This is a genomic window from Pseudomonas jessenii, assembly GCF_002236115.1.
GTDB lineage: Bacteria > Pseudomonadota > Gammaproteobacteria > Pseudomonadales > Pseudomonadaceae > Aquipseudomonas > Aquipseudomonas jessenii.
Window position 1 is genome coordinate 115,344 of record NZ_NIWT01000006.1, and the last position, 56,798, is coordinate 172,141.

Below are 56,798 nucleotides of genomic sequence, written 5' to 3' on the forward strand. Positions count from 1 at the left end.
CTGCAAAACCCGTTCTACGCGCAGTTGGTGATCGTCAGCAAAGGTCATACCCGTGAGGCCATGATGCAGAAGCTCCGCGAGCGCTTGCGCAACGACTTCGTTGGCATCGGCAGTTATGTCCAGGCACTGGAAATGGGCCCGCCGGTAGGGCGTCCGATCCAGTACCGGGTCAGCGGCAAGGACGTCGACCAGGTGCGCCGACATGCCATTGACCTGGCCACTGAGCTGGACAAGAACCCGCACATTGGCGAGATCATCTACGACTGGAACGAACCGGGCAAAGTGCTGCGGATCGACATCGCCCAGGACAAGGCGCGGCAGTTGGGGTTGTCTTCGGAGGATGTGGCCAACCTGATGAACGGCATCGTCAGCGGCCAGTCGGTGACCCAGGTCGATGACGACATTTACCTGATCAACGTGGTCGGCCGCGCGGTGGATTCCGAACGCGGTACGCCGGAAACCCTGCAGAACCTGCAAATCGTCACGCCGAGTGGCACGTCGATTCCGCTGCTGGCGTTCGCCACGGTGCGCTACGAACTGGAGCAGCCGCTGGTGTGGCGTCGCGATCGCCTGCCGACCATCACCATCAAGGCGGCGATACGCGACGAGATCCAGCCGACGGACCTGGTGAAAATCCTCAAGCCGTCCATCGACGATTTCGCTGCCAAATTGCCGGCGGGCTACAAGGTCGCCACCGGTGGTACGGTGGAGGAAAGCGGCAAGGCCCAGGGACCGATTGCCAAGGTTGTGCCGCTGATGCTGTTCTTGATGGCGACCTTCCTGATGATCCAGCTGCACAGCGTGCAGAAGCTGTTCCTGGTGGCCAGCGTCGCGCCGCTGGGGCTGATCGGCGTGGTGATCGCGCTGGTGCCGACAGGCACGCCGATGGGCTTCGTGGCGATCCTCGGGATTCTGGCGCTGATCGGTATCATCATTCGCAACTCGGTGATCCTGGTGACCCAGATCGAGGAATACGAGCTGAAGGGTTATGCACCGTGGGATGCAGTGGTGCAGGCCACCGAACATCGGCGCCGGCCGATCCTGCTGACCGCGGCGGCGGCGAGCATGGGGATGATCCCGATTGCCCGGGAAGTGTTCTGGGGGCCGATGGCCTACGCGATGATCGGCGGGATCGTCATCGCTACCTTGCTGACGCTGCTGTTTTTGCCGGCGCTGTATGTGGCCTGGTACAAGATTCGCGAGCCGAAGAAAGACGCTGTTTAAAAAGCGAGCGCTTCGCGCTCATCGCGAGCAAGCTCGCTCCCACAGGTTGACCGCAATCCACTGTGGGAGCGAGCTTGCTCGCGATGGCGTCCGAATGGGCTACACAGCTTTACGCCAGACACTCGCCAACCAAGGCTGTTGCTCCCGCGGCAGCCCTGTCGGCCGGTAGTAATGCTCCAGCTCCACAAACCCCGCCTCGATCAACAAATGCTGCCAGGCCGCCAGGTCGTGATACGACCCATAACGCGGCCCGTTCCAGCCTTCCTGATTCTCGCCACGGGGATTGGAACTGAACAACACCCCACCCGGTTTCAGCGCTCCCCACAACTGCTTCAACACCCGTGGTAATTCCTGACGCGGAACATGAAACAGCACCGCGTTGGCAAAAATCCCGTCGAAACGCTCGGCCGGCAGATCAAGCTTCAAAAAGTCCTGCTGCCAGACCTCGCAACCGCTGTCCTCACGGGCCATCTGCGCGAGTTTTTCCGAACCGTCGAGGCCGACAGCCCTGTGGCCCATGCGGGTGAAGGTTTGCAAATCCCGACCCGGCCCGCAGCCGAAATCGAGAATATCGAAAGGCGCCTCGCCCTGAATGTGCCGCAGCAGGGCATCGATGTTCTGGCTGACGTCGTGATCGCGGGTGCCTTCACGGAAGTCTTCGGCCACTGCGTTGTAATGGCCCAGGGTGGTGGCGGTGATCTGTTCGAGGTCGTCGGGTGTTTGCTTCATGGTCGGCTGCGCGGGCAAGTGGGATGGGTCGAATATACGCCATCATGCCGGGGGCTGCTTCGCAGCCCATCGCGAGCAAGCTCGCTCCCACAATGATTCGCGCCGTGCACAAATTTGGCCTGCACTGAGGATCAACTGTGGGAGCGAGCTTGCTCGCGATGGCGTTGGTACTGACAACAGATGGCTCAGCCCTTTTTCATCCCCAGACATTCAATGGAGTGATCCACCATCGCCTTGGCAATCTCCAGCAAATGCCAGATCGAGTACACCATCGCACGGTCGGCGCCCTTGAGTTGATCGCCACACTGATACGCCGTGACTGAAGCGCAACGCAGCAGATCGGCAACATAGAGCTGGGTGTCTTCGAAGCTCACGTCTTTGCTGACGTTGTAGAAGCGCAGTTCATCGGGGCGGGTGGGTTGATCGCCGGTCAGGTAAAAATCAATCGCACGGTAGAGCGCTGATCGATCCCTGGTTTCGTCGGTGGATGTTTCCGGAGGTGGATCGGGTACGGATTTTTCCATGAGTGTCACTCCTATTGCTGCATGGGAGCCATCACTTATCGCCTACTAAACGATTGGGTGGCGGCTGTACGCAGGTTAGTAGGCCGGTCAATAGGAAAACCGGTGCACCCGAGGATGCCCCACGCACAGCCACCATATTCTGCATGCGGCAAAGTCGCCGGACATGAGCATGGAATCGCTATGCGCCTATTGTTCCGGGCTACTAAACCCGATCACTGATGAGCAGTGACGGACCGAGACTAGCCACCGGATTTGGCAGGCGCAAGCGAGCGAAATGATCTAGGAAATGTCCTGCAAAGGAAAGGGAACGGGCCTTCGGAAACGCTGATTTCTTTGTACGAAATATCGCCAGGATCGCCACTCATGTAGGAGCGAGCTTGCTCGCGAAAAACCTGAGGGCGCCACGGGGAATCTGGCTTCCCGCGTTATCGTTGACCTCCATCGCGAGCAGGCTCGCTCCTACAGGGCTACCGCTTGTTGAGGCCCCGCGCCAACCGATCCCCACCGAGCTGAATCACCGCCACCAACGCCACCAGCAACACAATCACCGTCAACATGATCTGGCTATCAAACCGCTGATACCCATACCGATAGGCAATGTCCCCCAGTCCACCGGCGCCAATCGCCCCGGCCATGGCCGAGGAGTTGATCATCGTCACCAGGGTGATGGTGAACCCGCCAACAATCCCCGGCAGCGCTTCCGGCAACAACACATGCCAGACGATGTGCCAGCGCCGGCAGCCCATGGCTTGCGCCGCTTCGACCAAGCCGTGGTCGACCTCGCGCAAGCTGACTTCGGCAATGCGCGCAAAGAAAGGCGTAGCGGCGATGGTCAACGGCACCACCGCGGCCCACACGCCGTAAGTGGTGCCGACGATGAGCCGGGTGAACGGAATCAAAGCGACCATCAGGATCAGGAAAGGCACCGAGCGGAACAGGTTCACGAATGCGCCCAAAGCGCGGTTCAGCGCTGGCGCTTCGTAGATGCCGCCCTTGGAACTGGTGACCAGGATCACTGCCAGCGGAATGCCCGCCAACAGCGCGATCAACGACGACACGCCGACCATCAGGAAGGTGTCGATAAAGCCCTGCAGCAAGCGATCAAACCACATAACCCAGTACCTCCACCTGTTGCGCCCAATGAGAGGCGCGCTGACACAACTCCTCGGCATCGAGGGACGAGCCGGTCACCGCCAGCAGCAGTTGCCCAAGCGCATGGCCCTGAATCCGTTCCACACCGCCTTGCAACAATCGCACGCGGCCTCCGAGGGCGCTGAACAGTGCCGCCAGATCCGGTTCGTCGCGTTGGCTGCCGGTGAACTGCAAGCGCAGGACCACAGCGGCGTCGCAGGCATTCGATTGCGCCAACAGACGGCTTTGCAGTTCTTGCGGCAATGCGTGTTGCAACGGCGCCAGCAATGTCTTGCTGACCTCATGCTGTGGATTGCCGAACACTTCCCAGACCGGGCCTTGCTCGACGATTCTCCCGTGCTCCAGCACCACCACCCGATCACAGATTTCACGGATCACCGCCATCTCGTGGGTGATCAGTACAATGGTCAGGCCCAGGCGTTGATTGATCTCGCGCAGCAGGCCGAGAATCGACTGCGTAGTCTCCGGGTCCAGTGCCGAGGTGGCTTCGTCACACAGCAAAATTTCCGGGTCATGCACCAGTGCCCGGGCAATGCCCACGCGCTGTTTCTGCCCGCCGGACAACTGCGCCGGGTAAGCCTTGTGTTTGGCTTGCAAGCCGACCAGTTCCAGCAGTTCACGGACTTTGCGCTCGCGTTGTTCCTTGGGCACGCCAGCGACTTTCAACGGCAGTTCGACGTTCTGCCAAACGGTCTTGGCCGACATCAGGTTGAAGTGCTGGAAGATCATGCCGATGCGCCGACGCAGCGCCACCAGTCGGTCTTCGTCGAACTCGCCGATGTCCACTTGATCGATCAGTACCCGACCGCTGCTCGGCTGTTCCAGGCGATTGATGGTGCGGATCAGCGACGACTTGCCGGCGCCGCTGCGGCCGATGATGCCGAACACTTCGCCGCGCTGGATCGCCAGGTCGATGCCGTGCAACGCGGCCACCGGTCCTTGCTGGCCGTTGTAGGTTTTACCCAAGCCGATGAAGCGTACGTGGGCATGGTTGAGTTCGGGATGCAGCTCAGTGCGCTCTGCGCTTTGCGGCTCTGGAATCTCCAGTCGCCGTTGGATGGCGGCGGTCATGCTCAGCTTTCCCAGCCGGCTTGATAGAGCTTGCCGTGGGCTTTATCCAGTGCGGCGCGCACAGCCGGCGAGTGCTGGTAGATGTCGACGAACTTGATCAGGCGCGGGTCGGTTTTGCTCTTGGGCTGGATCACGAACTGAATCACGTATTCCTTGTGATCGAGGCCGTCGAACAGCAGCGCGGAGCCCGCGTCGAAGGTTTTCGACAAGCGAATGTAGGCCGGGTAGCCCTGCACCAGATCAGCATCGTCATAGGCGCGTACCAGTTGCACGGCTTCGACCTGGAGGATTTTGATGTGCTTCGGGTTGGCGATGATGTCTTCTTCGGTGGCCTTGTAGCCGACGCCGGGCTTGAGGGTGATCAGACCGGCCTTGGCCAGCAGCTGCAAGCCACGACCGCTGTTGATCGGATCGTTGGCGATGGCCACGCTGGCGCCTTGGGGCAACTCGTCGAAGCTTTTGTATTTCTTCGAGTAGAGACCGACGTTGTTGATGATCCCCGGCGCGAATGGCACCAAGTCGAAACCCGACGCAGCCTTGGCGTTTTCCAGGAACGGGATGTGTTGGAAGTAGTTCACGTCGATGTCGCCTGAAGCCAGGCTGACGTTCGGCGCGATCCAGTCGCTGAACTCCACCAGTTCGACCTTCAGGCCTTGTTTGCCGGCTTCTTCGACCGCTGCTTCCAGGGGGATGGCGAAAGCGGCGGTGGTGCCGATTTTCAGCGGGGCGTCGGCGGCGAAGGTCACCGAGCTGAACAGGCCGAGGGCCAGGGCCAGTGCTTTGACTGGGTGGGAGAGGTAGTTCTTTTTCATGATGAGTTATCCAGTCAGTGCATTAAATTTGTGGTGTCTGTTCGGGCCTCATCGCGAGCAAGCTCGCTCCCACAGTGGATCTCGGGTGTTCACACAATCCCTGTGGGAGCGAGCTTGCTCGCGATGCTTTTAGCGTCGGTAAGTCGAGCCGGTATGTTGCTCAGGCAGATGCGCCTCTCGCTGAAACAGCTTTTCGCGCAAGGTCCCGTCGTCGTACGCGGTCTTGTAAGAGCCCCGCCGTTGCAACTCGGGGATCACCAGCTCGATGAAGTCCTCATAGCTTTCCGGCGTGACGATGCGGGTCAGGTTGAAACCATCCAGCCCGGTCTCGGCGATCCACGATTCCAGTTCATCCGCCACTTGCTGCGGTGAACCGACCACGGTGATGTAGCGACCGCCGAGGGCGTGTTGTTCGAGTAATTTGCGTCGGGTCCAGTCGTTGTTTTGCAGGTGTTTGGTGGCGGACTGGATGGCGTTGCTCTTCACGTACTGGATCGGCTCGTCGATTTCGTACTGAGAAAAATCGATCCCGGTGGACGCCGAAAAGTGCGCCACGCCGGCCTCGGCACTGGCGTAGCTCAGGTACTCGGCGTGCTTGGCCCAGGCCAGCTCCTCGGTGGCGCCAACGATCACGTTCAGGCCCATGAACACCTTGATGTCCTCGGGATTGCGCCCGGCTTCGACGGCGCTGGCGCGCACCTTGTCCACCTGCGCCTTGGTCGATGCCTTGGTCTGGCCACTGATGAACACGCACTCGGCATGTCGCCCGGCAAACAATAAGCCGCGATCCGAGCTGCCGGCCTGGAACAGCACCGGCGTGCGCTGGGGCGAGGGTTCGCACAGGTGATAACCCTCGACCTGATAGAACTCGCCCTTGTGCTCGACCTTGTGCACTTTGTCCGGCTGCGCGTAGATCCGTTGCTGTGGATCGTTGAGCACCGCGCCGTTTTCCCAACTGCCTTCCAGGAGTTTGTAGAGCACCTCCAGGTACTCATCGGCCTGGTCATAACGACGGTCATGCTCGACCTGTTCGCTCAGGCCCATGGCCTTGGCGGCGCTGTCGAGATAGCCGGTGACGATGTTCCAGCCGACCCGCCCACGGCTCAGGTGATCCAGGGTCGACAGGCGGCGGGCGAACAGATACGGCGCTTCGTAGGTGAGGTTGGCGGTCAGGCCGAAACCGAGGTTTTTCGTCACCGCCGCCATGGCCGAGACCAGCAGCAGCGGATCGTTGACCGGCAACTGGATCGACTCTTTCAACGGCACGTCCACCGAGCTCTGGTAGACGTCGTAGACCCCGACGATGTCGGCGATGAACAGGCCGTCGAACAGCCCGCGCTCCAGCAACTGCGCCAGTTCGGTCCAGTACTCGAGGGTGTTGTAGCGGGTTGATGTGTCGCGCGGGTGCGTCCACAAACCGTGGTTGATGTGCCCGATGCAGTTCATGTTGAACGCGTTGAGCAGGATCTTCTTTTTCGCGGCGGTCATCAAATGGTCCCCCGCAGTGGCGGGTTTTCATCGTTGAGGTAGTAATTGCCGACAGCGTGGTACTTCCAGCGCACCGGGTCGTGCAGGGTGTGCACCCGGGCGTTGCGCCAGTGGCGATCCAGGCTGTGCTCAATCAGGGTCGCCTGGCTGCCGGCCAGTTCGAACAGTGTGCTGCCGGCGGCCAGGGAGATTTCGGTGCTGAGGGCGCGTGCTTCGGCGACGGCAATCGAGGCGGCCGCGACGGTCTCGGCCTGCGTGTCGGCCTGGGCCTTGTCGAGGAATTCACCGGCACGTTCCAGCAGCGCCTCGGCGGCATGCAGGCGAATGCTCAGGTGGCCGAAGCTCTTGAGGGTCAGCGGATCGTCCGTGGCTTTTTCGTGGGTGGCGTCGATCCAGGGCCGGGTTTTCGTGCGCACGAAATGCAGCGCATCTTCATACGCGGCGCGGGCGATGCCGGTGTCGATGGCGGCATGGAGAATCTGCGCCAGCGGGCCGACCGGGGTCGGGCGCTCGAAAGCGCTTTGAAAGGGGATCACATCTTCGGCAGCGACGTAGACATCTTCGAACACCACCGAACCGCTGCCGGTGGTGCGCTGGCCGAAGCCGCTCCAGTCGTCGATCACGCTCAGGCCCTTGCTGTTGCGCGGGACGAACGCCAGTTGCTGCACGCCGTTTTCATCCACCACCGAGGTAGGAATGCGCTGGGCGTAGATCGCGCCCGTGGCGTAGAACTTGCGACCGTTGATGCGATAGCCGCTGGCGTCGCGAGTCAGGCTCGTGACGCGATCGTGTGCGGTTTTAGTGCCGAGTTCGGCCAACGCATTGCCGAAACGTTGACCGGCCAAAACTTCGGCGTACAGGCGTTGCTTCTGCTCGTGGCTGCCGTTCACCCGCAGTACTTCGAGGGCATAGAAATGGTTTTGCGGAATTTGCCCCAGGGAGCCGTCGGCCCGGGCGATCAAGGCGATGACCTTGGCCAGGGTGACGTTGGAAACGCCGGCGCCGCCATACTCTTTTGGCACGCTGATGCCCCACAGGCCCGATCGGGAAAACACTTCCAGTTCCGGGTGTGGCAAGCGGCGTAAACGGTCGCGTGTGGCGCTGTCGCGTTTGAAGTCTTCGGCGAGGTCGCTGGCGACGATCAGAGCTTGTTCATCGCTGGCGATGACCGCGACGTGGTGAGAACTTGTCATATGTTTCTCCAGATGTCTGGTCGTCAGATCCAGGAATGGCGATTAGGCAGCGTGCCGTTGAGGCGATAGGCGCCGACCGCGTGATACTTCCAGCGCACCGGGTCGTGCAGGGTGTGCACCCGGGCGTTGCGCCAGTGGCGGTCGAGGTTGAATTCGGCGAGGGTCGCGCGGCTGCCGGCCAGTTCGAGCAGCTTTTCGCTGGCCAGCAACGAAATCTCGGTGGTCAGCACTTTGGCTTCGGCCACGGCAATCGAGGCGCGGGCGGCGGACTCGGCGGTGAGCGGTGCGGCGCTGACGTCATCGAGCACTTGCCCGGCCTTGCGCAGCAGTGCTTCGGCGGCGTGCAGTTCGATTTTCAACCTGCCGATATCGGCGATCACGTACAGGTCATCACTGGCCCGCTCGACCTTGGCGTCGATCCATGGCCGGGCGCGGGTTTTCACGAAGTCGATGGCGTCGTCGATGGCGCCTCGGGCGATACCGGCGTCGATGGCCGCTTGAATCAGCTGCGAGACGGCACCCTGGATGTTCGGCGATTCGTTGATCCGCCAGTTATCCACCACCAGTTCGGGGTCGGCCTGCACGTTGTTGAGCAAAATCGTGCCGCTGGCGGTGGTGCGCTGACCAAAACCGGACCAGTCATCGACAATGCGCAATCCCGGTGTGCCACGACGGATGAACGCCAGCACCTGCTTGCCATCGTCGTTCAACGCTTTGACCGCAACCCAATGAGCGAACAGTGCGCCGGTGGAATAGAACTTCTGGCCATTGAGGACGCCGTCAGCGGTGATGCGCGCCTTCAGTTCCAGGGTGTTTTTGGTGCCGCGTTCCGGCCCGGCATTGCCGATGCGCCAGCCTTCCAGGACGCTTTTGAACAGTTGTTGTTTCTGCGCTTCGGTGGCGCTGCCGAGCACCAGGTTAAGAATGCCGAACTGGTTTTGCGGGATCTGCCCAAGCGCCGGGTCGGCGGCGGAAATGATCGCGAAGACCTCGGCCAGGGTGACGAACGAAACCTGCGGGCCACCGTACTCGCGGGGGATGGAAATACTGCCCAGGCCGCTGCGGGTGAACTGCTCGATTTCCGACCATGGGAGCTTGCGCTGCTGGTCTCGTTTGGCTGCTTGCTGGCGGGCGACTTGCGCCAGTTCGTGGGCCGCCTTGATGGCTTGAGCGTCGTTGCGCAAGATTTGTGCGGGCAACAACAGCGGGGCGATGTCCAGGTCACTCTGGACGATTGCATCTGCCAGACTGGACATCAGTGCCGCTCCTTGGCTGCACGCAATGCCCTGGCGATCTGCACTGGGGTGATTGTGTTCCGGACCATACCTACCTCACATCTTATGGAAGCGCCGCTTGTGGCGGCGCATGAAAACAAGGATGTCCGGTGGTCCGGTGTATATACCCTAAACGTGTATAAATATTTTATGAACTAACTTTTAGGAATATGTATAGAAGGGTGTTCTCGAGGGATAGCGCAATCCCTGTGGCGAGGGGGCTTGCCCCCGTTCGACTGCGCAGCAGTCGCAAAACCTTTCTCCACGATTTATTTGAATGGACTCAATTGCAGGGTTTTGGGGGCGCTGCGCACCCCAACGGGGGCAAGCCCCCTCGCCACAGAAGCGGTATTCATTACTTGCGGGATTCGGCGGCCTTGAGCACTTTTTTTGGGGGGACTTTCAGATAAGGATTGGCGCAACCGATTTTCAGCGTACGGGCCGGCGCCCAGCGGGAGTTGTTTCCAACCCGGTCGAGAATGCAGTACGTCACTTCCAACCGCAGGTCTTCGCCGGCTTCGAGGATGATGGCCGGCGGTATCCAGACCTGAATCGGCTGACCCACATCGGCGGCCTTGAGCCGTGGCAGATCCATGCGCACATCGCCCCAGCGCAGGGTGATTTCGTCGTCGACGGCCATGTTCAGGTACGGCTCGATGGTCAAGGGAACACCGCGCTTGACCTGGCTTGGATTGACCCCCTGACGGCGAATCGCCTCGGGAATGCTCACCGGTGCCAGGCACTGGTTTTCATCGCCGCACAGCGCGGAGGGTTGGCCGCCTGGGCAGTCGAGTTTGATCTGCACGTTTCGGCTGGCCGAAATCACCGGGTCTCGACCCACCTGCATGACCCGGTAGTGAATGCGCGAGGTCCCGTTGGCGACAAAACTTTCAGGCACCCGCAGCTGCACCGGTTGGCCGACAGCGCTGGCCGTCAGCACGCGGGAGGCCACGTAGCAGTTGTCCCAGAACAGTTCGATCAGGTCACCTTCGTCCATGGCGGGGTAGGGCGCCACATCGATCAGCAGGTGCGCCGCGCAAGTGACGTTGATGCCGGTCTTGTTGGATTGCGCCAAGGTCGGGGCCACAAGCGCGGATTTGTTCGAGGTGCTTTTCATGAAGTCTCCTTGAAGTCTTGCAGCGAAGTCCGTTTCTGGGAATTCAAAAACTAAATATCGAACAGCAAAACCATTCATTATTTTTAATTGAAATAATGAGTTTGGCGTGAAGAGTGATGTTGGTCGGAGACTAGATAAGAGTCAGGGGGAGCAAGTGTCAATAAGATTTATTAGTTGTGGGTGATGCGTGATGTTATTCAGAAAGTTCCTACGGCGCAAAGTAAGTAAACCATGCCGCTGCGTCGAATTTGTCCGCTGAAAGTGGCTGAAGTCGGGCGGCTCGGCGGGCGTTGTTGGCCAGGTGCTGCGAAAGGAACATGGTGGAGATAGGAAGGGTTAATTGTTGCGGCGCATATATATGTACCGCGTGCGCGTACAAAATATGGATATAGAATAGATGGGTTTAGTTTGGTATTGATGAGGTGTTTTTTTTCGGGGGTGTCACTTCCGTCCATGGAAGATGACCATTGTTGAGCAGGGTTGTTAGTTGTGGGCGTTATTCAGAAACTTGCTGAGAAACTGTTTTGTCCGCTCCTCTTTCGGATTGGCAAACAATGCCTTCGCTTCGCCTTGCTCGACGATCACACCCTTGTCGAAAAACACCACCCGGTTGGCCACGTCCCGGGCAAAACCCATTTCGTGGGTGACGATCACCATGGTGCGTTTCTCTTCGGCCAGGCCGCGGATGGTCGCCAACACCTCGCCCACCAACTCCGGGTCGAGGGCCGAGGTCGGCTCATCGAACAGGATCACTTCCGGCTCCATCGCCAGCGCCCGGGCAATCGCCACGCGCTGTTGCTGGCCACCGGAGAGGCGACGCGGGTAAGCGTCCTCCTTGCCCGCCAGGCCGACCTTGGCCAAGAGCTTCTTACCCAGGGCAACGGCGTCGGCATGTGGGGTCTTCTTGACCACGATCGGGCCTTCGATGACGTTTTCCAGGGCGGTGCGATGGGGGAACAGGTTGAAGTTCTGGAACACGAAACCTACGTGCTGGCGCAAACGCCGCACCAGGCTCTGCTGCTGGTTCAGGGGACGGCTGGTATCGACCTCGATATCGCCGACCTTGATCCGGCCGCTGGTGGGTTCTTCCAGAAAATTCAGGCAGCGCAGGAAGGTGGTCTTGCCCGAACCGCTAGGGCCGATGATCGCGACCACCTCGCCTTCCTTGACCTCAAGATCGATGCCGTTGAGCACGATTTGACCCTTGAACTGCTTTGTCAGTTTTTCCACGACAATCATCGGGTCAGGACTCCTGGTCGTGCCGATTGACCCGCGCTTCCAACTGGTTCTGCAGGTGCGACAGCACCGTGGCCAGGACCCAGTAGATCAGTGCGGCGGCAAGATACATGGTGAAGATTTCGAAGGTGCGGGCGGTGATCAGCTGCGCCTGACGGAACAGTTCCGGCACCTGGATGGTAGCGGCCAGCGCAGTGTCCTTGACCAGCGAAATGAAGCTGTTGCCCAGCGGCGGCAATGCGGTGCGCATCGCCTGCGGCAAGATGGCCCGGCGCAAGGTCTGCGCGCGGGTCATGCCGATACTGGCAGCCGCTTCCCACTGGCCGCGCTCGATGGAGCTGATCGCGGCACGCAGGATTTCACAGGCGTAGGCGGCCATGTTCAGCGAGAAGCCGATCAGGGCCGCTGGCAGCGGATCCAGTTCCAGACCCAATTGCGGCAAGCCGTAATAGATCACGAACAGTTGCACCAGCAACGGCGTGCCGCGAAAGAACGACACGTAGATGCGGGCGATCCAGCTCACCAGTTTGAAGCGCGACAGGCGCATCAGCGCCAGACCGAACCCCATCACCAGGCCGAAGAACATCCCGCCCAGGCTGAGGATGACCGTGTAATACGCGCCCTTGAGCAGAAAGGGCGCGGAGTCCAGTGCGAGTTGAAAAGCTTCTTCCATTATTGAGTGACGTCAGCGCTGAAGTATTTTTCCGAAAGCTTTTTCAGCGTACCGTCGGCGCGCAGCTTGTCGATGGCTTTGTTCACAGCTGCCAGCAGCTCAGGCTCGCCTTTGCGCAGGGCAATACCGGCTTCCTGACGGGAGAACGCATCACCGGCGGCGGTGGTGTCCTTGGCTTTCTTGGCGTATTCCAGCGCGGCCAGGCGGTCGATCAGAATGGCGTCGATGCGGCCGACACGCAGGTCCTGGAACTTGGTCGGATCATCTTCGTAGGTGCGGACGTCAGCCTTAGGCACATTTTCTTTCACCCACTGCTCGTAGTTGGTGCCCAGGCCTACGCCGACTTTCTTGCCAGACAGGTCGGCGGCGGACTTGATGTTCAGCTCGGCGGCCTTCTTCGTCAGCACCAGCGCCTGAATACCGGAAACGGTGTACGGCTCGGAGAAGTCATACTTCTTCTTGCGCTCTTCGGAGATGGTCACCTGGTTGATCACTGCGTCCAGACGCTTGGATTCCAGGGCCGCGAGGATGCCGTCCCATTTGGTCGGTTGCAGCTTGACCTTCACGCCCAGCTCTTTGGCCAGGGCTTCGGAGAACTCGACTTCGAAGCCGGCCAGTTTGCCGTCGGCGTCGACGAAACTGAACGGTGGGTAGGTGCCTTCCAGGCCGACGTTGATCACGCCTTTGTCCTTGATTTGTTGCAGTTGCTCACCGGCAACCGCCTGGCCAATCAGGCCGGCGCTCAGTGCCAGGCCCAGCGAACCCACCAGCAGATTGCGACGTAGTGCGGAAAAATTCATGACAAGCCCCTGTGTTTTCTTATGGAAGACGCATTTGCGAAAATTTGGCGAAATCGGGAATTAAGCGACAGCGCTATCCTGCCTTAAAGCAGCGTATGCGTCTCTCGGGAAATTCGCCTGTAGCATGACTATATGATGGCGTTTTTAGATTGGAAAATAATAATTAATCTTCTGGTTATTCCATTTTGGAATAGCTTGTGTTTTTACTGTGGGAGCGAGCTTGCTCGCGATGGTCGTCAACGATAACGCTTGCAACCTGACACCCCGCGGTGCCCTGTCGTCCATCGCGAACAAGCTCGCTCCTACAGGAAATCCTTGTAGGCAAACAGCGCCGGTGCCCCGCCGGTGTGCAGGAAGATAATCGGCCCCTCGTTGAAACGCTGACGGCCGATACCGTCCAGCAAGCCCGCCATGGCCTTGCCAGTGTAGACCGGGTCCAGCAGCAAGCCTTCCTGACTCGCCAGCAGCTTCACCGCTGCCAGTGTGCCGGCATTCGGCTCGCCATAACGCGGAGCGAAATACTCATCCCACAACTCGACCTTGAAAGCCTCCGGCAGGCTGACGCCCAGCAACTCGGCGGTGCGTTCGGCCAGACCTTGAACCTTTGGTCGCTGATCTTCATCGCTGCGCGAAACCGTCACGCCAATCACTGGCAGATCCGGCAGCGCTTCACTCAAGGCCAGTGCCAGGCCGCTGTGGGTACCGGCGCTGCCCGAGGCCAGGACCACAGCGGCGAACTTCAGGCCGGTGTCCTTGATCTGCTCGGCCAGTTCCAGCCCGGCGCGCACGTAACCCAGGGCGCCCAAGGCATTGGAACCACCGATCGGCACCAGGTACGGCTTCTTGCCGTTGCTGCACAGTCGGTTGGCCAGGGCTTGCAGTTGCTCGTCGGCGTTGTCGAGGTTTTCCACCAATTCGATCTTGGCATCGAACAGGTCGAGCAGCAGGCGGTTGCCGTTGCCGGTGTAATTGCTGTCGTCAGTGCCCAGAGGATTTTCCAGAAGGGCTACGCAGCCCAGCCCCAACTTTGCGGCAATGGCGGCTGTCTGGCGCACGTGGTTCGATTGCAGCGCCCCCGCCGTGATCAAGGTGTCGGCACCCTGGGCCAAGGCATCGGCGGCCAGGTATTCGAGTTTGCGCAGCTTGTTGCCGCCCATCGCCAGCGGCGTCAGGTCATCGCGCTTGACGTACAGGTCGCGGCCCAGCCAGGTCGACAGGCGTTCGAGTTTTTCCAGGGCGGTGGGCTGACCGAGCAGGTCGAGGCGGTTAAAGCGGGCGAGCTGTTGTTTGATCATGAGTCCGTACTGGCGGTTGAAGATCTCAGGACTATAGGCACGCCCAAAAGCCGGGGCAACCGTCAATCGCTTATAGCCAATCGAACTGAGCACAGCACTATTGGTTCTTAATTTGCCTTGCGACCCTTGCCGTAAAGTAATCGCCGTCAGTGCGGCCAGACAGTCCGGCCGCCCGTGAGGAGTTTTTACCGTGAGTGAGCGTTCCAGCCATTGGCAATTGCAGACCATCGTCAGCCAGCTGCGCACGGCACGTGAACAGTGGCGTGCACAAAACGGCCGGGCCAGCGGCGAGCAGGGCGGTCGCGAATTGCCGTCCCGCGCAGCCATGGCGGAGATTCTCGAAGCGCTGTGCGGTGCGTTGTTCCCGATGCGCCTGGGGCCGGTTGACCTGCGCGAAGAGAGCGAAGATTTCTACGTCGGCCACACCCTCGATGTGGCGCTGAATGCGCTGTTGGCCCAAGCGCGGCTCGAATTGCGCTACGCCGCGCGCCACAGTGCCCAGGCCGAGACTGAAGTCGAAGCCAAAACCATCCAGATCATTCAGGACTTCGCCCTCGCGTTGCCAGGGTTGCGCAGCCTGTTGGACACTGACGTATTGGCTGCCTATCACGGTGACCCGGCGGCGCGCAGTGTCGATGAAGTGCTGTTGTGCTACCCGGGGATTCTGGCGGTGATTCACCATCGTCTGGCCCACCATTTGTATCGCGCCGGATTGCCGCTGCTGGCGCGGATCAGCGCGGAAATCGCTCACTCGGCCACCGGCATCGACATTCACCCTGGAGCGCAGATCGGCCGCAGTTTCTTCATCGACCACGGGACGGGTGTGGTGATTGGCGAAACCGCGATCATCGGCGAGCGCGTGCGGATCTATCAGGCGGTGACTTTGGGCGCCAAGCGCTTCCCGGCGGACGAAGACGGTCAGTTGCAGAAAGGCCAGCCACGACACCCGATAGTCGAGGATGACGTGGTGATTTATGCCGGGGCGACGATTCTCGGGCGGATCACCATCGGTCAGGGCTCGACCATCGGCGGCAATGTCTGGCTGACCCGCAGCGTGCCGGCGGGCAGCAACCTGACCCAGGCGAATCTGCAGCATGATGATGGGGCGCAGAAGTAGGCCTCTAAATCTCCACTGATTTTTCTGGCCTCATCGCGAGCAAGCTCCCACAGGGGGACGCGGTCAACTGTGGGAGCGAGCGTGCTCGCGATTGGATTTCAAGCCGAATCGAACCAGTGGCCCTGATCTGATCCTGCGCCGAACCCTCCCTTGAGCTAGCGTAATACCAGTACCGCCGAGCCCTGCGATTAGTCCTTAGCCCCCTATCCATGTTTAACTTGAACGTTCATTCAAGTTAAACCGGCGGTTCGCTGCCCGCTCACAACAGGAGGCTTGCCTTTGCTGAGTCCGATTTCTACAGCCACGTTTTACCCCTTCGAGGTGCACCGAACATGAGTGCATCGTCCATCCCTCCAAGCGGCCTGATCCGCATGAATCCGCCGGTGTTCTGGTTCTCGGCAAGCTTCATTCTGTTGTTTGGTGTCGTTGTCATCGCCATGCCCGAGCAGGCCGGTGCCTGGTTGCTGGCGGCGCAAAACTGGGCGGCCAATACGGTCGGCTGGTATTACCTGTTGGCGATGACCCTGTATCTGGTCTTCGTGGTGGTCACCGCCTTGTCCGGCTACGGCAAGATCAAGCTCGGTGCCGACCACGACGAACCCGAATTCAGTTATTTGTCCTGGGCCGGCATGCTGTTCGCCGCCGGGATCAGCATCACCCTGTTTTTCTTCTGTGTGTCCGAGCCGCTGACCCACATGCTGCAACCGCCCCAGGGTGAGGCCGGTACGGCAGATGCTGCGCGCCAGGCGATGCAGATTCTGTTTCTGCACTGGGGCCTGCATGGCTGGGGCGTGTTCGCCTTTGTCGGCATGGCGCTGGCCTACTTTGCCTACCGGCATAACCTGCCACTGGCCCTGCGCTCGGCGCTGTATCCGCTGATCGGCAAGCGCATCAATGGCCCCATCGGCTACGCGGTGGATGGCTTCGGCATCATCGCCACGGTGTTCGGCCTAGGTGCCGATATGGGCTTCGGTGTGTTGCACCTCAACTCGGGCCTGGACTACCTGTTCGGCATCGCCCACACCCAATGGGTTCAGGTCGGCCTGATCACCTTGATGATGGGCGCTGCGATCATCGTTGCCGTATCCGGCGTCGACAAGGGTGTGCGGGTCATGTCCGACATCAACATGCTGCTGGCCTGTGCGCTGCTGCTGTTCGTGTTGTTCGCCGGCCCCACGCAGCACCTGCTCAACACCCTGATCCAGAACCTTGGCGATTACCTCGGCGCCTTGCCGATGAAGAGTTTCGACCTCTACGCCTACGACAAACCCAGCGACTGGCTGGGCGGCTGGACAGTGTTCTACTGGGCCTGGTGGATAGCATGGTCACCGTTCGTGGGCCTGTTCATCGCTCGGATTTCCCGTGGTCGCACCATCCGCGAGTTCGTCTTCGGCGTGCTGTTGATTCCGCTCGGCTTCACCCTGGCGTGGATGTCGATCTTCGGCAACAGCGCCATCGATCAAGTGCTCAACCACGGCATGAGCGCGCTCGGCATGTCGGCCATCGACAATCCGTCGATGACGCTCTACCTGTTGCTGGAAACCTACCCGTGGAGCAAGACCGTCATTGCGGTCACGGTGTTCATCAGCTTCGTGTTCTTCGTCACCTCCGCCGACTCCGGCACCGTGGTGCTGTCGACGCTGTCCGCCAAGGGCGGCAATCCTGATGAAGACGGGCCGAAATGGCTGCGGGTTTTCTGGGGCGCGATGACCGCATTGGTGACCAGCGCGCTGCTGTTTTCCGGCAGTATCGATGCGTTGAAGTCGGCGGTGGTCCTGACCTCGTTGCCGTTCTCGCTGATCTTGCTGTTGATGATGTGGGGGCTGCACAAGGCGTTTTATCTGGAATCGCAGAAGCAGATTGCGCAGATGCATTCCTTGGCACCGGTGTCCGGTTCACGGCGGGGCGGTTGGCGCCAGCGTCTGAGTCAGGCGGTGCATTTCCCGTCGCGGGATGAGGTCTACCGTTTCCTCGATACGACGGTGCGTCCGGCGATTGAAGAAGTGTCTGCCGTGTTCACCGAAAAGGGTTTGCACGTAGCGACACACCCGGGCCCGGCCAATGACAGCGTCAGCCTGGAAATCGGCCATGGCGACCAGCATCCGTTCGTTTATCAGGTGCAGATGCGCGGCTATTTCACGCCATCGTTTGCCCGTGGCGGGATGGGTTCCAAGCAACTCAACAATCGTCGTTACTACCGGGCCGAAGTGCATTTGAGCGAGGGCAGTCAGGATTACGATCTGGTTGGCTACTCCAAGGAACAGATCATCAACGACATCCTCGACCAGTACGAACGGCACATGCAGTTCCTGCATCTGGTGCGTTGATCAAGGCCTTCACGTTTCGGAGGTCAACACCATGAACAACACCAGCGCCGCCACCGGGACCCCGAACACGGCGCTACCGACCACCAGTTCGCTGCTCAATGGCTGGCCGGCATGCACTATGCCGACTGCGCCATTGATTAGCGTTAGCGCCAGCCACAGCAGGATAAAACTGTAGGCCAGGGTCTGGCGGGTGAAGCCGACTTTCTCGCCGATGTAGAGCATCAGCGCCAGGAGAATCAGGCCGAAGGTGATGATGATGGTGGTGTGCATGAACTGTCCCGCCCTTCAGATGTGCATTGCTTTGGAGGCAGCCATCGCGAGCAAGCTCGCTCCCACATTGATCTTGGTTGCTCACAAAATTTGTGCTCAAAGGAGATCCCCTGTGGGAGCGAGCTTGCTCGCGATTGGGGGCGCTGCGGTCTCAGTGTGAACTCAGTTAAACCAACCCGCCATTCACCCGCAAAATCTGCCCATTGACCCAACCCGAATCCGGCCCCGCCAGAAACGACACGACACGGGAAATGTCCTCCGGCTGCCCCAGACGCTCCAGCGGCGCCATCTTCGCAAAACTCTGAATCTGCTCCTCACTCTTGCCGTGCAAAAACAGCTCAGTCGCCACCGGCCCGGGAGCCACCGCGTTGACGGTGATGTTGCGCCCGCGCATTTCCTTGGCGAATACCTGGGTCAGAGATTCCACTGCCGCTTTGCTGGCGATGTACACCGCGTAGCCCGGCAGGTTCATGCCGACGGTGCTGCTGGAGAAGTTGATGATCCGGCCACCGCTGTTCAGGCGGGTCGCCGCTTCACGCAGGGTATTGAAGGTACCGCGAGCGTGGATGTTGAAGTTCTGCTCGAACAGTTCGTCGCTGTGTTGCGCCAGCGGCAGCACTTTGAGGATGCCGGCGTTGTTCACCAACACATCGACCTTGCCGAACTGGGTTTCAACCTCGTCGAACATCCGGCGTACGTCGTCGGCGTTGGCTACATCGGCCTTGATCGCCAGGGCCTGGCAACCGGCCTGACGCAGCTCCACCACCAGTTTCGAGGCTTCGGTGGCGCTGCTGGCGTAGTTGATGGCAACGGCGAAACCTTCGCTGGCCAGTTGTTTGGCGATGACCGCGCCAATGCCGCGGGAGGCGCCGGTCACGATGGCAACTTTCGGAGTTTGATGAGCCATGTTGGTGTTCCTGTTGATGGGGTGTGAAGCCAATTTCACATGTTTACTCAGGACGATAAATGCACGAGAGTTGCCTTGACTGTTCAATAATCGCCAACAATCGAGTGCCTGGAGTGAGCTGTGGACCAAGTCAAAGCGATGAAGGTTTTTGTGCGGATCTACGAGCGCAGCAGCTTCACGCAGGCTGCCGATGACCTGAACCTGCCACGCGCGACGCTGACCCACACCTTGAATCAGTTCGAGGCCTGGCTGGGTACGCGTTTGTTGGAGCGCAGCACGCGTAAAGTTCGTCCGACGCTGGATGGCGAGGCGTACTACCTGCGTTGCGTGCAACTGCTGGCAGAGCTGGAAGAAGCGGAATTGGCGTTTCGCGGTGTGGCACCGAAGGGGCGGTTGCGGGTGGACTTGCACGGGACATTGGCCAAGCACTTCGTGATCCCTGCTTTGCCACAATTCATGGCGCGTTATCCCGACATTGAGCTGTCCATCAGCGAGGCTGACCGCTTTGTCGACCTGATCGCCGAAGGCGTCGACTGTGTGCTGCGCGCCGGCACTTTGAGCGACTCCGCGCTGATCGGAAAACGTGTCGCCAACCTACGCCAGATCACCTGCGCCAGCCCTGCCTATCTGCGTAAAAACGGCGAGCCAAAAAGCCTCTACGACCTGAAGAACCACCGCGCGGTGAACTACGTCTCACGCACCACCGCCAAGTTGTTCCCGTTCGAATTCATGGTGGACGGCGAACTCAGGGAAGTGACCATCGATGGCGCCGTTTCGGTGTTCGGCGCCGAAATCTACGCAGCCTCGGCCATCGCCGGACTGGGCTTGATCCAGTGCCCGCATTACCGGATGGAAACGCAGATCGCCCAGGGGCTGGTGAAGGAAATCCTCACCGAGACACCGCCGCCGCCAATGCCGGTGTCAGTGCTTTATCCACACAATCGACACATGTCGCCACGGGTTCGGGTATTTGTGGATTGGTTGGGAGAGGTGTTTGCGCAGGCCCGGTAGCTGGTAAATGGGGGAGCATGTGAAACGTTTCAGCCATTAGTCGAATCCGGGGTTTTCTGGCGTCTGTCCGGGCGTATGCTGGGCGACTGGCAAAGCAGTCGATACCAGATTCAAGACAGACAAGAGAGGATTCGATGACTTACACCGCTGCCGAAAACCGCTACGACTCCATCCCTTACCGCCGCGTGGGCCGCAGCGGCCTGGTGCTGCCGGCGCTGTCGTTGGGCCTGTGGCACAACTTCGGCGACAGCACGCCGATCGATACCCAGCGCGCGTTGTTGCGCACGGCATTCGATCTGGGCATCAACCATTTCGACCTGGCCAACAACTACGGCCCGCCGTATGGCAGCGCCGAGATCAACTTCGGCCGTTTACTGCGCGAAGACTTCAAGCAGTACCGCGACGAGCTGATCATTTCCAGCAAGGCCGGTTGGGACATGTGGCCCGGCCCTTACGGTCAGGGCGGCGGTTCGCGCAAGTACGTGCTGGCCAGCCTCGACCAGAGCCTGCAACGCCTGGGTGTGGACTACGTCGACATCTTTTATTCCCACCGCTTCGATCCGGACACCCCGCTGGAAGAAACCGCCAGCGCACTGGCCACCGCGGTGCAGCAGGGCAAGGCGCTGTACATCGGCATTTCGTCCTATTCCGGGGTGAAAACCCGCGAAATGGCGGCGTTGCTCAAAGAGTGGAAAGTGCCGCTGCTGATTCACCAGCCGGCCTACAACCTGCTCAATCGCTGGGTGGAAAAAGACCTGCTCGATACCACCGACGAACTCGGCACTGGCGTGATTGCCTTCACGCCGCTGGCGCAGGGATTGCTGACCGACAAATACCTCAACGGCGTGCCGACGGATGCACGGGTCAATCGTCCGGGGGGTGGTTCGTTGCAGGCGTCGCACTTGTCCGAGGCCAACATCGCCCAGGTGCGGGCACTCAACGAAATCGCCAGGCGTCGTGGCCAGAGCCTGGCGCAACTGGCGCTGGCCTGGACCCTGCGCGATCCTCGGGTCACTTCGGCCTTGATTGGCGCAAGCCGGCCGGAGCAGATCATCGAGAACGTCGGGGCGTTGAAGAACCTGAGCTTTAGTGCAGAGGAACTGGCGGAGATTGACCGGTTTGCCCAGGAGGGCGGGATCAATCTTTGGGAGAAGCCTTCGACGGCGGAGTAACTTGTCGGCGTCAGTTCCGTCCCCATCGCGAGCAAGCTCGCTCCCCGTGTCGTACACAAAGCCTGTGAACACCGCCGAACCTGTGGGAGCGAGCTTGCTCGCGATGGGGCCATCAAGGTCAGTACAAAAACTGGCTGTTCACCGAAAGAAAGGCACATCCCCCAACACCGTCGCCCGCTGCATCACCCGCCGCGCCGGCCGGTAGTCATCCACTGCGTAATGCTGGGTCACGCGGTTATCCCAGAATGCGATGTCGTCTTTCTGCCAGCGCCAGCGAATGGTGAATTCCGGCCGCGTTGAATGGGCGAACAGGAACTTCAGAATCGCCTCGCTTTCGGTTTCCGACAGCTCGTTGATCTTCGAAGTGAAACCTTCGTTGACGAACAGCGAGCGGCGCCCGCTTACCGGGTGCGTGCGGATCACCGGGTGCGACAGCGGCGGATTCTTGCGCCGTGCTTCTTCCCACTGGGCCAGTGCCTGGGGCGTGTTGCCATAGCGCTCCAGCGGAAACGAACGGGTGAAGTCATGGGTGGCGGTCAGACCTTCGAGCAAGGTTTTCAGCGGCGTCGACAGGGCTTCATAGGCGGCAATCCCGCTGGCCCATAACGTGTCGCCACCAAACTCCGGCAGCAGCTTGGCACTGAGCACCGCGCCCATGGCCGGGGTCGGCAGGAAGGTCACGTCGGTGTGCCAGATCGCGTTGTCGCGCACGTCGGTGACGGCGGTGTCGAGGATCAGCACTTCCGGTTGTTCCGGCACATTGGGGTAGATCGGGTGAATGTGCAGGTCGCCGAAATTCGCGGCGAATCGCGCCTGTTGCTGTGGCGTGATCGGCTGGTCGCGGAAGAACAGCACCTGATGCTTGAGCAGGGCCTGTTCGATGGCATCGCGCTGTTCCAGGTTCAGCGGCTGGCTGATGTCGATGCCGCTGATCTGTGCGCCGAGGGCGGAGCTTAGGGGGACGATGGTCAAGTCACTCATGGTGATTCTCTTGAAATTCGGGGGTGTTGATTACTGTGGGAGCGAGCTTGCTCGCGATAGCGATATGTCAGTCACAACAGTGGTGTCTGACACTCTGCAATCGCGAGCAAGCTCGCTCCCACAGGGTTTCTTACAGGGTAATCATTCAGTGAACCTGACCATGCCACGGCACCAGTTTGCGTTGCAGGGCACGCAGGCCAAGCTCCATTGCGAAGGCGATCAGTGCGATCACCAGAATCCCCAGTACCACCACATCGGTGACCAAAAACTGTGCGGCCGATTGCACCATGAAGCCCAGTCCGCTGGTGGCGGCGATCAGTTCGGCGGCGACCAGCGTCGACCAACCCACGCCGAGGCCAATGCGCACACCGGTCAGGATATCCGGCAAGGCACTCGGCAAAATGACGTGGCGAATCAACTGCACACGCGTTGCGCCGAGCGACTGCGCGGCACGCAGTTTGGCCGGGTCGACCGTGCGCACACCGGTGGCGGTGGCAATGGCAATCGGGGCGAAGATTGCCAGGTAGATCAGCAGCACTTTCGACAATTCACCGATGCCGCACCAGATCACGATCAGTGGCAGATAAGCCAACGGAGGAATCGGCCGGTAGAACTCGATCAGCGGGTCGAGCACACCGCGGGCGATACGGTTGGCGCCGATGGCGATTCCCACCGGCACGGCGGTGAGAATCGCAAAGCCGAGGCCCAGGCCGATGCGGCTCAGACTCGCGCCCAGGTGCTGCCACAGGGTTGAATCCATATAACCCGAGGTCGCCAGTAGCCAGCCTTTTTGCAGCACGGCGGAAGGTGGTGGCAGGAACAGCGGCTCGATCACGCCGGTCGCCGTCACGGCCCACCAAATAGCAACGAGAACGACCAGCGTCAGCACACTGATCCAGCGAGTGCTCAAACGGCGACTTGGCGGAATTACGGCTGAGCCTGGCGTTATCGCCGCGACGGGAATTTCGTAACTGCTCATGCGCGCTCCTGCCGCTGGGCGGCGCTGCGTTGGGAGAACACTTTGGCGAGTACGTGTTCGCGGGTTTCGATAAAACGCGGGTCGGACTTGATCGAGCGGGCCGACTCACCGGCGGCATAACGCTGACCGAAATCGAGGCTCAGGCGTTCGACGATTTGCCCTGGGTTAGGTGCCAACAAAATCAGGTCGGTGGCGAGGAACACGGCTTCTTCGATGTCGTGGGTGATCAGGAACACCGGCTTGGCGGTGCGTTGCCAGACTTGCAGCAACAGTTCCTGCATCTGCTCGCGGGTAAAGGCGTCGAGGGCGCCGAAAGGTTCGTCCATCAGCAACACGCGCGGGTCGGCGGCGAGGGCGCGAGCCAGGCCGACACGCTGCTTCTGGCCGCCCGAAAGCTGCCAGATGCGGCGCTGTTCAAAACCGGACAGATCGACCAGGGCGAGCATTTCCCTGGTGCGAGCTTCGCGTTTTTCCCGGGCGATACCGGCCAGCTCCAGGCCGAACCCGACGTTGGCCAGCACGTCTTGCCATGGCAGCAGCGCGTCGTCCTGGAACACCACGCCACGCTCGGCACTCGGGCCTTTGACGGGCACGCCGTCGAGGGTGATGCGCCCGGCGCTGGGTTCGACGAAACCGGCAATCAGGTTCAACAGCGAAGTCTTGCCACTGCCGGACGGGCCGAGGGCGACCAGCAATTGCCGGGACCCAAGGCTCAGGGAAATATCCGCCAACACCGGTTCCGGGTTGCCGGGGTACTGTGCGCTGATGCGCTCCAGCTGTAGCAAGGCCATCGCGTTGACTCCCGATCAGTTGGTGATGAACTTGGCGCTGACGTACGGCGCGTAGTCCGGCAGCACGGCCTCGACCTTGCCTTGTTCCTTGAGGAACGCCGCGGTGTCGGTGATGGCTTTGGTGGTCGGCGCGCCGAGGGTGAGCACCTGGTCAGCCGCCAGCGGGTAGACGTTGCCTTGCAGCAGCAATGGAATATCACTGACCTTGGCACCAGACAGTTTTACCAGCTTGTCGACGTTGCCCTGATTGGCGAGCCAGGCGTGCGGGTCTTTGCGGTAATCGGCGTAGGCGTCCAGAGTCACTTTCGCGAACGCGGTGACGATCTCCGGGTGCTTCTCGGCGAAATCCTTGCGCACGATCCAGGCATCGAAAGTCGGTGCGCCGAACTTGGCCAGCTCGCCGGAGGTGATCAGCACTTTGCCGTTTTCCTTGGCGACACCGAGGGCCGGATCCCAAACGTACGTGGCGTCGATGTCACCGCGTTTCCAGGCGGCAATGATCGCGGGTGGAGCCAGGTTGAGAACGGTGACTTTCGACGGGTCGATGTTCCAGTGCTTCAGCGCGGCGAGCAGGCTGTAGTGGCCGGTGGATACAAACGGCACGGCGATTTTCTTGCCGATCAGGTCTTGCGGGGTCTTGATCCCGGAACCGTCGCGGGCGACCAAGGCTTCGGCGGCGCCGATCTGGGTGGCGATGAGGAAGGTTTCTACCGGGACTTTGCGAGTGATGGCGGCGGTCAGGGGGCTGGAACCGAGGTAGCCGATCTGCACGTCACCAGAGGCGATGGCGGCGATGATATCGGCACCGTTGTCGAATTTGCGCCAGCTGATATCGGCCTTGGTGGCCTTTTCGTAGGCGCCGTCAGCCTGGGCGACTTTCGCCGGGTCAACGGTGGTCTGGTAGGCGACGGTGAAGTCGGCTGCCTGGGCAAAAAAACTCGCGGTAGCCAAGGACGCGGCCGCCAGCAAGCGTAGAGGGAAAGTCAGTTTCATCAGAAAGCTCCTTGTCAGGCGACCGAGTGTCGGCGTGAGAAAGAGACTAAATGATCTAAGAATTCGAAAATAAATAACTTTTTCGAATTAGCTTATGAGAGGACAACTTGAGGAGCGACCGCTACGCGGTCATCGCGAGCAAGCTCGCTCCCACAGGGTTTAATGGTGTTTGCACGATTGTGGTCACACCGAGAATCCACTGTGGGAGCGAGCTTGCTCGCGATAAGGTCCGCAGGACCTTCGAAGGTTAGTTACTGATCGCCAGAATGCTCGCCTGATACGCCCCGACAAACACGTCGAAATCACCGACTTCGTTCTGCTCCAGCTCAGCCTGCTGAGCCAGCGACGAACGCGCCCGCTCTTCAAACTGCGCCTGTTCCTCAGCCGGCAACGGTTCGCTGCGGAAGAACTCGGCATGGGCCTGGCTCTGGCGCAGGGAGAACTGGGCAAAGCTTTCCTTGTGTTCGGCCATCGCCGCCAATACCTGGGCCGACGGTGTCAGGGACGGGTCCTGGACCTTGGCCATCTGGGCGTCCAGCGCCTTGCTGTGGGCATCGCCGCCATGGCTCTGGTCGAGCATAGCCGCCAGAGGGGCGATTTTTTCCAGCAGCTCGCCGGCCCATTCCTTCAGGTCGACCGGCTGGCCATCCCGTTGCAGTTGCAGGCCCGGACGACGACCTTCCTTGACTACGCTGAGGAAGTTCGAAGTCGCGTTGCCACAACTGGTATTGGTCAGCAGTGGGCTGTCATTGAGCGCGCAGTACAGCAGGAACGCATCGAGGAAGCGTGACTCGGTCAGGTCGATGCCCATCGGCAGGAACGGGTTGATGTCCAGGCAGCGTACTTCGACGTACTGGATGCCACGGGCCATCAGTGCCTGGATAGGGCGCTCGCCGGTGTAGGTCACGCGTTTGGGGCGGATGTTGGAGTAGTACTCGTTTTCGATCTGCAGGATGTTGGTGTTGAGCTGTACCCACTCGCCATCCTGGTGGGTGCCGACTTCGACGTATGGCGCATACGGCGTGGCCACCGCTTTGCGCAGGCTGTCGGTGTAACTGTTCAGGTCGTTGTAGCACGGCGTCAGGCCGGCCTGGGCGTTGCTCTGGTAACCCAGGTCGCTCATGCGCAGGCTGGTGGCGTACGGCAGGTACAAGGTCTGCGGGTCCAGTTGTTCCAACTGGTGCGAACGACCACGCAGGAACCCGGCGTCCAGTGCCGGCGAGGCGCCGAACAGGTACATCAGCAGCCAGCTGTAGCGGCGGAAGTTGCGGATCAGCGCGATATAGGACGACGACTGGAAGTCGCGGTCGGTGCCGACAAAGCCTTCGGCCTGCTTGAGCAACGGCCAGAGTTTTTCCGGCAGGGAAAAGTTGTAGTGGATGCCGGCAATGCATTGCATGGTCTTGCCGTAACGCAGGGCCAGACCCTTGCGGTAGACGTACTTGAGCTGCCCGATGTTGGACGTGCCGTAATAGGCGATCGGGATATCTTCCTCGGCCGGCAACGGGCACGGCATCGATGGGCTCCACAGATACTCGTTGCCGAGCTTGCTGTAGGCAAAGCGGTGAATGCTGTCCAGGCTCGCCAGCGTATCGGCAGGATCGGGCAGGGCCGGGGTGATGAACTCCAACAGCGACTCGGAATAGTCGGTGGTGATCTGTTCATTGGTCAGTGCGGAACCCAATTCTTCCGGGTGCGGCGTTTGCGCCAGGCGACCTTCATCGGTCACGCGCAGGCATTCACGTTCGATGCCGTGAAGGCACTGTTCGAGCAGAGAGAGGTTAGCGCGCTCGCCGAGCAGGGCCAGGCGGCGGTTGAGAAGTTCGCTCAAGTTGGATTCCTTCACGCGTCAGTCGCCCCAATATGGGGGTGGGCAAGACGGTCTACAAGGGTGAAGTTAAAACTGGCGTTTTCGCCTGGTTTTGGATCTCGCCGCAATCGATGTGGGAGTGGACCTGTGGCGAGGGGGCTTGCCCCCGTTGGGCTGCGAAGCAGCCCCAAAACCTCTGATGTTCCAAGATATTGTGAGTGCTACGCACTCAAACGGGGGCAAGCCCCCTCGCCACAAGCCCGCTCCCACAGGAAATTCCGACACTGTGGTCACAGCGCTGAAATTAACTCAATTTGATGACGACTAGCTACAGGACAGCGAACGTGCCTTGTGCTTTTGCGACCAGTTTGTCGCCCTGCATCACATCAGCCTCGACCACCAACGTGCGGCGGCCCGGATGAATCACCCGTGCCGTGCACATCACCTCGCCGTCAGAGACGGCGCGAATGTAGTTGATCTTGCACTCGATGGTCGCGCTCTGCTGGTCAAAGCCGTGGGTGCTGGAACAGGCCAGCCCCATGGCAATGTCCACCAGGCTGAACAAGGCCCCGCCGTGCAGCTTGCCGCCGCGATTGCGCAGTTCCGGTTCCAGCGCCAGGGCGACTTGCGCCACCCCGGTTTCCAGGCTGTGCAAGCGGCAGCCCAGCAGCTTGAAAAACGCGCTTTCGGTCAGCCCGGCGGGAATGTCCATCAACGTTTCTTCAACTGCTTGGCATTGGCGAACAGTGAAGCCATGGCGTTGTTGCTCGGGGCCGCTGCCGTGGTTTCCTTGCGCGGTGCGGTGTTCTGGGATTGGCGTGGCGCCGAACCCGGACGTGCGCCGCGGGCACCGTCGATTTTCTCGCCCGGGGTGTCGCTCATGCGCATCGACAGGCCCACGCGTTTGCGCGGGATGTCGACTTCCATGACCTTCACTTTCACCACGTCACCGGCCTTCACCGCTTCTCGTGGATCCTTGATGAACTTCTCCGAAAGCGCGGAGATGTGCACCAAACCGTCCTGATGCACACCGATATCGACGAAAGCACCGAAGTTGGTCACGTTGGTCACCACGCCTTCGAGGATCATGCCCAGTTGCAGGTCCTTGAGGTCTTCGACGCCTTCCTGGAACTCGGCGGTCTTGAACTCGGGGCGCGGGTCGCGACCGGGTTTTTCCAGTTCCTGGAGGATGTCGGTCACGGTCGGCAAACCGAAGGTTTCATCGGTGTACTTCTTCGGATCGAGACGCTTGAGGAACGCGGCATCGCCAATGAGCGAGCGGATGTCACGGTCGGTTTCGGCGGCGATGCGCTGAACCAGCGGATAGGCTTCCGGGTGAACCGCCGACGAGTCCAACGGGTTTTCGCCGTTCATGACGCGCAGGAATCCGGCGGCCTGTTCGAAGGTTTTTTCACCCAGGCGCGCGACTTTCTTCAAGGCTGCGCGAGTCTTGAATGCGCCGTGCTCATCGCGGTGGCTGACGATGTTCTGCGCCAGGGTCGCGTTGAGGCCGGAGATCCGCGCCAGCAGTGCCACGGAAGCCGTGTTTACGTCGACGCCGACGGCGTTCACGCAGTCCTCGACCACTGCATCCAGGCCACGGGCCAGTTTCAGCTGCGACACGTCGTGCTGGTACTGGCCGACACCGATGGATTTCGGATCGATCTTCACCAGCTCGGCCAACGGGTCTTGCAGGCGACGGGCAATCGACACGGCGCCACGGATCGACACATCCAGGTCCGGAAATTCCTTGGAAGCCAGTTCCGAGGCGGAGTAAACCGATGCACCGGCCTCGGAAACCATGACCTTGGTCATTTTCATGGCCGGGTATTTTTTGATCAGTTCAGCGGCCAGCTTGTCGGTTTCGCGGCTGGCGGTACCGTTGCCGATGGCGATCAGGTCCACCGAGTGCTTGGCGCACAGGGCGGCGAGCACGGCGAGGGTCTGGTCCCACTTGTTGTGCGGCACGTGTGGGTAAACCGTGGCGTGATCCAGCAGCTTGCCGGTGGAGTCGACCACGGCCACCTTGCAACCGGTGCGCAGGCCCGGGTCGAGGCCCAGGGTGGCGCGCGGGCCGGCCGGGGCCGACAGCAGCAGGTCGTGCAGGTTGTGGGCGAATACGTTGATCGCTTCGGTTTCCGCGCCGTCACGCAGCTCGCCGAGCAGGTCGGTTTCCAGGTGGGTGTAGAGCTTGACCTTCCAGGTCCAGCGCACCACTTCGCCCAGCCATTTGTCGGCGGCGCGGTTCTGGTTCTGGATGCCGAATTGCTGGCCGATCATGCCTTCGCACGGGTGCATGCTGCCCGGCAGTTCGTCGCCGACTTTCAGCGCGGAGCTGAGGATGCCTTCGTTACGGCCACGGAAAATCGCCAGCGCGCGGTGCGACGGCATGCTTTTGAGCGGTTCGTCGTGTTCGAAGTAATCGCGGAACTTGGCGCCTTCCTCTTCCTTGCCGGCAATCACGCGGGCACTGAGAGTGGCTTCCTGCTTGAGGTAGCTGCGCAGCTTGTCCAGCAGGCCGGCGTCTTCGGCGAAGCGTTCCATCAGGATGTACTTGGCGCCTTCGAGGGCAGCCTTCACATCGGCCACGCCTTTTTCCGCGTCGATGAAGCGTGCGGCTTCGGTTTCCGGGCTCAGGGACGGGTCGTTGAACAGGCCGTCGGCCAGCTCGCCCAGGCCTGCTTCCAGGGCGATCTGGCCCTTGGTGCGGCGCTTCTGCTTGTACGGCAGGTACAAGTCTTCGAGACGGGTCTTGGTGTCGGCGAGCTTGATGTCGCGTTCAAGTTGCGGGGTCAGCTTGCCCTGCTCCTGGATGCTGGCGAGGATGCTGATACGCCGTTCGTCGAGTTCTCGCAGGTAGCGCAGGCGCTCTTCCAGATGACGCAATTGCGTATCGTCGAGGCTGCCGGTCACTTCTTTCCGGTAACGGGCGATGAAGGGAACGGTAGAGCCTTCATCGAGTAGCGCGACGGCCGCTTCGACCTGTTGTGGGCGTACACCGAGTTCCTCGGCGATGCGGCTGTTGATGCTGTCCATAAAACCACCTGACAAATTGTGAAAGCAGGCTCGCAGGCGCAGAGATAGGGCCTGGGCGAGTCTGGTTGAGCGGCCTGGCCTGCGCCGCTACCTGGATCAAAAGGTATCCCGTTGACCCGTGAAATCGAACAATTACTGCCGACGCCATGAAAAAAATGGTGTCCGTCTGTAGTACCTGTCTGATGTTGCCTGACACAAAAGGCCGCGCATTATAACCAGCGTTCCGGCATTCGGGGACATCGCGGGTTGCAGGTGAAATGGCCGGTTTTCTGGCACTAAAGGAAAAATCTGCTAACAATGCACACGGTGCGTATAACGGCAGCTACGCCATAATGCGCGCCGAGATCAAAGGAGCATCCAATGAGCAGCACTGCACAAACTGCTGAAGGCGAAAAAATTCTTATTGTTGACGACGATCCTGGGCTCAGCAGCCTGCTGGAGCGTTTTTTCGTCAGCAAGGGCTACCGCGCCCGCGCCGTACCGAACACTGAGCAAATGGATCGCCTGCTGGCGCGCGAAGTGTTCAACCTGGTCGTACTCGACCTGATGCTGCCCGGTGAAGACGGCTTGACCGCCTGCCGCCGTCTGCGCGGCGCGAACAACCAGATTCCGATCATCATGCTGACCGCCAAGGGCGACGAGCTGAGCCGCATCAAGGGCCTGGAGCTGGGTGCCGACGATTACCTGGCCAAGCCGTTCAACCCCGATGAGCTGATGGCTCGCGTCAAAGCGGTCCTGCGTCGCCAGTCGGCTCCGGTGCCGGGCGCGCCAGGCAGCGAAGACGAAAGCGTGACCTTCGGTGACTATGAATTGTCCCTGGCTACCCGCGAGCTCAAGCGCGGCGAAGAAGTGCACATGCTCACCACCGGTGAGTTCGCTGTACTCAAGGCCCTGGTGATGAACGCGCGTCAACCGCTGACCCGCGACAAATTGATGAACCTGGCCCGTGGCCGCGAGTGGGATGCCCTGGAGCGTTCCATCGATGTGCAGATTTCCCGTCTGCGCCGGATGATCGAGCCCGATCCGTCCAAACCGCGTTACATCCAGACTGTCTGGGGCGTGGGTTACGTGTTTGTACCGGATGGTACCGCCACCAAGTGATTGGCGATTTGTAGGAGCGGGTCACGCGGACAACGGATCAATCGATCCTGTCCGCAGACTCGCGATCCGCAATATGCGAGCATCGCTCGCTCCTGCAAGTGTTTAACGGTTATCCATGAAAACCCCCGTTTGGTTCCCCCAGAGCTTCTTCTCCCGCACCCTTTGGCTGGTGCTCATCGTCGTACTCTTCTCCAAGGCGCTGACCCTGGTTTATCTGCTGATGAACGAAGACGTGCTGGTGGACCGCCAGTACAGCCACGGTGTCGCCCTGACGCTGCGCGCCTATTGGGCTGCCGATGAAGAAAACCGCGGCAAGATCGCCGAGGCCGCGACCTTGATCCGGGTGGTGGGTGCCGGCGTGCCGGAAGGCGAACAGCACTGGCCTTACAGCGAGATCTACCAGCGGCAGATGCAGGCGGAGCTGGGTGCCGACACGGAAGTCCGGCTGCGCATGCATTCGCCACCGGCGCTGTGGGTCCGGGCGCCAAGCCTGGGTGATGGCTGGCTGAAAGTACCGCTTTATCCTCATCCGTTGCGCGGCCAGAAAATCTGGAACGTGCTGGGCTGGTTCCTCGCTATTGGCCTGCTGTCCACCGCTTCGGCCTGGATCTTCGTCAGCCAGCTCAATCAACCTTTGAAGCGTCTGGTGTATGCCGCGCGGCAACTTGGCCAGGGCCGCAGTGTGCGCCTGCCAATCAGCGATACGCCGAGCGAGATGACCGAGGTTTACCGCGCCTTCAACCAGATGGCTGAAGACGTCGAACAGGCCGGTCGCGAGCGTGAACTGATGCTGGCCGGGGTTTCCCATGATTTACGCACGCCGTTGACGCGATTGCGTCTGTCCTTGGAGCTGATGGGCGATCACACGGACCTGACCGACGACATGGTGCGCGACATCGAAGACATGGACGCGATTCTCGATCAGTTCCTGGCGTTCATTCGTGACGGGCGCGACGAGTCGGTGGAAGAGGTCGACCTGAGCGACCTGGTCCGTGAAGTTGCCGCACCGTATAACCAGACCGAAGAAAAAGTGCGGCTGCGCCTGGAGCCTATCCAGCCGTTTCCGCTGCGTCGGGTATCGATGAAGCGACTGTTGAACAACCTGATCGGCAACGCGCTGCATCATGCTGGCAGCGGCGTGGAGGTGGCGGCGTATGTGTCCGGGGACACCAGCGCACCGTATGTAGTGCTGAGTGTCATGGACCGTGGTGCCGGGATCGATCCTTCGGAGCTGGAGGCGATTTTCAACCCGTTCACCCGCGGTGACCGTGCCCGGGGTGGCAAGGGCACCGGGTTGGGATTGGCGATCGTGAAGCGGATTGCCTCGATGCATGGCGGCAACGTTGAGCTGCGTAACCGCTCGGGCGGTGGGCTGGAAGCTCGGGTGCGGTTGCCGTTGGGGTTGCTGCTGCCGCGGGATGCCGTTTAAGGCCTGATTTTTTCAGTGGGGCTGACGGCCCCTTCGCGGGCAAGCCCGCTCCCACAGTGATTTTGGCTAAAACCCTGTGGGAGCGAGCTTGCTCGCGATGGCGGCATCCCTGCCGCCACAAGGCTTGAGGTTTAACCCTTCCCTTTGGTCCGAGTCATATTCGGCCCGCCATTCTTCTCCAGATGCTCAATGATGATCCCCGCCACATTCTTCCCGGTGGTGGTCTCAATTCCCTCCAGACCCGGCGACGAGTTAACTTCCATCACCAACGGCCCGTGATTGGAGCGCAGGATGTCGACACCTGCCACCGCCAGCCCCATGACCTTCGCCGCACGTAACGCCGTCATGCGTTCTTCCGGGGTGATCTTGATCAGGCTCGCGCTGCCACCGCGATGCAGGTTGGAGCGAAATTCGCCGGGTTTGGCCTGGCGCTTCATCGCTGCAATCACCTTGTCGCCGACGACGAAGCAGCGAATGTCCGCACCACCGGCTTCCTTGATGTACTCCTGAACCATGATGTTCTGCTTGAGGCCCATGAACGCCTCGATCACCGATTCCGCGGCCGTGGCGGTTTCGCACAGCACCACGCCGATGCCTTGGGTGCCTTCCAGCACCTTGATCACCAACGGCGCACCGTTGACCATTTCGATCAGGTCGGGAATGTCATCGGGGGAGTGGGCAAACCCGGTCACCGGCAAGCCGATCCCGCGACGGGACAACAATTGCAGCGAACGCAGCTTGTCCCGGGAACGGGCAATGGCCACCGATTCGTTGAGCGGAAATACCCCCATCATCTCGAACTGGCGCAGCACTGCACAGCCATAAAAGGTCACGGATGCACCGATCCGTGGAATCACCGCATCGAAACCCTCCAGCGGTTTGCCGCGGTAGTGGATCTGTGGCTTGTGGCTGGCGATGTTCATGTAGGCGCGCAAAGTGTCGACCACCACCATTTCATGGCCACGCTCGGTACCGGCTTCGACCAGACGACGGGTGGAATACAGACGCGGATTCCGCGACAGCACAGCGATCTTCATGCAACACCTGTGGAGGAGGTAGATACCGGGAACACCGGCTTGTCTTGTACGTACTTGATGCCCGGATTGACCACCAACTGGCCGTGAATCAGGGCTTTGGAGCCGAGCAGCAGGCGATAACGCATGGACTTGCGGCAGGCGAGCGTGAACTCGACCCGCCAGACCCGATCACCAAGGGCCAGGGTAGTGCTGATCACGTATCGCACCTGCGCGTGACCGTTTGAGCTTTTAATGGTTTTCATCGTCACCAGCGGTGCTTCGCAGCGTCGGTGGCGCAGTTGTACGACGGAACCCAGGTGGGCGGTAAAACGCACCCACTGCTCACCATCGCGCTCGAACGGCTCGATTTCGGTGGCGTGGAGGCTTGAGGTGCTGGCACCGGTGTCGATTTTTGCCCGAAGGCCGGCGACTCCCAAATCCGGGAGTGCCACCCACTCGCGCAGACCGACAACGGTCAAATGGTCAAATGTCTTCAATAGTGCTCAACCGGTAGATACCGCTCGGGCCGCACGCGGCCGGATTCGCGGTATTCACGCAGAATAATGATTAAAAGGCGACAGATATCTACGGCCCGGATTTCCAGCCTCGCAAGGAGGTTATGGAATGTCAGCATTGTAATCCGAGACGGTGAAATTCTTGGTACGTCAGAAACGGTAGTACAGTTCACCAATATTTCAGAATGAGGAAATTCCATGGCACAAAAAAACGAAGAGGACGACAAAGTCCGCCTCGATAAATGGTTGTGGGCTGCACGATTCTACAAAACCCGCGCCCTGGCCAAGGCGGCGATTGAAAGCGGCAAGGTGCATTGCCGGGGCGAGCGCTGCAAGCCGGGTAAAGAGCCACGAATCGGCGATGAGTTCGTGATTCGCACCGGTTTCGAGGAGCGCACGGTGGTAGTCCTGGCACTGTCGATCGTTCGTCGCGGCGCACCGGAGGCGCAAACCTTGTATGCCGAAACCCTGGCCAGCATCGCCAAGCGCGAAGAGGCCGCTGCGCAAAGAAAGGCTGGAGCCCTGGGCGTGAGCACCGACGGTAAGCCAAGCAAGAAACAGCGGCGGGATTTGTTCAAGTTTCGTGGCAGCAGTAACGACGACTAATACAGATATTTCTCGGGCGACTTCCAGGCCGCTATCGCGGACAAGCCCGTTCCCACAAGGGTTTGTGTCATTTCTGTGGGAGCGTGGATTGCCTGCGGTCGAGTGCGCGACACTCGCTAGGTTTCACCGCGCCTTCAGGCCAAGACTTGCAATTGACCCGGTGCGCATCCATATCTGTGCTTCGCCAGCAGTGCATCGCATGGACGATATCGCCGCTCGTCGAAAATCACACACAGTCTCTGATCTGTAGGCCATAACCACATTGCCAGCAGTGCAGGGCGGGAAACGACCCGGAACCCATCAGCGCTTGTTCCACCTGCTTGGATCAGGCCCGGATTGTTCATAAAATGCCTTTCATGGCTGAACGTTGCGCACCCGAGTGGTTGCGCAAGGTAAATTTCTTGTTTCCTGTAACCATTTTCACTACTTCAGATACCCAGACCTATGACCGATCACGCGGATAACGACTTCACACAACGCTTCATCTTCGATGACAGCGACACCCGTGGCGAGCTGGTTTCGTTGGAGCTCAGCTACGCCGAAGTCCTGGCCAAACACGCCTACCCGCAGCCGGTCGCGCAACTGCTCGGCGAGCTGATGGCGGCCGCATCGTTGCTGGTCGGCACGATGAAGTTCGATGGCTTGCTGATTCTGCAAGCCCGCTCCGAAGGCCCGATCCCGCTGCTGATGATTGAGTGCTCCAGCGAGCGCGACATCCGTGGCCTGGCCCGTTACGACGCGGATCGCATCGCTGCCGATGCCACCCTGGCCGACCTGATGCCTGAAGGCGTCCTGGCATTGACCATCGACCCGAAACAGGGCCAGCGCTACCAGGGCATCGTCGACCTCGACGGCGCCACCCTGTCCGAATGCTTCACCAATTATTTCGTCATGTCCCAGCAAGTCGGCACGCGTTTCTGGCTGTACGCCGATGGTCGTCGTGCCCGTGGCCTGTTGCTGCAACAACTGCCGGCCGATCGTTTGAAAGACGAAGACGAACGCGCCGCCAGCTGGCAGCACATCACCACCCTGGGCGGTACGCTGACCGCCGATGAGCTGTTGAGCCTGGACAACGAAACCGTGCTGCATCGCCTGTACCACGACGAGCAGGTGCGTCTGTTCGATGTGCAGAAGCTGCGCTTCCGTTGCAGTTGCTCGCGCGAACGTTCGGCCAATGCGCTGGTCAGTCTGGGTATGGAAGACGCGCAGCAATTGGTGGACGAACACGGTGGCAACATCGAAATCGATTGCCAGTTCTGCAACCAGCGCTACCTGTTTGACGCGGCCGATGTCACTCAATTGTTCGCAGGCGCGGGTATCGAGACGCCGTCAGATACCCGTCACTAAAACGGTTCAGCGCAGGTAAATTCACTGCCTTGCGCCGGATTAACGCCGTTACGACAGGAGGGGCCTACTCTTTTTGGGCTTTTCTGGCATAATCCGGCCCACTTTTTTCGCGGTAGTAGTGCACGACTTTCTACTACAAAAACGTTTGGAGCACTCGGCCACTGGCCGACGGGGAACCTCATGACGCAAGCCAACAATGCCGTGTACACCGATCTGAGTGTTGATGATCTGGTTAAAGAAGCCCTCAATCGCGGTGAAGGCGAGCTTGCCGATACCGGCGCGCTGGTTGTTCGTACCGGTCACCGTACCGGCCGTTCGCCAGTCGACCGTTTCATCGTTGAAGAGCCAAGCACCCAGGCTGCCATCGCCTGGGGCCCGATCAACCGCAAGTTCCCGGCCGACAAGTTCGACGCCCTGTGGGCTCGCGTTGAGGCATTCAACAACGCGCAAGAGCATTTCGTTTCCCACGTGCATGTAGGTGCGGCTTCCGAGCACTACCTGGCCGTGAAGATGACCACCCAGACTGCCTGGCAGAACCTGTTCGGCCGTTGCCTGTTCATCAACCCGGCTCAGTACAACCCGGCGGGTCGTGACGAGTGGCAGGTCCTCAACGTTGCCAACTTCGAGTGCGTGCCAGAGCGTGACGGCACCAACTCCGACGGCTGCGTGATCATCAACTTCGCACAGAAGAAAGTGCTGATCGCCGGCATGCGTTACGCCGGTGAAATGAAGAAAGCCATGTTCTCGGTGCAGAACTTCCTGCTGCCGGCTGCCGACGTACTGCCAATGCACTGCGCCGCCAACATCGGCGAAGAAGGCGACGTGACCCTGTTCTTCGGTCTGTCCGGCACTGGTAAAACCACCCTGTCGGCCGACGAAAGCCGTTACCTGATCGGTGACGACGAGCACGGCTGGGGCGAAGGCGTTGTGTTCAACATCGAAGGCGGTTGCTATGCCAAGTGCATCGACCTGTCCGAGAAGAACGAGCCGGTTATCTGGAAAGCCATCAAGCACGGCGCGGTACTGGAAAACGTCGTTATCGACGACGCCAAGCACGCCGACTACGCCGATGTCAGCCTGACCCAGAACAGCCGTGCCGCCTACCCGCTGGAGCACGTTGCCAAGCGCTCCGAGAAGAACCTCGGTGGCGAGCCGAACGCTGTGATCTTCCTGACCTGCGACCTGACCGGCGTACTGCCGCCAGTGTCGATCCTCAACGAAGAACAAGCGGCTTACCACTTCCTGTCCGGTTACACCGCCCTGGTCGGTTCGACCGAAATGGGTTCGGGCAGCGGCATCAAGTCGACCTTCTCCACCTGCTTCGGCGCGCCGTTCTTCCCGCGTCCAGCCGGCGAATACGCTGAGTTGCTGATCAAGCGCATCCGCGGCTTCGGCTCCAAGGTCTACCTGGTCAACACCGGCTGGACCGGCGGTGGCTACGGCGTCGGCAAACGCTTCAACATCCCGACCACTCGTGCCGTGATCGCAGCGATCCAGAGCGGTGCGCTGATCGGTACCGAGACCGAGCACCTGGACACCATCAACCTCGACGTGCCAGTGGCCGTACCGGGCGTTGAGACTGGCCTGCTGAACCCACGTAACACCTGGGCCGACGTAGCCGCCTACGACGAAGCCGCCAAAGCACTGGCCGGCCTGTTCATCGAGAACTTCAAGAAGTTCGAAGTGAGCGACGCGATCAAGGCTGCTGGTCCAAAGCTCTAAGCGTTGGATTGAGCTAACGAAAAAGCCGCCCCTCGGGGCGGCTTTTTTGTGTTCGCTGATATCAAGTGGAAGTAGTGTCTTGTTTTCTCCAGCGCTCTATCACTGTGGTGAACGCAACCTCTTGCCAGTGGGTGTTCCACTCGGTGAAGACATTTACACTTGCAGATTTAGGCTCCGGACGTGGTTTCTCCAAGCGAACGAGGCTTGGCATAAGTACTGCGTCGCCAACGATTAAAGCTTCACCTTGAGCCAGGCTCGGAAGAAGGTCTACTAATCCATTTGCGCTGTCGGGGAGTAATGCTTTGATATAGCCTTGGTCTATAGTATTGGTGAGTCTTAGGGATATAAAGTTGCTGCACTGAGAGAATATTGTATCTGAAACCTCTGAAGGTCGCTGACTAACAACCATTAAACTTAACCCGTATTTGCGCCCTTCCTTAGCTATTCTCTCAATAGATTTCTTTGACGCTTTGAAGTCAGAGTTGTTGGATCGAGGTATGTAATTGTGAGCTTCTTCGCAAACAATCATGAACGGGACGTTGTTTGTTTCATTTACTTTATGTTTTAATTTTGAATAATGAAAGGCAAAGTCAAATACGAGTCTTGAAATCAGGCTTACCGTTATACTTAGCACTTCGAATGGGACGCCACTTAAGTCCACAATCGTGACGTTTGATTTATCTAAGTAACCAAGAAATTGCTTAAGAATTTCTTCGAAGTCTTTTGTTTCGTATTCATCTCCGCTAGGTTTTGTTGGTTTGAGCAGAAACTCTAGTCTCTTGTCATTAAGCTTTGTCTCCAATCTTGAAACGAATCTATCAAACTCCCCATTGAATCCGCCGTCTTTAGAAACTTTTTCTCCTATTGTGGGGTGTTTGGAGTTTCCAGAGGACTGCTCAAAGGAAATTTCATTCCAAAGGCAGTCCTCACAGTACTCTTGCTTCGTTGTGTTAAGTGTGGCGAGATAAGTTTTTCCATCTTTTTCGAATGTCGTAAGGTTGTTCTTGTTGTTTATATAGTTAAATACTTCTGTGATGCTGAAGTAAACTGGGGTGTCGTAGGTTATAGAGTTGAGGTTGGTGTTGTATTTTTCTTTGTTTAGTATTACTGCTTTCTTGAATTGCGAAATTTGATTGTGGGCCCCTTGTTCACTGCCTTCTATGAATAGTGATTCAAGTTCTTCCGAGTTCATTAGCCAGTATGGCAGTTTGAGGCCGTCGACATTTAATGAGTTAAGGTTGAATTTTTGAGATTCATGCATTGTGAAGGCTGATGCATACTCGGAATGCATGTCAAATATAATTATGTGCGAGTTTTTTTGAGCTTCACAATTTTCATTGATGTCGTTATCAATGCCTACTGCATTATGAAGTATTCTCGCTACAGTGCATGATTTTCCGGATCCTGTTGAGCCTACAATACCGATATGTTTCCCAAAAAATTTGTCGCCATCAACATGGAAGTCGATAGATTTGTTATTTGAAAGAGATCCTACTTTATAGTTGTAATTTCCGACTTTTGAAAAGATTATGTCAAGATCGGCTGTGTCAAAAATATGGACTTTTTCTGTAGGAACCGGCAGAACCTGAACACCACGACTGAACACATATTTTTCATTGTCATCTTTCATAAGTGCGCCAGACGGAGAGGCCTCAATTATGAACTTCCATTCTGGTTTTCCATCCTTTTCAAGTTGTTGGCCGCTTATGTTTTTGATTGAGGCGATCGCAAAGTTATGGTTGCCATCTTCAATCTTTAAGAATTTCCCTACCTGAAGATCTGCTTTGAATTTTTCAAAATCTTCCAATCCATTTATTTCGATAACAATGGATGTTGGAGAGCTGGATACGACGTGGCCTAAGTTACTCATAGGTTTCCCTCAGATACATGACATATTCAAGTTCGTTGAAATTGTTTGCGCCTACTAAATGTACGTTAGTATCGCTCGTATCGACATTAGTTGGTATTGCATTGCAAATAAAGAAAAACTCATCGCTCTTTTTGTGAGCTAGTACATTTGGATAGTCAGTTAGAGCGAGTAGCCTCACGTGAAACTCTCTTTCCTCAATTCTGTTACTTGATTTTTTAAGTAGTGGCTCTTTGTAAAATTCTTCAGGTATGAAGTTGTTTCCAATTAGTCCTGTATTTGATTTTATGCCTTTTTTGTACAGTCGAAACGCCAAGTCTTCGATGGTTCCTCGATTGCAGTCTATTGCGAATAAAGGCGTTTTTATATGCGATGGTTTGCAATGGTATATTGAAATGAAATTACTAATGAATGTGACAATGTTGTTTGAGAAGTCGTTGATGCTGTTTTGTTCGAAGTAAAAGTATCGACTCTGTGAGTTCGTATTTAAATTTGACTTAAGCTGTTTGCGCATCGATTGAAGTATTTCTTTTTTGTTTTTTAGTGCTAGTGTCCACTTGGTGATTACAGTGTTGGTTACGCCTGAAAGAAACTTTTCAATTTCTAGTTTTGTTGTTTTTCTATGTGCTTCGTCTGTGAGGCTTGATTTTTTTGCTATTTGACTGATGGCGTTTGGGTAAAGAATGCATGAGGTGTCCGAGGACTTGATTTTTAGTAAGTCTAGCTTTTCTTTAGCTATGTCTTCAATTGTATCTAAAGATGGTCCGAATTCTAAATCAACCAACTTTGCAAATGTCGATGAGCAGAATGGTTGTGAAATTCGTTGTACAATTTTTAAGTAATTAACATCTTGAGTTGATAGGGCAGCATCAATTTCGGTTTGTGTGATTTTTCTGACCGAGCCCGCTTCGCTAGGAACATGTATAAATATTTTATATTTTATTTTTGTCGTGGGGGATTTTGAATATGCTTCTGCCATCTGAAGTAAAGGCTTGTAAATTAGACTGGTTGTAAAACTAGAGGCGGACTCGTGATACTTGCACTGTATAGCTGTTACCTCTCCAGTATTAGATGTGATGTCTATATCTTCGATCACGCCTTCAATTGTTATTTCTTTGTCTGGCTCAGAGTCTAATATTTCAATTAATGTTTTGTTGAATTGATAAAGGAAACCTTTAATGGTGCTATCAGCGACACGAGTCATTTATAAACTCTCTTTTGTCAGAGGGATGCAGTTTATTCTTAAAAAAATTTGCAGAGAGCCGAGCGCTGCCAGGAGCGCTCGGACGAGCGAAGGAGTGGGCATTAATGTGGTTAAACTAGTGATATGTGCAAGGTTTTCCATATCCATGGTTTTCATGACGTACCTCTTCCAGAGGGGCTTCTTGTGCGCGTTTAAGCAGGGAGCGCAAAGTGCAGCATGCTCTACTGTCGCTGTGCCATCATCTTCGAACTATCTGCTGAAAAAAACTACCCGTCATGACGGCTTTTTTGTGCGCGTCGTTTCAGGTCTTCAGGTGTAAGACAAACGCCCCGGCCAGCACCAGCACAACCCCCAGCACCTGCACCTTCGCCAACCGTTCCTTGAAAAACACATACCCCAGTATCGCCGCAATCCCGCCTGATAACGTGCTGATCACCGTCACCACCGAAACCGAGCCTGCCACCGCACCCCAGGCAAATGATGAAAACCCACCGAGGTTCATCAGGCTTGCACCCGTCAGTGTCAGGCAGTTTTTCAGCGGCGGGATTTTCAGGCCGTCGTCGATCCGCACCACGATCACCACCAGCACAATCAGCCCAACCAGATACGCGAGCCAGAGCATCGTCACCGGTCCAAGTATCGGCAGTACAAAACGACCTTGCAGCCAGAAACTGATGCCGTAGAACACTGCCGCCAGCAGCGCGTAGGCAATGGAACTGCTGTTCTGAGTGGTGTGTGGGATTTTCGGGTCGGAATGAATGCTGGAGAGGATCACGCCAATGACGCACAGCGCGATACACAGCAATTGGAGCAGATTGATCTGCTCACCGCCGGCCCAGGACAGCAACGTGGTCACCACGCCGTAAGAGGTCACCAGCGGCGCCACGATAGAGGCTTTACCCAGGGCGAAGGCCTTGGACAAGGCCAGCGCGCCGGACACGGTCAGCACAGCGGCAGCGACGCCGATCAACCAGACATCAAGCGGTGCTGACATCGACCGGAGAATGAACACGGGGAAGGCGATCAGCAGCAGGCTCATGATGGAAAAGCCCAGTGCCTGACCGAAATAAACGGCGCGCTTGACGCCCACCGCACGGGCGTTCAAGCCCACCAGAAAATCCGTGCCGCCCCAAAGCAAGGCGGCCAACAACCCCATCAGTACGTCCACGCGATGTCCTTATCGTTATGCGCCGCACACGCTACAAGTCTTCAAGCTCCTGCGTGTCCCAGCGTTGGGCCTTGATGGCCCGGTAGAGCATGTTGATGGTCAACGGCACCTTCTCGCCGCGCCCCTTGGCTTTACGCTTGAGAAACACATCGTAGCCGTCGGGCTGGAAGTAGCGATAGCTGTCGAAATCCACGAAATCGATGGCGAAGTGGTCTTCCAGGCATTCGATCAAGTGCCGGGCATCGGCACCGTTGCAACCAAGGTCGAAATTGATCGAGGTGGCAAGGCTGATGGTTTTGCGTTCGGGCAGGCCTATTTCTTCGTGCAGCAGCTGCATGAGTTGCTGCATGGAGTGGTCGTCGGGGAAGTTGGGGGCGAGGTTCATTGGGGGAGATCCGGTTGGGCCTGAACGGATCTTATTGATCGTTGGACTTGAGAGGAAGGGCCGGCTGAGTTGATGGCTCCTGCGCAGTGCGTAGGAGCGATCTTCATTCAGCGTCAGGCGGGAGCTTTCCAGTTGAGCATGCGTTGCTGGGCAACCTTGAGCAGGTCGCAGCCGTCCTGGGTCAGTAGGTAGAGGGCGTGGGTGATGTGTGGAATATCTTCGAGGTCGCCGTGTTTGAAGCATTGGCAGTGCAGGGTTTGCAGCAGGTCGCTGGAGGCCCGGATGCGCTGGAGGGCGGCTTCTAGGATGTCTTGCGGGTTGGCCTCTGTGTCGATGATCAGGGGCGGGGAATCGGTGAGGTTGGTTTGGAGTGAGCGGTATCGATTTGGAAACGGATTCAGAGTTTGCATGTGAATTACTCGGTTTGTTGTTAAGTAACCGCCAGCACCGTGACCAAACGATGGGGGGCGGACTGTGCGCAGGCTTGGTCAACCGAGAACAACAACTCGGCTCGCCCGAAGGCGTCCCGCACACAGCCGCCATAGCAATGCACTACGAGAACATAGATGTCCGCGGCGCGAATGATGGCACACATGTGTGCGTTGTTCTCAGGTGACCAAACCTGATCGCTGATTTTGCAGCGATGGGGAGACAGTAAAATTTCGTTGTTAGATGCGATAGGCGACAAGGTGTCTTCTTTTGTAGGACTGGGCCGAAGCTTTGATAGGGCGTTGCTGACGGACTTATCGCCTGCGCAATTTTTCGCGTTTGATTGCCATCAAGCGTTTGGCTTCTTCATCTGGAATGCTGGGACGGAGATCATCGAGGCCGGCTTTTACTTGGGCTTTGAACCATGCGTCGTAGGCTGCTTGTTCGAGCGGTTCTTGGGTATCGGGTATTTTGTTTTTCATCAGGCTCACCGCGTTATCGTTCATCGCGAGCAAGCTCGCTCCCACAGGAGGTTGTGGTGGGGCTTCAGTCGGTGAATTTCGGCAAGCGCTGCCGGGCGATGTCGAGCAGGTCGTTGCCGTCCTGGGTCAGCAGGTACAGGGCGCCGACGATCTTGGGGATGTCGCTCGCTTCGGCCTGTTTGAAACACGTGCAATAAAGGGTTTCGAGCAGGTCGCTGGCGGCGCGTATGCGTTGTCGGGCGGCGTCGAGGATCTCGTAGGGGTCGGCCTCGGTATCGATGACCAGCACTGGGGTTTCGCTGTAGCGGCTCTTGAGCGGGTGATAGCGGGCTGTCGGCGTGTCGGCTTTTTTCATCGAGTGGGTCCTGTGCGAAATCGGCAAGTGTTCCCGGCAGGCCGAGACACTGTTTTCAGCCGCGCCGGAAACTATAGGAGGACCTGGCGTTGCAGGACAAGATGGCTGAAATGGACAGGCGTTGTAGGGTATTTATCGTGTTCCGAGGAAAAGGCTTACACATTTTCGGAGGTTTGTGCGCCGTAGCCGCTGCCGGTAAAAATGCCTACGGGCTTATCAGTCGCTGTTTAGCAAGTATCGGCAGAGAGGGCTTTGGACGCTGTCGGGTGTTTCGAGTTTTGCGGTGGGTGTGCTGGCCTCTTCGCGAGCAGGCTCGCGAAAGCGATCTCAAGCCCTTCCAGCCATCCGCTGTATCATCCGGTATCGTTTTTGCCCCCGACCTTTTCTCGACTCGCTGCGATCGCCGGCTAGGCTTTTGACTCCGCAGCAGTCAACGGAGTGACAGCTTATGCACAACACCCTGGAACAGGTTTTCGGTTATCCACAATTTCGACCCGGTCAGGAGGCGGCCGTCAGTGCCGTGCTGGCCGGGCGCTCGGCGGCAGCGATTTTCCCCACCGGTTCCGGCAAATCCCTTTGCTACCAATTACCGGCGTTGTTGCTGCCGCACCTGACACTGGTGGTCTCACCCTTGCTGGCGTTGATGCAGGATCAACTGGCGTTCCTGCAACGCCACGGCATCTCGGCGGGCAGTATCGATTCGGCTCAGAGCCGCGATGACGCCAGCGACGTCATGGCCCGGGCAAAATCCGGCGAACTGAAGATTTTGATGATCTCCGTGGAGCGCCTGAAGAACGAGCGCTTCCGGCATTTTTTGCAGCAAGTACCGATCTCGCTGCTGGTGGTGGACGAGGCGCACTGCATTTCCGAATGGGGGCATAACTTTCGCCCGGACTACCTCAAGCTTCCCGACTATCAACGCCAGTTCAACATCCCGCAGGTGTTGCTGTTGACCGCAACGGCGACGCCCAAGGTCATCGCTGACATGCAGGCGAAATTCGCCATCGCCGCCGACGATGTGGTGACCACCGGTTTCTATCGCCCGAACCTCAATTTGCTGGTGGAGCCGGTTCGCGGAGCGGACAAGCGCCGACGCCTGGTCGAATGGATGAGCCAGCGTCCGGACCAGCCGAGCATCGTCTATGTCACTTTGCAGAAAACCGCTGAGCACATCGCCGAACACCTGAACCGCAACGGCATTCAGGCCGAGGCTTATCACGCCGGGTTGCCCCATGAGCAACGGGAAGCGATCCAGCGTCGCTTCATGGGCGGGCAGTCCAATTGCATCGTCGCCACCATCGCTTTCGGCATGGGCATCGACAAAAGCGACATCCGCAACGTGGTGCATTTCGACCTGCCCAAATCCATCGAAAACTACAGCCAGGAAATCGGCCGCGCCGGGCGTGACGGGCAGTCGTCGGACTGCCTGGTGTTGGCCAACCGCGACAGCCTCAACGTGCTGGAGAACTTCGTCTACGGCGACACACCCGAGCTGGATGGCATCCGTTGCGTGCTTGACGAGATGCATGCCGCCGCCACCGAAGGGCAGTGGGAGTTTCTGCTGGGGCCGTTGGCAGACCAGAGCAATATTCGCCAGTTGCCGCTCAAGACCTTGCTGGTGCAACTCGAATTGCGCGGGTTGATCGCCCCGCGCTACGCGTACTACGCCGAGTACCGGTTCAAGTATGTGCAGGAGCCCGAGGTGCTATTGGCGCGTTTCGAAGGCGAGCGCAGGGATTTTGTCGCTGCGATCATCCAGACCTCCAGCCGCGCCCGGACCTGGGCCACGGTGAATTTCGAGGCGCTGTACGAGCAGCATCAGGCCGAGCGCAGTCGGGTAGTCAAGGCGCTGGATTACTTCCAGGAAAAAGGCTGGGTGGAGCTCGAAAGCAAGCAGATGACCGAGGTCTACAGCGTGCTGCAAAGCGGGTTCGACAACGTCGCGTTGAGCGAGGAACTGCACGGCTATTTCACTCGGCATGAGCGCACCGAGGTCGCACGGATTCACGCGATGCTGGACTTGTTCGCCACCGACCGTTGCCTGGGTAATCGCCTGGCCGAGTATTTCGGCGACCACAATGCCCCGCAGCAATGCGGACATTGTTCGGTGTGTCATGGGCAAGTGGCGCGGCTACCGGCACCACCGGAGTTGCCGGCGCTTGTGGATAAGAATTTCGAGGCGCTGTGTGGCGGTTTTATCCACAGGCATGAGCAGCACACGGGCAACGTGCCCTCGGCTGAACGCGTAACACGGTTTCTGTGCGGGATCAGCGTGCCGTTGTTCACCAAGCTCAAGGCGCGGTCGATTCCCGGGTTTGCGGCGCTGGAAGATTATCCGTATGCCGGGGTGCGCAGTTGGGCAGAGCAACATCTTGCCGGCTGAACCAAAACCCTGTGGGAGCGAGCTTGCTCGCGATGAGGCTGGCACATTCAACATTGATGGCGACTGACACACCGCCATCGCGAGCAAGCTCGCTCCCACAGGGAACTCAGTGCCTGGCAGGGCTACATCCATCCGCTGAATGTTGCTCATCACAGGAATAAATTTCAAAAAAAGCCGGTGGCTGACTATGGTGGTGGCTGTCTTCGGATCGCCAACAAGAGAACAAAACATGAGCCAGACACCGTCGAATATTCAGCGCGCCGCCGTCATCGGCGCGGGCACCATGGGCCGTGGCATTGTCATGTGCCTGGCCAACGCCGGGGTGGCCGTACAGTGGGTCGACAACAATCCGCAAATGCTGGAGCAAGCGCTGGTCACCGTGGCGGACACCTATGCCCACAGCGTGCGTCAGGGCCGCATTGATCAGGGCGACGCCGATGCCCGTGTCGCGCGCGTTACGGCGGCGGATGGTTATGTGGCCATCCGCGACGTCGACCTGGTCATCGAAGCGGTGTACGAAAACCTTGAGCTCAAGCAGAAAATTTTCCGCGAGCTCGATGGCCTGCTCAAACCTGAGGCGATTCTGGCCAGCAATACTTCGGCGCTGGACATCGATGCCATCGCCGCGGTCACACGCCGGCCGCAGCAAGTGCTGGGCCTGCACTTCTTCAGCCCGGCGCATATCATGAAACTGCTGGAAATCGTCCGTGGCGCGCAGACTGCACCGGCGGTGCTCGACGCGGCACTGGCGCTCGGCCAACGCATGGGCAAGGTCAGTGTGGTGTCGGGCAATTGCGACGGTTTCATCGGCAACCGCATGCTCAATACCTATGTGCTCGAAGCGCGAAAAATGCTGCTCGAAGGCGCTTATCCCTACCAGGTGGACGCAGCGCTGCAAGCCTTCGGTTTTGCCATGGGGCCGTTCCGCATGTTCGACGTGGTGGGCGTCGACCTGCAATGGCGCGCCCGGCAACTGTCGGGTGTCGGGCAGGACGCGCCAGAGGTTCAGGTGGATAACCGACTGTGCGAGATGGGGCGCTTTGGTCAGAAGAGTGGTAATGGCTATTACCACTATGAGCCGGGCAGTCGCCAGGCCGAACATGATCCGCAGGTGGATGCGCTGGTGCTGGAAGTCAGCAAAAGGTTGGGGTTCCACCGTCGCGAGATTGGCCCGGAGGAGATTCTCGAGCGCTGCTTGCTGGCACTGGTCAACGAAGGCGCGAAGATCCTTCAGGAAGGCATCGCCGGGTCGGCTCACGATATCGATCTGGTCTACCTCAACGGATACGGTTTCCCGGCGGACAAGGGCGGGCCGATGGCCTGGGCGGATCAGCAAGGGTTGGCGGACATTCACCGGCGCTTGATCGACCTTGAGACGCGTCAGGGTGATCACTGGAATCCGGCGCGGGTGATTGGGGAGCTGGCGGCGGCTGGTAAAGGCTTCGCTGACAAGTGATTGATGCGGCGCCTGCAAGGGCGCCTTCGCGAGCAAGCCCGCTCCCACATTTGATCTTCGGTGAACACAGATTTTGTGTACAACCGATATCCAATGTGGGAGCGGGCTTGCTCGCGAAGAACGATAACGCGGTTTTCGCCTTAGACTGGCGAACCCACTCCAGGAATCAACGCTGATGCCTCAACGCACCGACTACCCCCACTTCCAGCCCATCACCACCCGCTGGCACGACAACGACGCTTACGGTCACGTCAACAACGTTACCTACTACAGCTTCTTCGATACGGCGGTGAACACTTACCTGATCGAAGTCGGCGGCCTGGATATCCATGACGGTGAGGTGGTGGGGTTCGTGGTGAGCTCCTCCTGTGATTACTTTGCTTCCATTGCTTTCCCGGACCGCATCGAGATCGGTCTGCGGGTGGGCAAGTTGGGCAACAGCTCGGTGCAATACGAACTGGCCGTGTTCAAGCAAGGGGAAGACGAGGCCTGCGCGGCGGGGCGCTTCGTGCATGTGTTTGTCGATCGTGCGTCGAATCAACCTGTGGCGATTCCTGCAGGGTTGCGCGGGGCGCTGGAGCGTCTGGTGGTTCAGTAAGGCAAAAAAAATCGCAGCCCTTGGGCTGCGATTTTTGTTGTACTTACCAGCGAGGCGCTCGAGGCCTTAGTCGCGGTAGTACTTGTGGTGCTTCTTGCGATGGCCATAGGCATGACCACGGCCCGGATGGCCGTCACGGTAGTAACGACGATCACCATGACCGCGATACGAACGACGATCGTCGTCGTCATCATGATCGTACTCTTTGCCCATGTAGTTACCCAGCGCGCCACCGGCACCGCCGCCTGCTGCGGCGCCGATCAGGCTACCGGTGGTGCCGCCCATGCTGCGGCCGACCACGTTACCGCCTGCTGCGCCCAACGCACCGCCAAGGGCGGCTTCGCCACGGCTGTGTTTGTTTGCGCCGACGGCGCTACCACCCGCGCCACCCAGGGCCGCGCCGATGGTGGAACCTGTGCTGCCGCCTAACGACTGACCGACGACCGAGCCTAGAACCCCGCCCAATGCGCCGCCTACACCGGCTTCGGTGGTGCCGCCAGCAGATGCGATACCGCTGACCAGGCCAAGGGACAACAAGAGAATCGAGGAGAACTTCATGGAGGAACCTCAAGGGGATGACGGCGCGATCCTGAGGCTCTGGAATGGGCGTGACAATCGAAATCCGACGAATAACACGACTTGTATACAATATTGCAAGTTACTGTTTTTTGGACGGAACTTAACGTTTTTTTGCCGGTCTTTTACTACTTCGCAAAGGCCGTTTTCATGAGGAAACGGCCTTTTTTGTGGGCGATTGGAAAGTGCTGGATCCGGATTTTTTGGTCATTGGTCTGGCCTCATCGCGAGCAAGCTCGCTCCCACAGGGATTTCAGTCGAACGCAGATTATGTGAACAGCAGAAAAAAACTGTGGGAGCGAGCTTGCTCGCGATGGGGCCAGTTCAGACAACGTGTTACGCCGACCTGGCCATGATCAACCCGGTCTCACTCGCCGCTTCCAACCGGATCGCCACGAATTTCGACGTCGGCGTATGGCTGTCATCGCCGGTGCTTTCCAGCGGCACCAACGGGTTCACTTCCGGATAGTAGGCCGCCGCTTGCCCGGCCGGGATATCAAACGCCAGCAGCGTGAAACCTTTTACCCGACGTTCAACGCCATCGTCCCAGAGCGAAACGATGTCCGCCTTTTGCCCCGGCTTGAAGCCCAGGCGAATGAGGTCGGCTTCGTTGACGAACAACACATCCCGCTGACCCTTCACACCGCGATAACGGTCGTTGAGGCCATAGATAGTGGTGTTGTACTGATCGTGGGAACGCATCGATTGCATGATCAGGTCCGGCAGTACTCCGGTGGCGCGGGTGCGTTCGTGCACCAGGTCTTTGGGCAGCGCGTTCGAGCGGAAATTGGCCCGGCCCGAAGCGGTGTTCCACTTGCGTGCGCCGGCACTGTTGCCCAGGTAGAAACCGCCAGGGTTCTTGATCTTCTCGTTGAAGTCCTTGAAGCCGGGAATGGTCTCGGCGATCAGATCGCGGATGCGGCTGTAGTCGGCCACCAGCCAGTTCCAGTCCACCGGGTGGCTGCCCAGGGTCGCGGCGGCGATGCCGGCCAGGATCGCTGGTTCCGAGCGCATCTGGTTCGACAGCGCCTGCAGCTGGCCATTGGAGGCGTGGACCATGCTGAACGAGTCTTCGACGGTTATCGCTTGCGGGCCTTGGGTCTGGATATCGATGTCGGTGCGGCCCAGGCACGGCAGGATCAGCGCGTCCTTGCCGTGGGTCAAATGGCTGCGGTTGAGCTTGGTGCTGATCTGCACGGTCAGGTCGCAGTTTTGCAGGGCCTGGAACGTGCGCGGGCTGTCCGGCGTGGCCTGGGCGAAGTTGCCGCCCAGGCCGATGAAGACTTTAGCCCGGCCTTCAGCCATCGCATGAATCGCTTCGACCACGTTGTGGCCGTTGTCGCGTGGCACCTTGAACTGGAAGCGACGCTCCAGGGCATCGAGGAACGCGACAGGAGGGCGTTCGTTGATGCCCATGGTCCGGTCACCCTGCACGTTGCTGTGGCCACGCACCGGGCACAGGCCTGCACCCGGCCGGCCGATGTTGCCGCGCAGCAGCATCAGGTTGGCGATTTCCTGGATGGTCGCCACCGAATGACGATGCTGGGTGATGCCCATGGCCCAGCACATGATGACGTTCTTGCCCTTGACGTACATGCGCGCCGCTTGCTCGATTTCTACCAGGCTCAGGCCGGACTGCTCGACGATCTGCTCCCACGGGGTGTCGTCGATGACGGCCAGGTAATCCAGCACGTTGACGCTGTGCTCGTTGAGGAAGTCGTGGTCGAACACCGCCGGGTCGCCGGTTTTCTGCGCGTCGCGCTCCCACAGCAGGAGGAATTTCGCCATGCCGCGCATGATCGCCATGTCGCCGCCCAGGGCCGGGCGGAAGAACGCGGTGTTGGTCGGCTCGGAGCCGTTTATCAGCATTTCGATCGGGTGCTGTGGATGCTGGAAGCGCTCCAGGCCCCGCTCCTTGAGCGGGTTGATGCACACCACTTGAGCGCCGCGTTTCACCGCTTCGCGCAGTGGTTCGAGCATCCGTGGGTGGTTGGTGCCGGGGTTCTGACCCCAGACGAAAATTGCATCGGCGTGTTCGAAGTCGTCGAAGGTCACGGTGCCTTTGCCGACCCCGACGCTTTGCGACAACGCGACACCGCTGGCCTCGTGGCACATGTTCGAGCAGTCGGGGAAGTTGTTGGTGCCGTAGGCGCGCACGAACAGCTGATAGAGGTACGCCGCTTCGTTACTGGCCCGGCCCGAGGTGTAGAACTCGGCCTGATCGGGGCTCGACAGGCCGTTCAGATGCCTGGCGATCAGGGCGAATGCGTCGTCCCAACTGATCGGCTTGTAGCGATCAGTCTCGGCGTCGTAGCTCATCGGCTCGGTCAGGCGGCCCTGGTATTCGAGCCAATAGTCACTTTGTTCCAGCAGAGAAGTGACGCTGTGTTTGGCGAAGAATTTGGCATCGACACGGCGTTTGGTCGCTTCCCAGTTCACCGCCTTGGCGCCGTTCTCGCAGAACATCACCATGCCCTTTTCCGGAGAATCGCCCCAGGCGCAACCCGGGCAGTCGAAGCCACCGTTCTGGTTGGTCTTGAGCATGATGCGCAGGTTCTTCAGCGCGTTGTCGCTGGTCAACCAGGCCTGGGCCACGCTGATCAGTGCCCCCCAGCCGCCGGCCGGGCCTTTGTAGGGCTTGAAGCGAGGGACGGGTTTCTGGTCGGCTTGACGGTGTTGACTCACGCTTGATTCTCCAACGTTGGGCTGTAGACCCGCGGCGCATTCTTCTGTGGCAGATGGATGAGATTGAGGTTGTGGCGACGGGCCCATTGCACGGCAAGGCCCGTGGGCGACGACAGGCTGACCAGGGTCTGGATGCCGGCGCGCAATACTTTCTGGATCAATTCGAGGCTGCAGCGGCTGGTGACAATCGCCAGCCCGCCAGCGGTGGGGATTTTCTGGCGGATCAATCCGCCGATCAGTTTGTCGAGGGCGTTGTGCCGGCCGATGTCTTCGCGGCCCAGCAACAACTCACCTTTGTTGTTCATGAACACTGCGGCATGCACCGCACCGCAATGCTGGCCCAGCGGCTGGAAGGCACCGATGCGTTCGCGCAGGCCATCAAGCCATTCGACCGGCGGCAACGGGGTGCCGGGCAATACCTGAAGGTCCGGCAACGCCTGCTCGACCGCTTCCACGCCGCATAACCCGCATCCGCTGGTACCGGCCAGTTGTCGGCGCTGCTGCTTGAGGTTCCAGAACGCGCGGTTGGCGATGGTCACTTGCGCGTATTGCGCTGACCCCGAGCCGCTGAGTTGCAGGTCGTAGATGTCCGTGGCGTCCTGGATGATGCCGCTGCCCAGGCTGAAGCCGACGATGAAATCTTCCAGGTCCGTGGGCGTGACCAGCATGACCGCCTGGCTGATGCCGTTGAAGGCAATCGCCAGCGCGACTTCCTCTGCCAGCGCGGTGCTGGCCGATTCGGAGTATTCGAGATTGCTATAGCTGTACGTCTGGCTTGCGGCGGGCGCGGGCGTTTCGAGGGCAGGCGCCGCGCATGCAGGGCGCTTGGTGTTCATGGCATCACCGACGGTTTGATCAGCTTTAAGACTAGGCGCGGCAACTTGTCGCGTCTAATCGCTAATACTGATCTGCCGATAGATGCCGTCGATCAACCGCCAATCAGCGATTGCTGATAGAGGGCAAAACAGGCTTCTGCCAGCGCCGAGCGCGGTGCGCTGCGACGCATGATCAGCCCCAGGCGGCCAAGGGTCTGGGCGTTCTCGATCGGCTGCAGGCGCAAATGCTCGGTCAGGCCTTCGAGGCCGCCGTCCAATGGCATCACGGCGCAACACAAGCCGCCGTGCACGGCTTGTAACAGTTGGTGCACGGCATCGGTCTGCAACAACGGCTGCGGGGTCAAGCCACGGCTGTGGAAGTTATGGTCGATGGACTGGCGAAAGTGCATGCCACTGGTGAGCATGCCCAGCGGCAGTTCGATCAACGATTCCCAACTCAATGGCGCTTCGCCAAAGGTGAAGAAGCGTTGATCGTAGAGCAGACCCATGCGGGTTTCGCTGAAGGCCAGAGAGTCGAAGTGTTCGGCATCCAGGCGTTCCAGGTATGACACGCCGAGATCCAGGCGATTGTTCGCCAGTTGCTCAAGGATCTGTTCGGAACTCAGGGCCGAGAGTTCGAAGCGCAGGTTCGGGTGTTCGGCGTGCAAGCGTTGCATCAGTGGCAGCGGATCGAAGCTCGACAACGGCACTACGCCAAGGCGCAAGGTGCCGACCAGATTGCCGCGACAGGCGGCCGCCTCAGCGTACAAGCCGTCATAGGCCGCCAGGACGGTGCGCGCCCAGGCCAGCACCCGTTCGCCCGGTGCGGTGAAACCTTCGAAGCGTTGGCCGCGATTGACCAGTGGCAGGTCGAGTTCTTCTTCGAGGCTGCGCAGGCGCATGGACAGGGTCGGCTGGGTGATGTGGCAGCGTGCGGCGGCCTGGCCGAAATGGCGAGTTTCGTCGAGCGCGATGAGGAATTTCAGCTGCTTGATGTCCATCTGCGCTCCAAGGGTTGGGAAGGTGCGGATTCTATCGCAAGCGGGGTCATTGGTCGGGTTGGATTCGTAGGTGACGACCGTGGTCTAGGCTCTGATGTCTGGAACCCGAAACCCAAGGAGAGTGCACCATGAGTCTTTTGAGCTTTGTGAAGGAAGCAGGCGAAAAATTGCTGGATTTGCTGACGCCAGGTAACGCCAACGCCAGTGAGCAGTTGAAGGAGCACATCAGCAAGGTCGGCCTGGGCAACCCGAATGTGCAGGCGACGGTCGATGGCGACAAGGTCACGGTGACCGGTGAAGTCGCCAGCCAGGAAGAGAAGGAAAAGATCCTGCTGGCGGTGGGCAACATCGCCGGGGTGGGCAGCGTGGATGATCAGATCACCGTGACTGGACCGGTGGTGAAGGCGGCAGTGTTTGTCACAGTGGTGAAGGGCGATACCCTCAGCGCGATTTCTAAGCGCGTGTACGGCGATGCCAACAAGTACAACAAGATTTTCGAAGCCAACAAACCGATGCTGTCGCACCCGGACAAGATCTATCCGGGGCAGTCATTGCGGATTCCTGAGTAAGTCGTCAAACCGCGTGATGGCCATCGCGGGCAAGCCACGCTCCCACAGGACCTGAGTCGATCACGAAGATTGCGAACGACGCAGATCCTGTGGGAGCGAGCTTGCTCGCGATAGCAGGCAACTCGGTCTAGAGCCCTGCAATCAAATCCCGATAATCCCCAACCGCCGCGAACTCCGCCGTATCCTTCGGTCCCTTGCGGCTATCCGGCTCTCGCACTGCCAGCAAATGCGCCACGCCAAAGTCCCGTGCACTGCGCAGGATCGGCAGGGTGTCGTCAATGAACAGGCTGCGCGCCGGATCGAAATCGATATCGGCTTGCAGCGCATCCCAGAACTGCGGATTTTCCTTGGGAAAGCCGTAGTCATGGGAGCTGATCAAGCGCTCGAAGTAGGGTGCCAGTTCGATTTTTTCCAGCTTCAACGACAGCGCGTCCCGATGGGCATTGGTGATCAGCACCACGCGCTTGCCGGCCCGTTTGATCGCCGACAGAAAGGTGTCGGCATCCGGGCGCAGGGCTATCAGATGCGCGGTTTCCAGTTTCAGGTCGCGCACCGACAGTTTCAGTTCGGCGCTCCAGAAGTCCAGGCAGTACCACTGCAACTGGCCGGCATTGCGCTCGAACAACGGCTGCAATTCCATCTCGGCCATGGCCCGGCTGACCCCGTGCAGTTCGGCGTAGCGCTGGGGCAGGTGCTCCATCCAGAAGTGGTTGTCGAAATGCAGGTCCAGCAGCGTGCCGTCCATGTCCAGCAGAACGGTATCGATGTCGGACCAGGGTAATGAAGGCATGGCAACGTCTCGGGCAGTAGAAAGATTTCTGGCGTAAACAATCGGGAAAGCCGCGTTATAGTAGCGCGTTCACGCCAAGGAGCTTTGCATGCGCCAGAAACCCACCATACTCGCCCGCGAAATTGTCGCCACCAGTCGATTGTTCTGCGTGGAAGAGCTGAAGCTGCGCTTTTCCAATGGCGTGGAGCGCACGTATGAACGCCTGGTCGGCAAGGGTGCCGGGTACGGCGCGGTGATGATCGTGGCGATGCTCGACGCCGAGCATGCGGTGCTGGTCGAGGAGTATTGCGGCGGCACGGATGAATATGAAATGTCATTGCCCAAGGGTTTGATCGAGCCGGGCGAAGACGTGCTGGCGGCGGCCGAGCGCGAGCTCAAGGAAGAGGCCGGTTTTGGCGCGCGGCAACTGGAGCACCTGACCGAGTTGTCGCTGTCCCCCGGCTACATGAGCCAGAAGATCCAAGTAGTGCTGGCTACCGACCTCTACGAAGAGCGTCTGGAAGGCGACGAGCCAGAGCCGATGCGGGTGGACAGGGTCAATCTGCGTGAGCTCTCGGCGCTGGCGCAAAACCCGCAATTTACCGAAGGCCGCGCCTTGGCGGCGCTGTACCTGGCCCGAGACCTGTTGACTCAGCGCGGAGCGTTCCAGCCATGAATTTCCCGCATCCGTTGATGGCGCCGGTCATTGAGCTGGCCTTGCAGGCCGGTGAGGCGATCCTGCCGTTCTGGCGCACAGGCACGGCCGTCACGGCGAAGGCTGATGATTCGCCGGTGACCGCTGCCGACCTGGCTGCGCACCACTTGATTCTGGCCGGGTTGACGGCGCTTGATCCGAGCATCCCGGTGCTTTCCGAGGAAGACGCCAACATTCCCCAAGACGTGCGGGCCGGATGGCAGCGCTGGTGGCTGGTCGATCCGCTGGATGGCACCAAGGAGTTCATCAGCGGCAGCGAAGAGTTCACCGTCAACATCGCCCTGATCGAAAACGGTCGGGTGGTGTTCGGTGTGGTGTCGATGCCGACCAACGGGCGTTTTTACGTCGGTGGTGCGGGACTCGGCGCCTGGCGTGGCGATAAAGGTGGCACGCCCGTGGCGATCAAGGTGCGTGATGCGTTAGCGCCCGGCGAGTCGTTCACCGTGGTGGCCAGCCGTCGTCATTCGAGTCCGGAGCAAGAGCGATTGCTGGCCGGGTTGAGCGCCAGCCTTGGCGAGCTGCAACTGGCCAATATCGGCAGTTCGCTGAAGTTTTGCCTGCTGGCCGAAGGGGCGGCGGATTGCTATCCGCGCCTGGCACCGACTTCCCAGTGGGACACGGCGGCGGCGCAAGGTGTGTTGGAAGGTGCGGGCGGGGAAGTGCTGGAATTGAGCGGCGAGCCGTTCAGCTATCCGGCGCGGGCGTCGCTGTTGAATGCGTTCTTCCTGGCATTGCCGGCGAAGGCGGCCTGGCGGGAGAAACTGCTGGAATTGGCACGGTCCTGAGCTCACCTTTACTTTGTGGCGAGGGGGCTTGCCCCCGTTCGACTGCACAGCAGTCGCCAATCAGGCAAAGAGATTTAGCTGAAAATGCGCAATGGTCGGGTTTGGGGCCGCTGCGCAGCCCAACGGGGGCAAGCCCCCTCGCCACAAGTGTTGTGTCAACCGGTTCACCGGTGCAGCACGTACTGTCCGACAAACCTCACCGCATCTTCATCACGACCTTCGTTGACCACCCGTGTATGCAGCGTCAACCGAGCTCGGCTGTATCGCTGGAAGGTGGTCAGGAATTTCTTCCAGATCACCGGGTCCGGCGCCTGGCAAATGGCGTTGGCATCCCCCGTCACCGGCAGCGGATAGCTGATCTGCCCTTCCTGAATCACGATGTGCCCGTCGGTAATGCCTTCTTCCTTGAGGCGCAAATGCAGCCAGCCCCAACCGGCCAGGACCGCGCCGCAATACAGGCTGCCGCCGAACATGGTGCTCTTGTGGTTGACGTTGGCTTCCAGCGGCAAGTGCAGGCGCAGTTGCTGGTCATGCCAGTCGAGCACTTTGAGGCCCATGTCCCTGGTGAGGGGAATGTCGTGATGGAGAACGGATTCCAGTTGTCGACTGTCGCGGCTCATTCAGGGGCCTCTCGCTTGAAGTGGATGATTGGACGGTAGCTCAATCGAGATCGTCAGGGTGGGCCGAGGCGCCACTGTCGGCGAAACTCAGACCGTGCTTGCGCAGTTTGTCGTGCAGGGTCTTGCGCGGAATGCCGAGGGCTTCGGCGACGCTGCGCACGGAGCTGTGCGAACGTGCCAGTTCGGCGGCGATGAGTGTTTTTTCGAAGTTCTCCACT

General features: G+C 59.1%; 54 protein-coding genes (2 of these 54 cut by a window edge). 16 read left to right on the top strand and 38 right to left on the bottom strand.

The annotated features are described in order from the left end of the window. A protein-coding gene (locus PSJE_RS20630) for an efflux RND transporter permease subunit (protein ID WP_090452473.1) crosses the window boundary here: on the top strand, window positions 1-1,224 show its 3' end. Its footprint begins 1,827 nt before the window's first position; only the last 1,224 of its 3,051 coding nucleotides appear in the window; its start codon lies beyond the left edge, outside the window; its stop codon occupies window positions 1,222-1,224. 99 nt (window positions 1,225-1,323) lie between these two features. On the opposite strand, the gene PSJE_RS20635 is transcribed toward PSJE_RS20630, so the two are convergent. From PSJE_RS20635 to PSJE_RS20695, 13 genes are all read right to left on the bottom strand, one after another. Next, entirely contained in the window at window positions 1,324-1,953 is a 630-nt protein-coding gene (locus tag PSJE_RS20635) for a class I SAM-dependent methyltransferase (RefSeq protein ID WP_090452475.1), read from the bottom strand. Window positions 1,954-2,138: 185 nt separating this feature from the next. Continuing rightward, window positions 2,139-2,477, bottom strand: coding sequence for a DUF6124 family protein (locus tag PSJE_RS20640; RefSeq protein WP_090452477.1), 339 nt, complete (start codon window positions 2,475-2,477; stop codon window positions 2,139-2,141). Between the two features lie 467 nt (window positions 2,478-2,944). Continuing rightward, window positions 2,945-3,589: a methionine ABC transporter permease gene (locus PSJE_RS20645; RefSeq protein ID WP_057712488.1), complete on the bottom strand. Its 645-nt coding sequence runs from the start codon at window positions 3,587-3,589 to the stop codon at window positions 2,945-2,947. Continuing rightward, entirely contained in the window at window positions 3,579-4,700 is a 1,122-nt protein-coding gene (locus PSJE_RS20650) for a methionine ABC transporter ATP-binding protein (RefSeq protein ID WP_090452479.1), read from the bottom strand. The genes PSJE_RS20645 and PSJE_RS20650 overlap by 11 nt, the downstream gene beginning before the upstream one ends. A gap of 2 nt (window positions 4,701-4,702) precedes the next feature. Beyond that, window positions 4,703-5,512 (bottom strand): MetQ/NlpA family ABC transporter substrate-binding protein, encoded by an 810-nt coding sequence (locus PSJE_RS20655; RefSeq protein ID WP_056726939.1) that lies wholly within the window; start codon window positions 5,510-5,512, stop codon window positions 4,703-4,705. A 129-nt stretch (window positions 5,513-5,641) separates the two neighbouring features. After that, window positions 5,642-7,000: an LLM class flavin-dependent oxidoreductase gene (locus PSJE_RS20660; protein ID WP_090452481.1), complete on the bottom strand. Its 1,359-nt coding sequence runs from the start codon at window positions 6,998-7,000 to the stop codon at window positions 5,642-5,644. Next, window positions 7,000-8,193: an SfnB family sulfur acquisition oxidoreductase gene (locus tag PSJE_RS20665; RefSeq protein ID WP_090452483.1), complete on the bottom strand. Its 1,194-nt coding sequence runs from the start codon at window positions 8,191-8,193 to the stop codon at window positions 7,000-7,002. Before PSJE_RS20665 ends, PSJE_RS20660 begins: the two co-directional genes overlap by 1 nt. Before the next feature lie 23 nt (window positions 8,194-8,216). Beyond that, the gene (locus PSJE_RS20670) at window positions 8,217-9,449 is read right to left on the bottom strand and encodes an SfnB family sulfur acquisition oxidoreductase (RefSeq protein WP_090452485.1); all 1,233 of its coding nucleotides are present in this window, start codon (window positions 9,447-9,449) and stop codon (window positions 8,217-8,219) included. 373 nt (window positions 9,450-9,822) lie between these two features. Beyond that, a complete protein-coding gene (locus PSJE_RS20675) occupies window positions 9,823-10,584 on the bottom strand; it encodes a hypothetical protein (RefSeq protein WP_090452487.1) in 762 nt (253 codons plus the stop codon). A gap of 483 nt (window positions 10,585-11,067) precedes the next feature. Continuing rightward, on the bottom strand, window positions 11,068-11,823 hold the full coding sequence (gene tcyN, locus PSJE_RS20680) for an L-cystine ABC transporter ATP-binding protein TcyN (RefSeq protein WP_057712481.1): 756 nt from the start codon (window positions 11,821-11,823) through the stop codon (window positions 11,068-11,070). Window positions 11,824-11,827: 4 nt separating this feature from the next. Continuing rightward, window positions 11,828-12,493 (bottom strand): cystine ABC transporter permease, encoded by a 666-nt coding sequence (tcyL, locus tag PSJE_RS20685; protein ID WP_007983131.1) that lies wholly within the window; start codon window positions 12,491-12,493, stop codon window positions 11,828-11,830. After that, window positions 12,493-13,293, bottom strand: a complete 801-nt coding sequence (gene tcyJ, locus PSJE_RS20690) for a cystine ABC transporter substrate-binding protein (protein WP_090452489.1) — start codon at window positions 13,291-13,293, stop codon at window positions 12,493-12,495. The genes tcyL and tcyJ overlap by 1 nt, the downstream gene beginning before the upstream one ends. Before the next feature lie 302 nt (window positions 13,294-13,595). After that, window positions 13,596-14,588: a D-cysteine desulfhydrase gene (locus PSJE_RS20695; protein WP_090452491.1), complete on the bottom strand. Its 993-nt coding sequence runs from the start codon at window positions 14,586-14,588 to the stop codon at window positions 13,596-13,598. Between the two features lie 190 nt (window positions 14,589-14,778). Here PSJE_RS20695 and epsC point away from each other — a divergent pair, with 190 nt between their 5' ends. Both epsC and betT read left to right on the top strand, forming a co-directional pair. Beyond that, window positions 14,779-15,705 carry a serine O-acetyltransferase EpsC gene (epsC, locus tag PSJE_RS20700; RefSeq protein WP_090452493.1) on the top strand — a complete coding sequence of 309 codons (927 nt, stop codon included), beginning with the start codon at window positions 14,779-14,781 and terminating at the stop codon, window positions 15,703-15,705. A gap of 371 nt (window positions 15,706-16,076) precedes the next feature. Beyond that, entirely contained in the window at window positions 16,077-18,032 is a 1,956-nt protein-coding gene (betT, locus tag PSJE_RS20705) for a choline transporter BetT (RefSeq protein WP_167362882.1), read from the top strand. 9 nt (window positions 18,033-18,041) lie between these two features. Here betT and PSJE_RS20710 read toward each other — a convergent pair whose 3' ends face one another. Further along, a complete protein-coding gene (locus tag PSJE_RS20710; RefSeq protein ID WP_090452496.1) occupies window positions 18,042-18,302 on the bottom strand; it encodes a hypothetical protein in 261 nt (86 codons plus the stop codon). Window positions 18,303-18,468: 166 nt separating this feature from the next. After that, window positions 18,469-19,209 (bottom strand): SDR family oxidoreductase, encoded by a 741-nt coding sequence (locus tag PSJE_RS20715; RefSeq protein WP_090452498.1) that lies wholly within the window; start codon window positions 19,207-19,209, stop codon window positions 18,469-18,471. Between the two features lie 120 nt (window positions 19,210-19,329). Here PSJE_RS20715 and PSJE_RS20720 point away from each other — a divergent pair, with 120 nt between their 5' ends. Continuing rightward, window positions 19,330-20,220, top strand: a complete 891-nt coding sequence (locus PSJE_RS20720; RefSeq protein ID WP_090452500.1) for a LysR family transcriptional regulator — start codon at window positions 19,330-19,332, stop codon at window positions 20,218-20,220. Between the two features lie 134 nt (window positions 20,221-20,354). Next, a complete protein-coding gene (gene mgrA, locus PSJE_RS20725) occupies window positions 20,355-21,392 on the top strand; it encodes an L-glyceraldehyde 3-phosphate reductase (protein ID WP_090452502.1) in 1,038 nt (345 codons plus the stop codon). Between the two features lie 138 nt (window positions 21,393-21,530). Here mgrA and tauD read toward each other — a convergent pair whose 3' ends face one another. From tauD to PSJE_RS20765, 7 genes are all read right to left on the bottom strand, one after another. Continuing rightward, window positions 21,531-22,373, bottom strand: a complete 843-nt coding sequence (gene tauD, locus PSJE_RS20730) for a taurine dioxygenase (protein ID WP_090452504.1) — start codon at window positions 22,371-22,373, stop codon at window positions 21,531-21,533. A 145-nt stretch (window positions 22,374-22,518) separates the two neighbouring features. Further along, window positions 22,519-23,352: a taurine ABC transporter permease TauC gene (gene tauC, locus PSJE_RS20735; RefSeq protein WP_090452506.1), complete on the bottom strand. Its 834-nt coding sequence runs from the start codon at window positions 23,350-23,352 to the stop codon at window positions 22,519-22,521. After that, a complete protein-coding gene (gene tauB, locus PSJE_RS20740) occupies window positions 23,349-24,143 on the bottom strand; it encodes a taurine ABC transporter ATP-binding subunit (protein ID WP_090452508.1) in 795 nt (264 codons plus the stop codon). Before tauB ends, tauC begins: the two co-directional genes overlap by 4 nt. Window positions 24,144-24,158: 15 nt before the next feature. Further along, window positions 24,159-25,136 carry a taurine ABC transporter substrate-binding protein gene (tauA, locus tag PSJE_RS20745; protein WP_090452510.1) on the bottom strand — a complete coding sequence of 326 codons (978 nt, stop codon included), beginning with the start codon at window positions 25,134-25,136 and terminating at the stop codon, window positions 24,159-24,161. A 247-nt stretch (window positions 25,137-25,383) separates the two neighbouring features. Next, window positions 25,384-26,967 carry a glutamate--cysteine ligase gene (gene gshA / locus PSJE_RS20750; protein ID WP_090452512.1) on the bottom strand — a complete coding sequence of 528 codons (1,584 nt, stop codon included), beginning with the start codon at window positions 26,965-26,967 and terminating at the stop codon, window positions 25,384-25,386. Window positions 26,968-27,274: 307 nt separating this feature from the next. Then, window positions 27,275-27,658: a PaaI family thioesterase gene (locus PSJE_RS20760; RefSeq protein WP_007972875.1), complete on the bottom strand. Its 384-nt coding sequence runs from the start codon at window positions 27,656-27,658 to the stop codon at window positions 27,275-27,277. Beyond that, window positions 27,658-29,982 (bottom strand): Tex family protein, encoded by a 2,325-nt coding sequence (locus PSJE_RS20765; protein WP_090452516.1) that lies wholly within the window; start codon window positions 29,980-29,982, stop codon window positions 27,658-27,660. Before PSJE_RS20765 ends, PSJE_RS20760 begins: the two co-directional genes overlap by 1 nt. A gap of 360 nt (window positions 29,983-30,342) precedes the next feature. Here PSJE_RS20765 and ompR point away from each other — a divergent pair, with 360 nt between their 5' ends. Further along, the gene (gene ompR, locus PSJE_RS20770; RefSeq protein WP_007983158.1) at window positions 30,343-31,083 is read left to right on the top strand and encodes an osmolarity response regulator transcription factor OmpR; all 741 of its coding nucleotides are present in this window, start codon (window positions 30,343-30,345) and stop codon (window positions 31,081-31,083) included. A gap of 115 nt (window positions 31,084-31,198) precedes the next feature. Further along, a complete protein-coding gene (locus PSJE_RS20775) occupies window positions 31,199-32,512 on the top strand; it encodes an ATP-binding protein (protein ID WP_090452519.1) in 1,314 nt (437 codons plus the stop codon). Between the two features lie 131 nt (window positions 32,513-32,643). Here the strand turns inward: PSJE_RS20775 and rimK are convergent, their stop codons facing one another. Together rimK and rimB are read right to left on the bottom strand one after the other, a co-directional pair. Continuing rightward, window positions 32,644-33,549: a 30S ribosomal protein S6--L-glutamate ligase gene (gene rimK / locus PSJE_RS20780; RefSeq protein ID WP_007972871.1), complete on the bottom strand. Its 906-nt coding sequence runs from the start codon at window positions 33,547-33,549 to the stop codon at window positions 32,644-32,646. Next, a complete protein-coding gene (rimB, locus tag PSJE_RS20785) occupies window positions 33,546-34,025 on the bottom strand; it encodes a retropepsin-like aspartic endopeptidase RimB (protein WP_007983163.1) in 480 nt (159 codons plus the stop codon). Before rimB ends, rimK begins: the two co-directional genes overlap by 4 nt. A gap of 216 nt (window positions 34,026-34,241) precedes the next feature. Between rimB and PSJE_RS20790 the strand changes: the two genes are divergently transcribed. From PSJE_RS20790 to PSJE_RS20805, 3 genes are all read left to right on the top strand, one after another. Continuing rightward, window positions 34,242-34,649 (top strand): RNA-binding S4 domain-containing protein, encoded by a 408-nt coding sequence (locus PSJE_RS20790; protein ID WP_090452521.1) that lies wholly within the window; start codon window positions 34,242-34,244, stop codon window positions 34,647-34,649. Window positions 34,650-35,093: 444 nt separating this feature from the next. Continuing rightward, complete coding sequence (gene hslO, locus PSJE_RS20795) at window positions 35,094-35,996, top strand: Hsp33 family molecular chaperone HslO (RefSeq protein ID WP_090452522.1); 903 nt, start codon at window positions 35,094-35,096, stop codon at window positions 35,994-35,996. Between the two features lie 180 nt (window positions 35,997-36,176). After that, complete coding sequence (locus PSJE_RS20805; protein WP_057712463.1) at window positions 36,177-37,718, top strand: phosphoenolpyruvate carboxykinase; 1,542 nt, start codon at window positions 36,177-36,179, stop codon at window positions 37,716-37,718. A gap of 61 nt (window positions 37,719-37,779) precedes the next feature. On the opposite strand, the gene PSJE_RS20810 is transcribed toward PSJE_RS20805, so the two are convergent. From PSJE_RS20810 to PSJE_RS20840, 7 genes are all read right to left on the bottom strand, one after another. Beyond that, window positions 37,780-39,588, bottom strand: a complete 1,809-nt coding sequence (locus PSJE_RS20810; RefSeq protein WP_090452524.1) for an ATP-binding protein — start codon at window positions 39,586-39,588, stop codon at window positions 37,780-37,782. Then, window positions 39,581-40,789 carry a hypothetical protein gene (locus tag PSJE_RS20815; protein ID WP_090452526.1) on the bottom strand — a complete coding sequence of 403 codons (1,209 nt, stop codon included), beginning with the start codon at window positions 40,787-40,789 and terminating at the stop codon, window positions 39,581-39,583. The genes PSJE_RS20810 and PSJE_RS20815 overlap by 8 nt, the downstream gene beginning before the upstream one ends. A gap of 301 nt (window positions 40,790-41,090) precedes the next feature. Next, window positions 41,091-41,945 carry a DMT family transporter gene (locus PSJE_RS20820; protein ID WP_090457723.1) on the bottom strand — a complete coding sequence of 285 codons (855 nt, stop codon included), beginning with the start codon at window positions 41,943-41,945 and terminating at the stop codon, window positions 41,091-41,093. A gap of 43 nt (window positions 41,946-41,988) precedes the next feature. Then, a complete protein-coding gene (locus PSJE_RS20825) occupies window positions 41,989-42,342 on the bottom strand; it encodes a DUF1493 family protein (RefSeq protein WP_090452528.1) in 354 nt (117 codons plus the stop codon). 113 nt (window positions 42,343-42,455) lie between these two features. Beyond that, window positions 42,456-42,752, bottom strand: coding sequence for a hypothetical protein (locus PSJE_RS20830; protein WP_090452530.1), 297 nt, complete (start codon window positions 42,750-42,752; stop codon window positions 42,456-42,458). A gap of 333 nt (window positions 42,753-43,085) precedes the next feature. After that, window positions 43,086-43,277 carry an antitoxin PaaA2 family protein gene (locus PSJE_RS20835; protein ID WP_223508473.1) on the bottom strand — a complete coding sequence of 64 codons (192 nt, stop codon included), beginning with the start codon at window positions 43,275-43,277 and terminating at the stop codon, window positions 43,086-43,088. Window positions 43,278-43,317: 40 nt separating this feature from the next. After that, the gene (locus PSJE_RS20840) at window positions 43,318-43,608 is read right to left on the bottom strand and encodes a hypothetical protein (protein WP_057712457.1); all 291 of its coding nucleotides are present in this window, start codon (window positions 43,606-43,608) and stop codon (window positions 43,318-43,320) included. Between the two features lie 448 nt (window positions 43,609-44,056). Between PSJE_RS20840 and PSJE_RS20845 the strand changes: the two genes are divergently transcribed. From PSJE_RS20845 to PSJE_RS20860, 3 genes are all read left to right on the top strand, one after another. Beyond that, window positions 44,057-45,991 (top strand): RecQ family ATP-dependent DNA helicase, encoded by a 1,935-nt coding sequence (locus PSJE_RS20845; RefSeq protein WP_090452533.1) that lies wholly within the window; start codon window positions 44,057-44,059, stop codon window positions 45,989-45,991. A 229-nt stretch (window positions 45,992-46,220) separates the two neighbouring features. Beyond that, window positions 46,221-47,447, top strand: a complete 1,227-nt coding sequence (locus PSJE_RS20855; protein WP_090452537.1) for a 3-hydroxyacyl-CoA dehydrogenase — start codon at window positions 46,221-46,223, stop codon at window positions 47,445-47,447. A 175-nt stretch (window positions 47,448-47,622) separates the two neighbouring features. Continuing rightward, window positions 47,623-48,045, top strand: a complete 423-nt coding sequence (locus PSJE_RS20860) for an acyl-CoA thioesterase (RefSeq protein ID WP_007972849.1) — start codon at window positions 47,623-47,625, stop codon at window positions 48,043-48,045. Between the two features lie 66 nt (window positions 48,046-48,111). Here the strand turns inward: PSJE_RS20860 and PSJE_RS20865 are convergent, their stop codons facing one another. The 4 genes from PSJE_RS20865 to PSJE_RS20880 form a co-directional block, all read right to left on the bottom strand. After that, window positions 48,112-48,603 (bottom strand): glycine zipper domain-containing protein, encoded by a 492-nt coding sequence (locus PSJE_RS20865; RefSeq protein ID WP_057712453.1) that lies wholly within the window; start codon window positions 48,601-48,603, stop codon window positions 48,112-48,114. A gap of 354 nt (window positions 48,604-48,957) precedes the next feature. Beyond that, window positions 48,958-51,306, bottom strand: a complete 2,349-nt coding sequence (locus tag PSJE_RS20870) for an FdhF/YdeP family oxidoreductase (RefSeq protein ID WP_090452539.1) — start codon at window positions 51,304-51,306, stop codon at window positions 48,958-48,960. Next, window positions 51,303-52,142, bottom strand: coding sequence for a formate dehydrogenase accessory sulfurtransferase FdhD (gene fdhD / locus PSJE_RS20875; protein ID WP_090452541.1), 840 nt, complete (start codon window positions 52,140-52,142; stop codon window positions 51,303-51,305). Before fdhD ends, PSJE_RS20870 begins: the two co-directional genes overlap by 4 nt. Before the next feature lie 92 nt (window positions 52,143-52,234). Beyond that, window positions 52,235-53,122, bottom strand: a complete 888-nt coding sequence (locus PSJE_RS20880) for a LysR family transcriptional regulator (RefSeq protein ID WP_057712450.1) — start codon at window positions 53,120-53,122, stop codon at window positions 52,235-52,237. A gap of 128 nt (window positions 53,123-53,250) precedes the next feature. Between PSJE_RS20880 and lysM the strand changes: the two genes are divergently transcribed. Beyond that, window positions 53,251-53,691, top strand: a complete 441-nt coding sequence (gene lysM, locus PSJE_RS20885) for a peptidoglycan-binding protein LysM (RefSeq protein ID WP_007972838.1) — start codon at window positions 53,251-53,253, stop codon at window positions 53,689-53,691. Window positions 53,692-53,818: 127 nt separating this feature from the next. On the opposite strand, the gene yrfG is transcribed toward lysM, so the two are convergent. After that, window positions 53,819-54,481, bottom strand: coding sequence for a GMP/IMP nucleotidase (gene yrfG / locus PSJE_RS20890; RefSeq protein WP_057712448.1), 663 nt, complete (start codon window positions 54,479-54,481; stop codon window positions 53,819-53,821). 88 nt (window positions 54,482-54,569) lie between these two features. Here yrfG and nudE point away from each other — a divergent pair, with 88 nt between their 5' ends. Further along, window positions 54,570-55,136, top strand: a complete 567-nt coding sequence (gene nudE / locus PSJE_RS20895) for an ADP compounds hydrolase NudE (RefSeq protein WP_090452543.1) — start codon at window positions 54,570-54,572, stop codon at window positions 55,134-55,136. Beyond that, window positions 55,133-55,960, top strand: a complete 828-nt coding sequence (gene cysQ / locus PSJE_RS20900) for a 3'(2'),5'-bisphosphate nucleotidase CysQ (protein WP_057712446.1) — start codon at window positions 55,133-55,135, stop codon at window positions 55,958-55,960. Before nudE ends, cysQ begins: the two co-directional genes overlap by 4 nt. Before the next feature lie 164 nt (window positions 55,961-56,124). On the opposite strand, the gene PSJE_RS20905 is transcribed toward cysQ, so the two are convergent. Together PSJE_RS20905 and PSJE_RS20910 are read right to left on the bottom strand one after the other, a co-directional pair. Then, complete coding sequence (locus tag PSJE_RS20905) at window positions 56,125-56,580, bottom strand: YiiD C-terminal domain-containing protein (protein WP_008003181.1); 456 nt, start codon at window positions 56,578-56,580, stop codon at window positions 56,125-56,127. A gap of 40 nt (window positions 56,581-56,620) precedes the next feature. Continuing rightward, on the bottom strand, window positions 56,621-56,798 hold the final stretch of the coding sequence (locus PSJE_RS20910) for a sigma-54-dependent transcriptional regulator (protein WP_090452545.1). 1,217 nt of this gene lie beyond the right edge of the window; the window shows 178 of its 1,395 coding nt (coding positions 1,218-1,395); the start codon falls outside the window, past its right edge — the gene reads right to left on this strand; the stop codon is at window positions 56,621-56,623.

Bases quoted from the DNA above. Each gene is read 5' to 3' on its own strand.
- hslO (WP_090452522.1), top strand. From the start codon at position 35,094: ATGACCGATCACGCGGATAACGACTTCACACAACGCTTCATCTTCGAT.
- PSJE_RS20880 (WP_057712450.1), bottom strand. From the start codon at position 53,122: ATGGACATCAAGCAGCTGAAATTCCTCATCGCGCTCGACGAAACTCGC.
- tauD (WP_090452504.1), bottom strand. From the start codon at position 22,373: ATGAGTGACTTGACCATCGTCCCCCTAAGCTCCGCCCTCGGCGCACAG.
- PSJE_RS20675 (WP_090452487.1), bottom strand. From the start codon at position 10,584: ATGAAAAGCACCTCGAACAAATCCGCGCTTGTGGCCCCGACCTTGGCG.
- PSJE_RS20860 (WP_007972849.1), top strand. From the start codon at position 47,623: ATGCCTCAACGCACCGACTACCCCCACTTCCAGCCCATCACCACCCGC.
- PSJE_RS20650 (WP_090452479.1), bottom strand. From the start codon at position 4,700: ATGACCGCCGCCATCCAACGGCGACTGGAGATTCCAGAGCCGCAAAGC.
- PSJE_RS20655 (WP_056726939.1), bottom strand. From the start codon at position 5,512: ATGAAAAAGAACTACCTCTCCCACCCAGTCAAAGCACTGGCCCTGGCC.
- PSJE_RS20635 (WP_090452475.1), bottom strand. From the start codon at position 1,953: ATGAAGCAAACACCCGACGACCTCGAACAGATCACCGCCACCACCCTG.
- ompR (WP_007983158.1), top strand. From the start codon at position 30,343: ATGAGCAGCACTGCACAAACTGCTGAAGGCGAAAAAATTCTTATTGTT.
- PSJE_RS20640 (WP_090452477.1), bottom strand. From the start codon at position 2,477: ATGGAAAAATCCGTACCCGATCCACCTCCGGAAACATCCACCGACGAA.
- cysQ (WP_057712446.1), top strand. From the start codon at position 55,133: ATGAATTTCCCGCATCCGTTGATGGCGCCGGTCATTGAGCTGGCCTTG.
- tcyL (WP_007983131.1), bottom strand. From the start codon at position 12,493: ATGGAAGAAGCTTTTCAACTCGCACTGGACTCCGCGCCCTTTCTGCTC.
- PSJE_RS20775 (WP_090452519.1), top strand. From the start codon at position 31,199: ATGAAAACCCCCGTTTGGTTCCCCCAGAGCTTCTTCTCCCGCACCCTT.
- betT (WP_167362882.1), top strand. From the start codon at position 16,077: ATGAATCCGCCGGTGTTCTGGTTCTCGGCAAGCTTCATTCTGTTGTTT.
- yrfG (WP_057712448.1), bottom strand. From the start codon at position 54,481: ATGCCTTCATTACCCTGGTCCGACATCGATACCGTTCTGCTGGACATG.
- PSJE_RS20830 (WP_090452530.1), bottom strand. From the start codon at position 42,752: ATGCAAACTCTGAATCCGTTTCCAAATCGATACCGCTCACTCCAAACC.
- PSJE_RS20825 (WP_090452528.1), bottom strand. From the start codon at position 42,342: ATGAACCTCGCCCCCAACTTCCCCGACGACCACTCCATGCAGCAACTC.
- PSJE_RS20760 (WP_007972875.1), bottom strand. From the start codon at position 27,658: ATGGACATTCCCGCCGGGCTGACCGAAAGCGCGTTTTTCAAGCTGCTG.
- PSJE_RS20710 (WP_090452496.1), bottom strand. From the start codon at position 18,302: ATGCACACCACCATCATCATCACCTTCGGCCTGATTCTCCTGGCGCTG.
- PSJE_RS20645 (WP_057712488.1), bottom strand. From the start codon at position 3,589: ATGTGGTTTGATCGCTTGCTGCAGGGCTTTATCGACACCTTCCTGATG.
- PSJE_RS20790 (WP_090452521.1), top strand. From the start codon at position 34,242: ATGGCACAAAAAAACGAAGAGGACGACAAAGTCCGCCTCGATAAATGG.
- PSJE_RS20715 (WP_090452498.1), bottom strand. From the start codon at position 19,209: ATGGCTCATCAAACTCCGAAAGTTGCCATCGTGACCGGCGCCTCCCGC.
- PSJE_RS20805 (WP_057712463.1), top strand. From the start codon at position 36,177: ATGACGCAAGCCAACAATGCCGTGTACACCGATCTGAGTGTTGATGAT.
- PSJE_RS20665 (WP_090452483.1), bottom strand. From the start codon at position 8,193: ATGACAAGTTCTCACCACGTCGCGGTCATCGCCAGCGATGAACAAGCT.
- PSJE_RS20905 (WP_008003181.1), bottom strand. From the start codon at position 56,580: ATGAGCCGCGACAGTCGACAACTGGAATCCGTTCTCCATCACGACATT.
- lysM (WP_007972838.1), top strand. From the start codon at position 53,251: ATGAGTCTTTTGAGCTTTGTGAAGGAAGCAGGCGAAAAATTGCTGGAT.
- tauA (WP_090452510.1), bottom strand. From the start codon at position 25,136: ATGAAACTGACTTTCCCTCTACGCTTGCTGGCGGCCGCGTCCTTGGCT.
- PSJE_RS20820 (WP_090457723.1), bottom strand. From the start codon at position 41,945: ATGGGGTTGTTGGCCGCCTTGCTTTGGGGCGGCACGGATTTTCTGGTG.
- tcyJ (WP_090452489.1), bottom strand. From the start codon at position 13,293: ATGAATTTTTCCGCACTACGTCGCAATCTGCTGGTGGGTTCGCTGGGC.
- PSJE_RS20815 (WP_090452526.1), bottom strand. From the start codon at position 40,789: ATGACTCGTGTCGCTGATAGCACCATTAAAGGTTTCCTTTATCAATTC.
- PSJE_RS20670 (WP_090452485.1), bottom strand. From the start codon at position 9,449: ATGTCCAGTCTGGCAGATGCAATCGTCCAGAGTGACCTGGACATCGCC.
- tauC (WP_090452506.1), bottom strand. From the start codon at position 23,352: ATGAGCAGTTACGAAATTCCCGTCGCGGCGATAACGCCAGGCTCAGCC.
- PSJE_RS20855 (WP_090452537.1), top strand. From the start codon at position 46,221: ATGAGCCAGACACCGTCGAATATTCAGCGCGCCGCCGTCATCGGCGCG.
- PSJE_RS20765 (WP_090452516.1), bottom strand. From the start codon at position 29,982: ATGGACAGCATCAACAGCCGCATCGCCGAGGAACTCGGTGTACGCCCA.
- mgrA (WP_090452502.1), top strand. From the start codon at position 20,355: ATGACTTACACCGCTGCCGAAAACCGCTACGACTCCATCCCTTACCGC.
- PSJE_RS20695 (WP_090452491.1), bottom strand. From the start codon at position 14,588: ATGATCAAACAACAGCTCGCCCGCTTTAACCGCCTCGACCTGCTCGGT.
- PSJE_RS20835 (WP_223508473.1), bottom strand. From the start codon at position 43,277: ATGAACGATAACGCGGTGAGCCTGATGAAAAACAAAATACCCGATACC.
- fdhD (WP_090452541.1), bottom strand. From the start codon at position 52,142: ATGAACACCAAGCGCCCTGCATGCGCGGCGCCTGCCCTCGAAACGCCC.
- rimK (WP_007972871.1), bottom strand. From the start codon at position 33,549: ATGAAGATCGCTGTGCTGTCGCGGAATCCGCGTCTGTATTCCACCCGT.
- PSJE_RS20865 (WP_057712453.1), bottom strand. From the start codon at position 48,603: ATGAAGTTCTCCTCGATTCTCTTGTTGTCCCTTGGCCTGGTCAGCGGT.
- PSJE_RS20845 (WP_090452533.1), top strand. From the start codon at position 44,057: ATGCACAACACCCTGGAACAGGTTTTCGGTTATCCACAATTTCGACCC.
- tauB (WP_090452508.1), bottom strand. From the start codon at position 24,143: ATGGCCTTGCTACAGCTGGAGCGCATCAGCGCACAGTACCCCGGCAAC.
- PSJE_RS20840 (WP_057712457.1), bottom strand. From the start codon at position 43,608: ATGAAAAAAGCCGACACGCCGACAGCCCGCTATCACCCGCTCAAGAGC.
- tcyN (WP_057712481.1), bottom strand. From the start codon at position 11,823: ATGATTGTCGTGGAAAAACTGACAAAGCAGTTCAAGGGTCAAATCGTG.
- PSJE_RS20810 (WP_090452524.1), bottom strand. From the start codon at position 39,588: ATGAGTAACTTAGGCCACGTCGTATCCAGCTCTCCAACATCCATTGTT.
- nudE (WP_090452543.1), top strand. From the start codon at position 54,570: ATGCGCCAGAAACCCACCATACTCGCCCGCGAAATTGTCGCCACCAGT.
- PSJE_RS20660 (WP_090452481.1), bottom strand. From the start codon at position 7,000: ATGACCGCCGCGAAAAAGAAGATCCTGCTCAACGCGTTCAACATGAAC.